50 protein-coding genes, 1 tRNA gene and 1 pseudogene (2 of these 52 only partly in view) are annotated in these 56,140 nt (G+C 63.1%); 23 read left to right on the forward strand and 29 right to left on the reverse strand.

Features of this window, described 5'->3' with window-relative positions; genetic code table 11:
* Positions 1 to 976: the 3' portion of a hypothetical protein gene (locus tag ACSQ84_RS26225; RefSeq protein ID WP_436214616.1), read on the forward strand. Its footprint begins 116 nt before the window's first position; the window shows 976 of its 1,092 coding nt (coding positions 117-1,092); its start codon lies off the left edge, out of view; it ends in the stop codon at positions 974 to 976.
* Positions 977 to 1,155: 179 nt separating this feature from the next.
* Here the strand turns inward: ACSQ84_RS26225 and ACSQ84_RS26230 are convergent, their stop codons facing one another.
* Positions 1,156 to 1,812, reverse strand: coding sequence for a tetratricopeptide repeat protein (locus ACSQ84_RS26230; RefSeq protein ID WP_436214617.1), 657 nt, complete (start codon positions 1,810 to 1,812; stop codon positions 1,156 to 1,158).
* A 157-nt stretch (positions 1,813 to 1,969) separates the two neighbouring features.
* A complete protein-coding gene (gene rpsU / locus ACSQ84_RS26235; protein WP_192736788.1) occupies positions 1,970 to 2,278 on the reverse strand; it encodes a 30S ribosomal protein S21 in 309 nt (102 codons plus the stop codon).
* Positions 2,279 to 2,541: 263 nt separating this feature from the next.
* On the opposite strand from rpsU, the gene aqpZ reads away from it, so the two are divergent.
* On the forward strand, positions 2,542 to 3,264 hold the full coding sequence (gene aqpZ / locus ACSQ84_RS26240) for an aquaporin Z (RefSeq protein ID WP_436214618.1): 723 nt from the start codon (positions 2,542 to 2,544) through the stop codon (positions 3,262 to 3,264).
* 59 nt (positions 3,265 to 3,323) lie between these two features.
* On the opposite strand, the gene ACSQ84_RS26245 is transcribed toward aqpZ, so the two are convergent.
* Together ACSQ84_RS26245 and purE are read right to left on the reverse strand one after the other, a co-directional pair.
* Complete coding sequence (locus ACSQ84_RS26245) at positions 3,324 to 4,424, reverse strand: 5-(carboxyamino)imidazole ribonucleotide synthase (RefSeq protein WP_436214619.1); 1,101 nt, start codon at positions 4,422 to 4,424, stop codon at positions 3,324 to 3,326.
* Positions 4,421 to 4,909 (reverse strand): 5-(carboxyamino)imidazole ribonucleotide mutase, encoded by a 489-nt coding sequence (gene purE, locus ACSQ84_RS26250; protein WP_436214620.1) that lies wholly within the window; start codon positions 4,907 to 4,909, stop codon positions 4,421 to 4,423. The genes ACSQ84_RS26245 and purE overlap by 4 nt, the downstream gene beginning before the upstream one ends.
* Positions 4,910 to 5,060: 151 nt before the next feature.
* Here purE and ACSQ84_RS26255 point away from each other — a divergent pair, with 151 nt between their 5' ends.
* Positions 5,061 to 5,747, forward strand: coding sequence for a GGDEF domain-containing protein (locus tag ACSQ84_RS26255; RefSeq protein ID WP_436214621.1), 687 nt, complete (start codon positions 5,061 to 5,063; stop codon positions 5,745 to 5,747).
* 16 nt (positions 5,748 to 5,763) lie between these two features.
* On the opposite strand, the gene ACSQ84_RS26260 is transcribed toward ACSQ84_RS26255, so the two are convergent.
* The 3 genes from ACSQ84_RS26260 to ACSQ84_RS26270 form a co-directional block, all read right to left on the reverse strand.
* Positions 5,764 to 6,015: a hypothetical protein gene (locus ACSQ84_RS26260; protein WP_436214622.1), complete on the reverse strand. Its 252-nt coding sequence runs from the start codon at positions 6,013 to 6,015 to the stop codon at positions 5,764 to 5,766.
* A gap of 23 nt (positions 6,016 to 6,038) precedes the next feature.
* Complete coding sequence (locus ACSQ84_RS26265) at positions 6,039 to 6,251, reverse strand: hypothetical protein (RefSeq protein WP_436214623.1); 213 nt, start codon at positions 6,249 to 6,251, stop codon at positions 6,039 to 6,041.
* Positions 6,252 to 6,589: 338 nt separating this feature from the next.
* The gene (locus ACSQ84_RS26270) at positions 6,590 to 6,796 is read right to left on the reverse strand and encodes a YdcH family protein (RefSeq protein ID WP_027538800.1); all 207 of its coding nucleotides are present in this window, start codon (positions 6,794 to 6,796) and stop codon (positions 6,590 to 6,592) included.
* 245 nt (positions 6,797 to 7,041) lie between these two features.
* On the opposite strand from ACSQ84_RS26270, the gene ACSQ84_RS26275 reads away from it, so the two are divergent.
* Positions 7,042 to 7,227: a YdcH family protein gene (locus tag ACSQ84_RS26275; protein WP_436214624.1), complete on the forward strand. Its 186-nt coding sequence runs from the start codon at positions 7,042 to 7,044 to the stop codon at positions 7,225 to 7,227.
* Positions 7,228 to 7,359: 132 nt separating this feature from the next.
* Here the strand turns inward: ACSQ84_RS26275 and ACSQ84_RS26280 are convergent, their stop codons facing one another.
* Positions 7,360 to 8,463, reverse strand: a complete 1,104-nt coding sequence (locus tag ACSQ84_RS26280; RefSeq protein WP_436214625.1) for an NAD(P)/FAD-dependent oxidoreductase — start codon at positions 8,461 to 8,463, stop codon at positions 7,360 to 7,362.
* Between the two features lie 256 nt (positions 8,464 to 8,719).
* Here ACSQ84_RS26280 and ACSQ84_RS26285 point away from each other — a divergent pair, with 256 nt between their 5' ends.
* From ACSQ84_RS26285 to ACSQ84_RS26295, 3 genes are read left to right on the forward strand one after another with little or no spacing between them, the layout of a single operon-like run.
* Complete coding sequence (locus tag ACSQ84_RS26285) at positions 8,720 to 11,422, forward strand: sensor domain-containing protein (protein WP_436214869.1); 2,703 nt, start codon at positions 8,720 to 8,722, stop codon at positions 11,420 to 11,422.
* A gap of 38 nt (positions 11,423 to 11,460) precedes the next feature.
* Positions 11,461 to 12,954 carry a glycerol-3-phosphate dehydrogenase gene (locus ACSQ84_RS26290; protein WP_436214626.1) on the forward strand — a complete coding sequence of 498 codons (1,494 nt, stop codon included), beginning with the start codon at positions 11,461 to 11,463 and terminating at the stop codon, positions 12,952 to 12,954.
* Positions 12,939 to 13,955: an adenylate/guanylate cyclase domain-containing protein gene (locus ACSQ84_RS26295; RefSeq protein ID WP_436214627.1), complete on the forward strand. Its 1,017-nt coding sequence runs from the start codon at positions 12,939 to 12,941 to the stop codon at positions 13,953 to 13,955. The genes ACSQ84_RS26290 and ACSQ84_RS26295 overlap by 16 nt, the downstream gene beginning before the upstream one ends.
* On the opposite strand, the gene ACSQ84_RS26300 is transcribed toward ACSQ84_RS26295, so the two are convergent.
* Positions 13,940 to 15,253, reverse strand: coding sequence for a tetratricopeptide repeat protein (locus tag ACSQ84_RS26300; RefSeq protein WP_436214628.1), 1,314 nt, complete (start codon positions 15,251 to 15,253; stop codon positions 13,940 to 13,942). The genes ACSQ84_RS26295 and ACSQ84_RS26300 overlap by 16 nt on opposite strands.
* Positions 15,254 to 15,400: 147 nt before the next feature.
* On the opposite strand from ACSQ84_RS26300, the gene ACSQ84_RS26305 reads away from it, so the two are divergent.
* Genes ACSQ84_RS26305 through ACSQ84_RS26315 form a run of 3 tightly spaced genes read left to right on the forward strand, consistent with a single transcriptional unit; the run spans position 15,401 to position 18,359 of the window.
* Complete coding sequence (locus tag ACSQ84_RS26305; protein ID WP_436214629.1) at positions 15,401 to 16,633, forward strand: ABC transporter ATP-binding protein; 1,233 nt, start codon at positions 15,401 to 15,403, stop codon at positions 16,631 to 16,633.
* Complete coding sequence (locus tag ACSQ84_RS26310) at positions 16,630 to 17,544, forward strand: ABC transporter permease (protein ID WP_436214630.1); 915 nt, start codon at positions 16,630 to 16,632, stop codon at positions 17,542 to 17,544. Before ACSQ84_RS26305 ends, ACSQ84_RS26310 begins: the two co-directional genes overlap by 4 nt.
* Positions 17,544 to 18,359: an ABC transporter permease gene (locus tag ACSQ84_RS26315; protein ID WP_436214631.1), complete on the forward strand. Its 816-nt coding sequence runs from the start codon at positions 17,544 to 17,546 to the stop codon at positions 18,357 to 18,359. Before ACSQ84_RS26310 ends, ACSQ84_RS26315 begins: the two co-directional genes overlap by 1 nt.
* Positions 18,360 to 18,475: 116 nt before the next feature.
* Here the strand turns inward: ACSQ84_RS26315 and ACSQ84_RS26320 are convergent, their stop codons facing one another.
* From ACSQ84_RS26320 to ACSQ84_RS26330, 3 genes are all read right to left on the reverse strand, one after another.
* Complete coding sequence (locus ACSQ84_RS26320) at positions 18,476 to 19,327, reverse strand: carbohydrate ABC transporter permease (protein ID WP_436214632.1); 852 nt, start codon at positions 19,325 to 19,327, stop codon at positions 18,476 to 18,478.
* Positions 19,324 to 20,196: a carbohydrate ABC transporter permease gene (locus ACSQ84_RS26325; RefSeq protein ID WP_436214633.1), complete on the reverse strand. Its 873-nt coding sequence runs from the start codon at positions 20,194 to 20,196 to the stop codon at positions 19,324 to 19,326. Before ACSQ84_RS26325 ends, ACSQ84_RS26320 begins: the two co-directional genes overlap by 4 nt.
* A gap of 193 nt (positions 20,197 to 20,389) precedes the next feature.
* Positions 20,390 to 21,775 carry an ABC transporter substrate-binding protein gene (locus ACSQ84_RS26330; RefSeq protein ID WP_436214634.1) on the reverse strand — a complete coding sequence of 462 codons (1,386 nt, stop codon included), beginning with the start codon at positions 21,773 to 21,775 and terminating at the stop codon, positions 20,390 to 20,392.
* A gap of 2,604 nt (positions 21,776 to 24,379) precedes the next feature.
* Between ACSQ84_RS26330 and ACSQ84_RS26335 the strand changes: the two are divergent.
* Together ACSQ84_RS26335 and ACSQ84_RS26340 are read left to right on the forward strand one after the other, a co-directional pair.
* Positions 24,380 to 25,218, forward strand: a pseudogene (locus ACSQ84_RS26335) (IS5 family transposase).
* A 244-nt stretch (positions 25,219 to 25,462) separates the two neighbouring features.
* Positions 25,463 to 26,026, forward strand: coding sequence for a hypothetical protein (locus ACSQ84_RS26340; protein WP_436214635.1), 564 nt, complete (start codon positions 25,463 to 25,465; stop codon positions 26,024 to 26,026).
* 923 nt (positions 26,027 to 26,949) lie between these two features.
* On the opposite strand, the gene ACSQ84_RS26345 is transcribed toward ACSQ84_RS26340, so the two are convergent.
* The gene (locus tag ACSQ84_RS26345; RefSeq protein WP_436214870.1) at positions 26,950 to 28,872 is read right to left on the reverse strand and encodes an AsmA family protein; all 1,923 of its coding nucleotides are present in this window, start codon (positions 28,870 to 28,872) and stop codon (positions 26,950 to 26,952) included.
* Positions 28,873 to 29,130: 258 nt separating this feature from the next.
* Here ACSQ84_RS26345 and ACSQ84_RS26350 point away from each other — a divergent pair, with 258 nt between their 5' ends.
* Entirely contained in the window at positions 29,131 to 29,838 is a 708-nt protein-coding gene (locus tag ACSQ84_RS26350) for a CoA transferase subunit A (RefSeq protein ID WP_436214636.1), read from the forward strand.
* A gap of 85 nt (positions 29,839 to 29,923) precedes the next feature.
* A complete protein-coding gene (locus tag ACSQ84_RS26355; RefSeq protein WP_436214637.1) occupies positions 29,924 to 30,574 on the forward strand; it encodes a 3-oxoacid CoA-transferase subunit B in 651 nt (216 codons plus the stop codon).
* 604 nt (positions 30,575 to 31,178) lie between these two features.
* Here the strand turns inward: ACSQ84_RS26355 and ACSQ84_RS26360 are convergent.
* The 3 genes from ACSQ84_RS26360 to ACSQ84_RS26370 all read right to left on the reverse strand — a co-directional run bounded on the left by ACSQ84_RS26360 (position 31,179) and on the right by ACSQ84_RS26370 (position 35,051).
* Entirely contained in the window at positions 31,179 to 31,970 is a 792-nt protein-coding gene (locus ACSQ84_RS26360) for a phytanoyl-CoA dioxygenase family protein (RefSeq protein ID WP_436214638.1), read from the reverse strand.
* A 204-nt stretch (positions 31,971 to 32,174) separates the two neighbouring features.
* Complete coding sequence (locus ACSQ84_RS26365; RefSeq protein ID WP_436214871.1) at positions 32,175 to 33,761, reverse strand: ABC transporter permease; 1,587 nt, start codon at positions 33,759 to 33,761, stop codon at positions 32,175 to 32,177.
* Between the two features lie 261 nt (positions 33,762 to 34,022).
* Positions 34,023 to 35,051, reverse strand: a complete 1,029-nt coding sequence (locus ACSQ84_RS26370; protein WP_436214639.1) for a Fe(3+) ABC transporter substrate-binding protein — start codon at positions 35,049 to 35,051, stop codon at positions 34,023 to 34,025.
* Positions 35,052 to 35,242: 191 nt separating this feature from the next.
* On the opposite strand from ACSQ84_RS26370, the gene ACSQ84_RS26375 reads away from it, so the two are divergent.
* Entirely contained in the window at positions 35,243 to 35,728 is a 486-nt protein-coding gene (locus ACSQ84_RS26375) for a Crp/Fnr family transcriptional regulator (RefSeq protein WP_436214640.1), read from the forward strand.
* Here ACSQ84_RS26375 and ACSQ84_RS26380 read toward each other — a convergent pair.
* Positions 35,667 to 36,494 (reverse strand): metallophosphoesterase family protein, encoded by an 828-nt coding sequence (locus ACSQ84_RS26380; RefSeq protein WP_436214872.1) that lies wholly within the window; start codon positions 36,492 to 36,494, stop codon positions 35,667 to 35,669. The genes ACSQ84_RS26375 and ACSQ84_RS26380 overlap by 62 nt on opposite strands.
* A 110-nt stretch (positions 36,495 to 36,604) precedes the next feature.
* Positions 36,605 to 37,558, reverse strand: a complete 954-nt coding sequence (locus ACSQ84_RS26385) for a threonine/serine dehydratase (protein ID WP_436214641.1) — start codon at positions 37,556 to 37,558, stop codon at positions 36,605 to 36,607.
* Between the two features lie 88 nt (positions 37,559 to 37,646).
* Here ACSQ84_RS26385 and ACSQ84_RS26390 point away from each other — a divergent pair, with 88 nt between their 5' ends.
* A complete protein-coding gene (locus ACSQ84_RS26390; RefSeq protein ID WP_436214642.1) occupies positions 37,647 to 37,964 on the forward strand; it encodes an ArsR/SmtB family transcription factor in 318 nt (105 codons plus the stop codon).
* A gap of 10 nt (positions 37,965 to 37,974) precedes the next feature.
* Here the strand turns inward: ACSQ84_RS26390 and ACSQ84_RS26395 are convergent, their stop codons facing one another.
* A complete protein-coding gene (locus ACSQ84_RS26395; protein WP_436214643.1) occupies positions 37,975 to 41,601 on the reverse strand; it encodes a PAS domain S-box protein in 3,627 nt (1,208 codons plus the stop codon).
* Between the two features lie 354 nt (positions 41,602 to 41,955).
* Between ACSQ84_RS26395 and ACSQ84_RS26400 the strand changes: the two genes are divergently transcribed.
* The 3 genes from ACSQ84_RS26400 (at position 41,956) to ACSQ84_RS26410 (ending at position 43,509) form a co-directional block, all read left to right on the forward strand.
* Positions 41,956 to 42,333, forward strand: coding sequence for a phasin family protein (locus ACSQ84_RS26400; protein ID WP_436214644.1), 378 nt, complete (start codon positions 41,956 to 41,958; stop codon positions 42,331 to 42,333).
* Between the two features lie 438 nt (positions 42,334 to 42,771).
* A complete protein-coding gene (locus tag ACSQ84_RS26405) occupies positions 42,772 to 43,206 on the forward strand; it encodes a phasin (protein WP_436214645.1) in 435 nt (144 codons plus the stop codon).
* Positions 43,207 to 43,431: 225 nt separating this feature from the next.
* Positions 43,432 to 43,509, forward strand: a tRNA-His gene (locus ACSQ84_RS26410).
* 48 nt (positions 43,510 to 43,557) lie between these two features.
* Here ACSQ84_RS26410 and ACSQ84_RS26415 read toward each other — a convergent pair.
* Positions 43,558 to 44,244 carry a hypothetical protein gene (locus ACSQ84_RS26415; RefSeq protein ID WP_436214646.1) on the reverse strand — a complete coding sequence of 229 codons (687 nt, stop codon included), beginning with the start codon at positions 44,242 to 44,244 and terminating at the stop codon, positions 43,558 to 43,560.
* A 302-nt stretch (positions 44,245 to 44,546) separates the two neighbouring features.
* Here ACSQ84_RS26415 and ACSQ84_RS26420 point away from each other — a divergent pair, with 302 nt between their 5' ends.
* The 3 genes from ACSQ84_RS26420 to ACSQ84_RS26430 all read left to right on the forward strand — a co-directional run bounded on the left by ACSQ84_RS26420 (position 44,547) and on the right by ACSQ84_RS26430 (position 46,198).
* Positions 44,547 to 44,918, forward strand: coding sequence for a hypothetical protein (locus ACSQ84_RS26420; RefSeq protein WP_436214647.1), 372 nt, complete (start codon positions 44,547 to 44,549; stop codon positions 44,916 to 44,918).
* 114 nt (positions 44,919 to 45,032) lie between these two features.
* The gene (locus ACSQ84_RS26425) at positions 45,033 to 45,326 is read left to right on the forward strand and encodes a hypothetical protein (protein ID WP_436214873.1); all 294 of its coding nucleotides are present in this window, start codon (positions 45,033 to 45,035) and stop codon (positions 45,324 to 45,326) included.
* 191 nt (positions 45,327 to 45,517) lie between these two features.
* Positions 45,518 to 46,198, forward strand: coding sequence for a ParA family protein (locus tag ACSQ84_RS26430; RefSeq protein ID WP_212442090.1), 681 nt, complete (start codon positions 45,518 to 45,520; stop codon positions 46,196 to 46,198).
* A 173-nt stretch (positions 46,199 to 46,371) separates the two neighbouring features.
* Here ACSQ84_RS26430 and ACSQ84_RS26435 read toward each other — a convergent pair whose 3' ends face one another.
* The 5 genes from ACSQ84_RS26435 to trxB form a co-directional block, all read right to left on the reverse strand.
* Positions 46,372 to 46,506, reverse strand: a complete 135-nt coding sequence (locus ACSQ84_RS26435) for a hypothetical protein (protein WP_436214648.1) — start codon at positions 46,504 to 46,506, stop codon at positions 46,372 to 46,374.
* Between the two features lie 131 nt (positions 46,507 to 46,637).
* Complete coding sequence (locus ACSQ84_RS26440) at positions 46,638 to 46,787, reverse strand: hypothetical protein (protein WP_436214649.1); 150 nt, start codon at positions 46,785 to 46,787, stop codon at positions 46,638 to 46,640.
* A 379-nt stretch (positions 46,788 to 47,166) separates the two neighbouring features.
* The gene (dapA, locus tag ACSQ84_RS26445; RefSeq protein ID WP_436214650.1) at positions 47,167 to 48,087 is read right to left on the reverse strand and encodes a 4-hydroxy-tetrahydrodipicolinate synthase; all 921 of its coding nucleotides are present in this window, start codon (positions 48,085 to 48,087) and stop codon (positions 47,167 to 47,169) included.
* A gap of 706 nt (positions 48,088 to 48,793) precedes the next feature.
* Positions 48,794 to 49,687, reverse strand: coding sequence for a LysR family transcriptional regulator (locus ACSQ84_RS26450; RefSeq protein ID WP_436214651.1), 894 nt, complete (start codon positions 49,685 to 49,687; stop codon positions 48,794 to 48,796).
* A gap of 32 nt (positions 49,688 to 49,719) precedes the next feature.
* Positions 49,720 to 50,685: a thioredoxin-disulfide reductase gene (trxB, locus tag ACSQ84_RS26455; RefSeq protein WP_436214652.1), complete on the reverse strand. Its 966-nt coding sequence runs from the start codon at positions 50,683 to 50,685 to the stop codon at positions 49,720 to 49,722.
* A 312-nt stretch (positions 50,686 to 50,997) separates the two neighbouring features.
* Here trxB and ACSQ84_RS26460 point away from each other — a divergent pair, with 312 nt between their 5' ends.
* Positions 50,998 to 51,477, forward strand: coding sequence for an Lrp/AsnC family transcriptional regulator (locus tag ACSQ84_RS26460; protein ID WP_436214653.1), 480 nt, complete (start codon positions 50,998 to 51,000; stop codon positions 51,475 to 51,477).
* 165 nt (positions 51,478 to 51,642) lie between these two features.
* Here the strand turns inward: ACSQ84_RS26460 and ACSQ84_RS26465 are convergent, their stop codons facing one another.
* The 4 genes from ACSQ84_RS26465 to carB all read right to left on the reverse strand — a co-directional run.
* Positions 51,643 to 52,068, reverse strand: a complete 426-nt coding sequence (locus tag ACSQ84_RS26465) for a DoxX family protein (protein ID WP_436214654.1) — start codon at positions 52,066 to 52,068, stop codon at positions 51,643 to 51,645.
* A 370-nt stretch (positions 52,069 to 52,438) separates the two neighbouring features.
* Positions 52,439 to 52,708 carry a hypothetical protein gene (locus ACSQ84_RS26470; RefSeq protein WP_436214655.1) on the reverse strand — a complete coding sequence of 90 codons (270 nt, stop codon included), beginning with the start codon at positions 52,706 to 52,708 and terminating at the stop codon, positions 52,439 to 52,441.
* 78 nt (positions 52,709 to 52,786) lie between these two features.
* Positions 52,787 to 53,263, reverse strand: a complete 477-nt coding sequence (greA, locus tag ACSQ84_RS26475; RefSeq protein ID WP_436214656.1) for a transcription elongation factor GreA — start codon at positions 53,261 to 53,263, stop codon at positions 52,787 to 52,789.
* Positions 53,264 to 53,481: 218 nt separating this feature from the next.
* A protein-coding gene (gene carB / locus ACSQ84_RS26480; RefSeq protein ID WP_436214657.1) for a carbamoyl-phosphate synthase large subunit crosses the window boundary here: on the reverse strand, positions 53,482 to 56,140 show its 3' portion. The gene runs 671 nt beyond the window's last position; only the last 2,659 of its 3,330 coding nucleotides appear in the window; the start codon falls outside the window, past its right edge; the stop codon is at positions 53,482 to 53,484.

A 56,140-nucleotide genomic window follows, 5' to 3' on the forward strand; every position in this document is an offset into this window, starting at 1 on the left:
TCCTGTCGCCGCCGCGGTATCGGCCGCCGACCCCAAAGCTGCAGCCAAGACTGCGGAAACCAAGGCCCCGGATACCAAGGCCCCGGATACCAAGACCCCCGAAGCCAAGACCCCCGAAGCCAAGGCTACCGAAGCCAAGGCAACGGAAACCAGGACTCCGGAAACCAAGACGGATTCCAGGACCACTGAATCCGGCAATCCGCCGGCGGCGGGCGTCAGGGCAAAGGGCATTTCCGAAAAAGCCATGCTTGAGAGGAACGCAGCCGAACGGCGGCCCGCGGTGGCCGAGAAGCCTGAAGCCAAAGCGGACGGCAAGGCCGATGTGAAGGCTGACGCGAAGCCCGCCGATGCGCCGGCCGAGACCGCGAGCGTTCCGGCCGAGCCGCGCCCCGCGCGCCCGGCGCCCCGTGAGAAGGTGAGGGTGGTGCTGCCGTCGCCAGTGCAGCCCGTGGCGCCCACCGCCGCGCCGTCAGCCGTGCCTGCTGCTGCGCCGCCGGTCGAAACTGCGTCCGTGCCCGATGACCGCCGCGACGCCAACGATCTTGCGCGCGCTGCGATCGAGCGTCTGCGGGTCAACAATGACGCTTCGCCGCGTGCACCGGAAGCGGTGCGTCCCTTCGAATCTCAGCGAGTCGAGACCCCACGTATCGAGACACCACGTATCGAGACACCACGTAACGAGATATCGCGGATCGCAACCGCGCCGGCGCTTCGCCCGCTGCCGCCGCCGATCACGGTCTCGACGCCGTCAGGAGGAGAGACCTCCGATCCGGCAAGGGATCAGGCAAGGCCGCCTTACGCGGCCAATGCGTCCGTCGATCCGCGCCGTCCGACGCCGCCGGCCGAGATTCCGGTCTCGCGCCCGCTCGATCTGCGGGCCGATGTGGCGGAGCCGTCAGTGCGCGAGCGGACCTCGGTGGCCGAAGACGTGCTGTCGGCGGCGAAGTCGGTGTTTCACGCCGTCGTGCCGAAGTAATCCATAGATCGAGTTTCCTCGCACCCCGGACGCAGGCACTTCTGCGACCGGGGCTCTTCTATCTTTGCATGGGGTTGTTTTCGAGATTTTTGCCTCCAGGGCCCCGTTTCGATCGAATCGGAGCGGGGCTCTAGATTTTTTTCCTTGACGCGAACCGGTATCCACTTCGCTGGAACCCACTACCCGCCGGTACGGGCGAGGCCGCTGCGCGCGGCGTCGTCCCTGGGACGGATCGCAATGGCGCGGCCATAGGATGCGGCGGCCTTGGCCTTGTCGCCGAGCCGTTCATAGGCCTGCCCGCGGGCTGACCACGCCGGTGCGCTGTTGGGGTCGGCCTGCACCGCCTCGTCGAGGTCGGCGGCCGCTTCCCTGGCCTTGTCGATTGCGAGGTAGCTCGTGGCACGGCCGAGCAACGGCTCGACCTTTTGCGGGGTCAGGCCGTTGGCGGCGGTGAAATCCTCGATCGCCTGCTGGTACTGTTTTTCGCCTTGGTAGATCAACCCGCGGCCGTAGAGCGCTTGCACGTTGTATGGATCGAGCGCGAGGGCGCGATCGAATTCCGCCAGCGCCTCTTCGTTCTTGCCGGATCTGGCGAGCGCCTGGCCGCGCGCGGCAGAGCCCTGCGAATCAGTGGAGTTGCGGGCGCTGACATTGTCGGCCGGTTTCTGCGCGACGGGTGGCGGTTTCTGGCTGTCCGCGCCCCACGACCCCAGATCGAACGAACAGCCGCCAAGCGGCGTCGCGAGCAGCGCGACAAGCGCGACCGAACGGCGCACGCTACGGAAGATCGAACAGGAGGCCGGAATGGCCCTATGGCGGAATGCGCGTGCGTCCATGGCGCATAGGTAGCCCGGCACGCCGCGAAATGCATCGGTCAAAATAGCCGCAACCGGCGGACCGAACCCTTCAGGCCCTCGGACCGACAAACAAAAAAGCCCAAAGAAAAAGCGCGAGCCGAGGCCCGCGCTTTCGAATCTGGATATGTTGGGTCGTTCAGCGCGGTCCGCGCGGACCAGCACCCGGGCCGCCACGACCGCCGCCGGGACCGCCACGGTCGCCACCAGGCCCAGCGCCGAACACCGGCTTCGGCTTCATCGGCAGCAGGCCTTCGCGCTGCAGCTTCTTGCGGGCCAGCTTGCGCGCGCGGCGCACAGCTTCGGCCTTTTCACGGGCCTTCTTCTCGGAGGGCTTTTCGTAATGGCCGCGGAGTTTCATCTCGCGGAAAATACCCTCGCGCTGCATCTTCTTCTTCAGCGCCTTGAGGGCTTGATCGACATTGTTATCGCGGACGAGAACCTGCACGCGGCATCCTCTTTCAATTGATCGGATAGGAATTCTGGTAAAGCGAAGAGCTGGCGAAAGGCCTGGCCCTTAACCTGAAGGCGGGCATTTACCAGACAAAACTCGGTATGTCCACCTGTGAAGCGAACCGTCGGGCCAAGTTAAGCCATGAAATGCGGCAAATCTGACGCTGTTCGGCCTCGATTTGGGAAGTTGTGTGCCCAGACCGAGGCTGTTCCCGGAGTTTTGAGCAACCCGGCAACAACAAACTGGGGAGATACCCTATGGATACGAAGAAATATGCCGCCGAGGCCATCGGCACGTTCTGGCTGACATTTGCGGGATGCGGGAGCGCCGTCATCGCCGCCGGCTTTCCGCAAGTGGGTATCGGGCTGGTCGGGGTGTCCTTTGCGTTCGGGCTGAGCGTCGTCACCATGGCCTATGCGATCGGCCATATCTCCGGCTGCCATCTCAATCCAGCCGTCACGGTGGGGCTTGCGGCCGGCGGGCGCTTTCCGGCCGGGCAGATCGCGCCTTACGTCATCGCGCAGGTGATCGGCGCCGTTGCGGCGGCGGCGCTGCTTTACGTGATCGCAAGCGGCGCTGCCGGTTTCGACGTCAGCAAGGGGTTTGCGTCGAATGGCTATGACGCGCATTCGCCCGGCAAGTACAGCCTCGTTGCCTGCTTCATCACCGAGGTGGTGATGACCATGATGTTCCTGTTCATCATCATGGGCGCGACGCATGGCAAGGCGCCGGCGGGTTTTGCACCGCTGGCGATCGGATTGGCGCTTGTCATGATCCACCTCGTCAGCATCCCCGTCACCAACACATCGGTCAATCCGGCGCGCAGCACCGGGCCTGCGCTGTTCGTTGGCGGCTGGGCGCTGGCGCAGCTTTGGCTGTTCTGGCTGGCGCCGCTGATCGGCGGTGTGCTGGGCGGGGTGATCTATCGCTGGCTCAGCGAGGAGCCGAGCGGTGTCGTCGAGGGCACCAGGCCTGCCTGACGCGAGCCTCCTGACAGTAAGCCTTCCTGACAGTAAGCCTGCGTGACGCAGGCTTGCTGTTATTTCTTGCGCGGCGACACTTCGGTGACGTGACCCATCTTGCGGCCCGGCTTCGGCGTGCCCTTGCCGTAAAGGTGCACGGTGGCACCGGGAACGGTCAGCCACTGCTCGTAGCCGAGGATGTCGTCGCCGATCAGGTTCGTCATGGTCACCTCGCCATGACGGACCGGTTTGCCGAGCGGCCAGCCGGCGATGGCACGGATGTGCTGTTCGAATTGCGAGATCGAGGCGCCGTCCAGCGTCCAATGTCCGGAATTATGCACCCGCGGCGCGATCTCGTTGACCAGCACTTTCGGGCCACCCTTTTCTTGCACCACGAACATTTCGACCGTGAGCACGCCGACATAGTTCAGCGCGGTTGCGATCTGCCCGGCGATGCCGCGCGCCTGCGCCGCCAGCGCATCCGATATTGCGGCCGGCGCGCGCGAGATTTTCAGGATGTGGTCGCGGTGCTCGTTTTCGGTGACGTCGAAACTCTCGACCTGGCCGTCGGCGGAGCGAGCGGCGATCACCGAGATCTCGCGCTCGAACGGAATGAAGGCCTCGAGAATCGCCGATTTGGTGCCGAGGTCTTCCCAGATCTGGGTGAAGTCGTCGCCGTCGCGGATGATCGCCTGGCCCTTGCCGTCATAGCCGAAGCGGCGGGTCTTGATCACGGCGGGCAGGCCGATCTTCGCAGCCGCCGCCCGCAGGGTCTCCACCGACGACACGTCGGCATAGTCGGCGGTGCCGATACCGAGGCGCTTGATGAAATCCTTTTCGACCAGCCGGTCCTGCGTGGTCTCCAGGATCTTCTGGGCCGGCAGCACAGGCCGGCGCGCCGCCAGCACCATGGCGGTGGCGGCCGGCACATTCTCGAATTCATAGGTGATGACGTTGACGTCGTTGGCAAACAGTTCGAGCGCCTCGACATCGGCATATTCCGCGCAGGTCGCGTTCAGTACCACGTCGAAGGCGGGCGAATCCGGATCCGGCGAAAACACCTGGCAGCGAAGGCCAAGGCGCGCCGCGGCCATCGCCAGCATCCGGCCCAACTGCCCGCCGCCGAGAATTCCGATGGTGTCGCCGGGCCTCAGCTTCACATTGTTGGAAGCCGTCACGCCAAGCCCTCCGGGCGCTCTTTGACCGCATCGGTCTGCTGCTGACGCCAGGTGGCCAGGCGCGTCGCCAGCGCCGGGTCGTTCAGCGCCAATACGCTGGCGGCGAGCAGGGCGGCGTTGATGGCGCCGGCCTTGCCGATCGCAAGTGTGCCGACGGGGACGCCGGCGGGCATCTGCACGATCGAATAGAGCGAATCGACGCCGGACAGCGCCTTGGAATCGATGGGTACCCCGAATACCGGGAGTTCGGTCAGCGCCGCCGCCATGCCCGGCAGATGCGCCGCACCCCCGGCGCCGGCGATGATAATCTTGAAGCCGGCCGCCTTGGCGCCCTTGGCGAAAGCAAACAGCCGGTCCGGGGTGCGATGGGCCGAGACGATGCGTTTTTCGCAGTCGACCCCGAGCGCCGCCAGCGTGTCGGCGGCGTGGCGCATGGTCTCCCAGTCCGACTGGCTTCCCATAATGATGGCGATCGGTGAGGTCATCTCGTCAATTCTATTCAGGAATCCAGAAACATAGGCCAATTATAGGGGCGGCCCGGGCGTCATCCAAGGCATGGCAAGGGATTACGAATGGACTATCCTGACTTGGTGAATCCGGGCAAGCCTTGATACGCACGCCTGCACAGGGAAGGCTATGAAGAAGAAAACCAGGACGGCGGCTGCGGGAACCGCAAAACGCCGTAAAACGACCCCGGCGGTGCGAAAAGCCGCGCCACGCGGGGTCCGTAAGTCCGAAAGCCGATCCCTGGCTGCAGCCAGCGACCCAAAAGCGACGATCCGCCGGCTCAAGACGCAATTGGCGCGGGCTTTGGCGAGGATAGAGGAGCTGCAGGCCTCGGCCGATACCGACTTCCTGCTGGATATTCCGAACCGGCGCGGTTTTGAGCGCGAACTGCACCGCGCGATCGCCTTCATCAAGCGTTACCACGCCAGCGGCGCTCTGATCGTGCTCGACGTCGATCGCCTGAAGCCGATCAACGACGCTTTTGGTCATGCCGCCGGCGACGAGGTGCTCAAGGCCATCGTGAAGACGCTGCTGGCCCATGTGCGCGCATCGGACGTGGTCGGCCGGCTCGGCGGCGACGAGTTCGCGCTGCTGTTGTGGAATCTCAGCGCGACCGATGCCAGGGCCAAGGCGGCATTGCTGGAGGAGGCGATCGATCGCCTCACCTTCGTGTTTCGTGGCCGCACCGTCACCGCGGGCGCCTCGGCGGGCGTCGCGATCCTCGGTCCACATGCGGAATTGGGCCGTGCCTTGGAAGAGGCCGACAGCGCGATGTACGTGCGCAAGGCGCAACGGCGGCATGAGGCGGACAGCTGAAGCACGGCAGTGACGATCAGAGCCCGCTCAGATCGTCCGGCACGTTGCCGAATTTCCGCAGCAATTGCGCGTCGCCGAATTCGCCCATCATGGGATCGCCGCTGCGGCTGAACGCGACGGCTCCGATGCTGCCGGGGGATCGCGACAGGATCTCGGCGCGGCGCAGCGCCGTGGTCGGACTCTGGCACTCCTCAGCGGCGCCGGCGACCGGCGAGCCGTCATCGTCCTGCAGGAATGGCAATGCAACGTAATAAGTGACATCGGCCATGGTGGTCGCTCCGGCTTCGCTGGTCAGGCAGCGGTACTGCTGCTGCGTAAGGGCTGGGTTGGCACGCAGCCGGCGGAGATCGCCGCCTGCAATTCCTCCAGCTCGGCTTCCAGATATTCGTTGGCCATGATCAGCGCCTTGATGGTCGAGCGCAGATTGCCGTCGCACATCGCGATCGCCTGATCGCAGGCTTGCTCGTAGCGGCTGTTGTCGGACAGGGACGGCGGTGCGGACATGGCGGGACTCCCCTTTGGCTGACGGCAGGAGTTTATGTTCCTCTTTTGTTCTTGAGGAGTCAAGCAAAGAGGGAGAGCGAAAATTGTTTTCCCCGCGCTAGCGGGCCAGGTGCCGGCGATACGCTCGAGACGCCGGAAGTCCATCGCAACCGGGCCTTGTGGATGTCGGGGAAAAGGACCGGCTGCGGGGCGGCGGTATTTAAGCCAAGCCTTCCGCTTCCGAAGAACGCGCGGTCGCGCTGGGCGGACCGATCGGCGGCAACCGGGTTTGAAGGCTGTTCATCGTGACGCGGCTTGTCCACCCGCGGCATCCGGTGCATCGCGGTCCGGCAGCACGATCAGGCAATAATATCAGGCGTGATCTGGTCTTCGATGAAGGCGATGCGGTCGCGCAGTTGCAGTTTGCGCTTCTTCAGCCGCTGCAGCCGCAGCAGATCCGGCGCCGGCGACTGATGCAGCGCGTCGATCGCTGCATCGAGATCGCGGTGCTCCTGCTGCAGCCGGGCAAGCTCGTTTTCGAGCTCGCGCTCATCTTCGTCGGTCATGGCGTACGCTAACTGCAAAAGCACGATGAGGTTGTAAACGGCTTGCGAGGCCGCCAGCGAAATATCGTCCCTGCGGGCCCGGTCCGCAAGCTGACCGGGTTCCATAGTCACGATTGGTTACAGATAAATCCGAAAATATGAGAGCCCCGATTCTGGATACCCATCGACAGATTCGGCGACTGGTGTACACTCCTTCGTCTTCGTCCAGATCGAATCTGAGGTTTCACCCACCGAGGAGATTTCGTATGGCTCTACAGGCGCATCTTGTTGAACTTGAACGTAAACACAAGATACTCGAAAACGAATTGCACGAAGCGCTCGTGCATCTTTCCACAGACGACCTGCAAATTGTCGAGTTGAAGCGCCGCAAGTTGATGGTCAAGGACGAGATCGAGCGGTTGAAGTATACCGCCGGCGAGACTGTCCACTAGGACTTCCCACAGCAGGCTTTCCAGCAGAGTAGGCTTTCCAGCAGAATAGCAAAACGCCAGTTCACCGCGGATGGGCACCGATGTGCTCACCCGCGTGGATGGCGTTGGCGCTGCTTGCTGACATTTTGCAGTTCACCGCTCTGCCAATCCGCCGACATGATCCGCGATCGCCAGCGACGACGTCAGTCCGGGCGACTCGATTCCGAACAGGTTGATCAGTCCAGAGACGCCGTGCTCGCGCGGTCCCTGGATCAGGAAATCCTGCGTGGCAACCGCAGGTGGCACGATCTTCGGCCGGATTCCGCTATAGCTTGGCATCAGCGCACCGTCCGGCAGCGTCGGCCAATAGCGCCGGATCGCGGGATAGAACCTGTCGGCGCGGGCTGGATCGACGGCGTAGTCGATGCTCTCGACCCATTCCACGTCCGGACCGAAGCGCGCCTGTCCGGCCATGTCGAGGGTCAGGTGCACGCCAAGCCCGCCGGGCTCCGGCACCGGATATATCAGCCGTGAAAACGGCGCCCGCGCGCTGCAACTGAAATAATTGCCCTTGGCCAGATAGGCTGGCGGGATCAACTCGATCGGCATGCCCTCGATGGCGCGCGCGACTGAAGGCGCGCCCAATCCCGCCGCATTGACCAACAGATTGCATTCCAATGTTATCGGCGTGTCGCCGCCCGCCTCGATTTCAATCCTGCCCGCGGTCGCCCTGGCGCGCAGCAGCGGCGTGTAAAACGCGTAGGCCGCGCCGGCCTCCTCGGCATCGCCGCGCAGCGCCAGCATGAAGGCGTGGCTGTCGATGATGCCGGTCGACGGCGAGAGCAGGGCCGCAGCGCAATTGAGCGCCGGCTCCAGCGCGCGCGCCGCTTCGCCGGTCAGAAGCTGCATGTCGTCGACGCCATTGGCTTCGGCGTGGGCGCGGATCGATTGCAGTTTCTCGGTCTCCGCAGGGGTCGTCGCGACGATCAGCTTGCCGCAATTTCGATGCGGGATGCCGTGGTCACGGCAGTATGCGTAGAGCGCCCGCTTGCCGCTGACGCACATCTGCGCCATCAGGCTGCCGGCGCGGTAGTAGATGCCGGCGTGGATCACTTCGCTGTTGCGCGAGGAGGTCACGGTGCCGATGCCCTCGGCCCCCTCCAGCACGATCACCTCGCGGCCCGACAGGGCCAGCCGCCGCGCGACCGCGAGCCCGATCACTCCCGCTCCGATGACGACGCAATCAACCTTGTCCATGTCCGCTTCAGGTCCGGGCGTTCGGCGCGAGGTCAGGCATGCCGCGCGCTCCATTCATTGTTCTTCCAGCCAGGCGGCGTGCGAACAACCCTTTGGATTGCTTCGACATACGCGTCTGGTCCGTTCTGTTAGTGAAGCATTAATCATGTCAGGGCAATTGCCGTAATTTGAGTCGCATTTTCCGGTTGCAAGGGTAGGCGTTTACCCGATCAAAACCCGTCAAGCCAGACACTCGCCTGGAAACCGCGGGTGAATGATGGCTGGCAAGAAGTGGCAGGCAGGCGGGGGGAATTCGATTCCGGCGCTGGCCTTCGTGTATCTGCTCGCCACCGCAGCATCTTGCGGATTGGCGTCGGCGGCGCCGTCCGCTTCCGGCGGCCTTGCGCCGTCGCGCTATGCCGGCGAACTCGACCCCAACACGATCTGGGAACTGCTGATCGGCGGCGTCGTGGCCTTATCCTTTCTGGCCGCGGCCGGGCTATGGGTGCTGTCGGCGCTGCGCCGGGTCAAGCGCTCGCAACTGCGGCGCAGTGCCTTCGTCAGTTCAGCCCTGAACAATCTCAGTCAGGGCGTGGTGATGACGGACACCCGTCAGCGCATCATCTTCTGCAACGACCGCTATCTCGAAATCTACGGCCTGGTCCGCTCGGATGTTCCCCGCAACATGACCGGGCCGGAACTGCTGGAGGAGCGTCGCAAGCGCGGCGCGCTGGATGTCAGCGTCGACGAATTCTATGCCCAGGCCGCCACCGCGGATGGCCTGATCACCGAACTGCCAAACGGCAAATCGGTTCTGGTCAAGTATTTCCGCTTGCCGAACGGCGGGTCGGTCGCGACCCATGAGGACTGCACCGCGCAGCGCAAACTCTCGCGCAAGCTGGCATCGACCACCCAGTTCCTGGAATCGGTGCTCGACAACGTTCCGGTCTGCGTCGCCGCCAAGAACATCGAGGACGGCCGTTATATTTTCGCCAACCGCGCGTTCGAGCGTTTCTCACGCTTCTCGCGTGACCATATCGTCGGCAAGCGCGCCGACGAGATCTTCCGTCCCGAAACCGCACGCAGCATCGACACGGCGGACCAGTCGGCGCTGCAGGCGCCGGAAGGTTATCACCGCAGCGAGTTCGAGGTCGAGCGCGGCAACGAGAAGCGCGTCCTTGCCTCCAACCGCGTGATCGCGCGAAACGAGAAGAACGAGCCGGAATTCCTGATCGCGCTGTTTGACGACGTCACCGACCGTCGCTCGTTGTCGCTTGAACTGGAGAGCACCAAGAAATTCCTCGAACTCGTGGTCGACAACATTCCGGTCTCGCTGATCGTCGAGCGCGTCTCGGACGGAAAATACCTGCTCGCCAACCGCAGCGCCGAAACCATCCTCAACCGCCGCCGCGAGGACGCCACCGGATTGACGGCTGCCGATATCTTCAACCCGCGCGAAGCCAAGCTGATCATCGCGCGCGACGAGGCGGCGATCAAGAAGCGTGGCCTTCTGACCGAGGAACATCCGATCTCCACCAAGGACGGCCTGCGGCTATTCCTGACCCGCCGGATGACGGTGCTCGATGAATCCGGTGAGCCGCAATATCTGATCAAGACCCATGAGGACGTCACCGATCGCCGCCAGACCGAGTCGCGGATGGCACACATGGCCTATCATGACGGCCTGACCGATCTGCCGAACCGCGCCGCCTTCCTGCAGGCGCTGACCCAGATGATCGAGGCCTGCGAGGGTACCGAAGAGGAATTCGCGGTCCTCTGCATCGATCTCGATGGCCTCAAAGAAGTGAACGACGTGTTCGGTCACGCGATGGGCGACAAGGTGCTGACCGAGGTCGCCCAGCGCCTGCAGGACTGCGCCCGCGGCGGCGTGGTGGCCCGGCTCGGCGGCGACGAATTCGGATTGATCATCGACGGCAAGCAGCCCTCCGCTGGCATCGCGCTGGCCGAGCAGGTCGTGACCGCGCTGGCGAAGGATTTCCAGATCGACGGCAAGTCGGTCCGGGCCGGCGCCACCACCGGGATCTCGGTATTTCCGCACAACGGCTCGGACGCGGCAGCCCTGCTCGCCAATTCCGGCGCGGCGCTGTTCCGGGCCAAGGCAAAATCGCGCGGCTCGATCAGCGTCTTCGAGCCCGAGATGGACCAGCAGATCCGCGATCGCCGCGTGCTGCACCAGGACCTCTCGGTCGCGATCAAGAACGGCGAATTGTCGCTGCACTACCAGCCGCAGGCCGCCTCGGGCCCGACGGTTGCCACCAGCGAGGTGATCGGGTTCGAGGCGCTGGCGCGCTGGATGCATCCGGTACGCGGCTTCGTGTCGCCGGGCGATTTCATTCCGCTGGCGGAAGAAAGCGGCCTGATCGTCGAGATGGGCGAATGGATCCTGCGCGAAGCTTGCCGTGAAGCGGCCTCCTGGCCGCTGCCGCTGCAGATCGCGGTCAATTTGTCGCCGGCGCAGTTCATGCACGGCGATGTGGTCAGTCTGGTGCATTCGATTCTGCTCGAAACCGGGCTGGCGCCGGACCGGCTCGAGCTCGAGATCACCGAGGGCGTGCTGATCGAGGACTTCGATCGCGGCCTGGCGCTGCTGCGGCGGCTCAAGGCGCTCGGCGTGCGCATCTCGATGGACGATTTCGGCAGCGGCTACTCCTCCCTGAGCTACCTGCAGGCTTTCCCGTTCGACAAGATCAAGATCGACCGCGCCTTCGTCATGCATCTCGGGCGCAATCCGCAATCGGCCGCCATCGTGCGCGCCGTCATCGACCTCGGCCACGGCCTCGAAATGTCGATCGTCGCCGAGGGCGTCGAGACCCAGGAACAACTCGGCTTCCTGTCGGAAGAGGGCTGCGACGCGGTGCAGGGCTATTTCATCGGCAAGCCCCTGCCGATCGGGCAATACGCCGCGCTGGTCGGCCGCAGCGTCATCAACGCTATCGAGTCCGCGCGCAAGACCGGGTAGGTGTAAGGCACTCCTCGGTTCTCGGCTGTAAGCGTTGCATGGCGGACTACGATCTGGCGATCATCGGCGGCGGGTTGAACGGCGTTGGCATCGCGCGCGATGCCGCCGGCCGCGGCCTGCGCGTGATTCTGCTGGAGCAGGGCGATCTCGGTGCCGGCGCCTCCTCGGCCTCGCCGCGGCTCGTTCATGGCGATCTGGCGGGGCTGGAGCGGCGTCGCTTCCTTCGCGTCCGTGCCGCCCTGGCCGAACGCGACATCTGGCTGCGGATCGCGCCGCATCTGGTGCGCCCGATGCGCTTTGCCATTCCGGCCCACGCCGACGAACGCCCGGCCTGGCAGCTGCGGACGTGGCTATTGCTGTATGACCGGCTGGCCTCGCGCACGCATCTGCCGGCCTCTGCCACCGTCGACGTCACCCACCATCCGGTCGGCGATCCGCTGAAGCGGCCGTTCGGAACCGCGTTCGAATATTCCGACTGCGTCGTCGACGATTCCCGCCTGGTGGTACTGACCGCCGTCGATGCCGCGGCGCGGGGGGCTGTGATCCGCACCGGTGCACGCTGCACCCGCGCCGAACGGGGCGAGACCTGGCGGCTGGTGACGATCGATCGCGGCCATCGTCAGGTCGTGACCGCGCGGGCGCTGGTCAACGCCACCGGGGCCTGGACAGCGAGCGTCGCCGAGACGGTGCTGCGCCAGCCGCCGCCCAAGCTTGGCACCGTTCAGATCAGCCAGATCGTGGTCCGCCGGCTGTTCGACACCGACAACGTCTATGTGTTCCAGAACCACGACCGCCGGCTGATTTTCGCCAGCCCCTATGAGCGCGATTTCACCCTGATCGGCACGGTTGGCCATCCCTTCAAGGGTGATCCCGCCATTGTCGCGATGGCGGCCAACGACGTGGCTTATCTTTGCGACGCCGCGAACCGGTATTTTCGCGAGCGGATCGAGGCGGTCGACGTGGTGAGGACGGTTTGCGGCGTCAACCTGGTGATGAACCCCGCGAACAACCGGGCAGCGTGGGATGGCGCGATGAGTTTCGACCACGGTCGCCGCAAGGCGCCGCTGATCACGATCTTCGGCGGCGATGTCACCACCTCGCGCCTGCGCGCCGAAAAGGCGGTCTCGAAGCTGACGCCGTTTTATCCGATGTCGCCGCGCTGGACCGCGAAGGCGCCGCTGCCCGGCGGCGATTTTCCCTGGAGCCGGTTCGAGAACGAGGTCGACGAGGCCCGCGCGCACTGGCGGTTTCTCAGCGAGGATCAGGCGCGGCGCCTGGTCGCCGCCTATGGGTTGAACGTCAAGGCGATCCTTGGCGAGGCCAGGGACCGCGGTGATCTCGGCCCGGCGTTTGGGCCTGAACTGACGGGCGCGGAAGTGCGCTATCTCATGAGCCACGAATGGGCGCGTTTCCCCGACGACATTTTGTGGCGGCGCTCGAAGCTTGGTTTGACCATGGAGCCCTCGGACCGCGAGGCGCTGGCGGCGTTCATGGCCGCGGCGACACCGGAGCTGACATGCGGCGCGCGATAAATCCAACGATCGTTCTGGCCGTGATCGGCTTCCTTTCCGGGCTCGGCTATCGCTTTTTGTTCGACCTTCCGATCGAATCCTCGGTGCCGAACTATCTCCGCAGCGGCCTTCACGCGATGGGCATCACGCTGGCCGGCTGGGGCGTTCATCGCTACTTCACGTCGCGCCGCAGTGCGTGGGTCTCCAGATGGCCGCTGTTGGCGGATCTGGCTTTGCGGTCCGCAACGATGGCGATTGCCGTGGCCGTAGCGATCCTGGCCTTGCAGGTCGTGCTTTACGGAGAGTGGATCGAGGCCCACTGGCTGATCAACGAATTTCCGTGGGTCGTAACGCTCAGTTTTTTCTCTTCGCTGTTGGTCGTGACGGTCTTCGAACTGACGCGGCTTGTCGGCAGCCGGGTGCTTTTCAACGTCGCCCTCGGGCGATATCGACACCCGGTACGTGAAGAACGCGTATTGATGTTCCTCGACCTCGCAGGTTCCACCTCGCTCGCCGAGGCGATGGGCGAGCTGCGCGTGCAGAGCCTTCTCACCCGCTTCTTCTTTGACATCGATGCCGCGATCGTCGCGCATGGCGGCGAGGTTCACGCCTATGTCGGCGACGAGGTCATCGTCACGTGGCGGCTCGACGAACGGTCGTCAGGCGCAAAATGCATCGATTGCTTTTTCGCGATCGAAGACACCGTTGCGGAGAAAGCGGATTCGTACCGGCAGGAATTTGGCATGGTGCCGGGCTTCCGCGCCAGTCTGCACGCCGGCCCGGTGGTGATCAGCGAATGCGGCAGTTCGCGGCGTCAATTGGCCTATTTCGGCGATACCGTGAACGTGACGGCGCGGCTGCAGGAATATTGCAAGGAGGCCGGCCGCAATCTGCTGGTCTCCGCCGATCTGCTCGGCCACATACGGCCCAATTCAGATATTCTCGTTGAACCGCTCGGCCATGCCCAATTGCGCGGCCGCGCCGCGGCGATCGAAGTGTTTGCCGTTCAGCGCCGCGCTTGAATCTCCCGCGACCAGGCCGCGTCACGCGCGGACGGCCTGCGTTCGAGCCGGCCGGAGATCAGCCCGGCGGCCCTTTCGCGGTATCCGCCGCGCAAATACGCCACGATCAGGGTGTCCTCCCACAATTCGCGCTGGGCGTGGCTGCCGCCGATCCGGACCAACTCGGTCATCGCGGGCTCGAGCAGGCGGATCGCGCCGTCATGATCGCCGTCGGCGAAGGCCCGCATGCCGCGGCAGAGGTCGATCGCCGCGCGGCCCGGCGCCAGTTTACCGTCGGCGGCGCGGGCTTCCAGCTGCGCCAAGCGCGCTTCCAATGCCTCGCCGCCGGTTGCCGCCGCTGATAGCGCGTGATGGACGTCGGCGAAATGTGCGCCGGCCTGGGGGAAATATTTTTCGCCATAGGCGGCGACGTCGCGCCAATGCGGCTCCAGACCATCCTTGCCCGCCAGCGACAACCGCCACAGCAGCGAAGCGCCATCGGTGAAGATATTCAGCGGCGGATAGGGGCGGTCGGCCGGCTTGATTTGCTGTTCGTAGATCGCAAGCGCGCCTTCGAGGTCGCCTTCGTCGAGCGCGGTCAGGGCGATGTGCCACCACAGATGCCCGTGCAGAAAGCTCTTGCGGTCGTGCGCGGGCAGCCATCCCCCGAGAAACCGGCGGCCCGCCGCCATGTCGCCCTGCTCGAACATCGCGTGCGACAGGCCGTGCGCGGCATTGGCGTTTTCAGCCCGCAATCCCATCGCGCGTTCGCTTAAAGCACGCCCGGTTGAGAGGTTGCCGGCTTCGGTGTGCGACCAGCCGAGATAGCTCAGGAACCACCAATCCTCGCCATAATGCTTGGCGGCGCGTTGGCATACCGCAAGTTTGGCGGCATCATGATCGGCGCGGCCTGAAAACGCGTAGAGGCCGAACGCGCCGAGCAGCATCGACAGCACCAGCGCATCGCGGGGGTATTGCTCAAGATGCGCTTCGGCGCCGCTGACGGCGACTTTCGGATTGCCCTCGATCACCGCGGCCATGACCTCGACGTGCTGGCGTTCGCGTGGGTCGGCGCCGGCGGCCAATTGCCGTGCATGTGCGGCCATCGCGCGCGCTTCGTTTGCCTGCATATCGAGCTGATGCAGGCGGGCACGCGCGATATGCGCCAGCGCGAAGTCACCATCCTCCTGGATCGCACGGTCGAAGGCGTCCTCGGCGCCGTGCCAGGCCGACAGCATGCAATCCATGCCGTCCCGGTAATGCGCCGCGGCCCGGTCTGAGGTTGTCGTCAGCGGCAGGTCATATCGGTCCCGGTTCATTTTCTTGTTCCATGGCGCGCGCGGTGAATGCCAAGCCTAGCAGAGACATGACCGCCGACAGCGATAATATTGTGGCTGTGCGCCGCGAAGCGGTTGAGCCGATGCCGATCCGCCGCTAGCGTGCGGCAGCGAGGGTTGGCAGGGGACATGAGCGAAGAATCGCCGGAAATGATGCCGAAAGCCGACGCGGCCGCGGAGCCTGCAACGCCGGAGCGGCCGCCACCGGAAGCGACCGCAGCGCCTGCAAGCCTCGCGCCGCAGCCCGAAGCGGTCGCCGACATGCCGTTGCTGCGCATCGACGGCGTCGGCAAGACGTTCGGTAATTTCCGCGCGGTGGACGGGCTGTCGCTGGATATCCGCGCCGGGGAGTTTTTTGCGCTGCTGGGTCCGAGCGGCTGCGGCAAGACCACGCTGCTGCGCATGCTCGCCGGATTCGAGACGCCGGACGAGGGTCGCATTCTGCTCGGCGGAAAGGACATCGCGCAGGTGCCGCCGCATCTGCGCCCGGTCAACATGATGTTCCAGAACTACGCGCTGTTTCCGCATCTGTCGGTGCTGGACAACATCGCGTTCGGCCTGAAGCGCGCCGGCATGGCGCGCGACAAGATTGCCAACCGCGTTGCCGAGATGGTTGCGCTGGTCAAGCTCAACGGCATGGAGAAGCGCAAGCCCGATCAGCTCTCCGGCGGCCAGAAGCAGCGCGTGGCGCTGGCGCGCTCGCTGGCGCGCCGCCCGCAGGTGCTGCTGCTCGACGAGCCGCTGGCTGCACTGGACAAGAAGCTGCGCGAGAGCACGCAGCTTGAACTGATGGACCTGCAGCGCCGGCTCGGCATGACCTTCATCATCGTCACCCACGACCAGGAAGAGGCGATGACGGTGGCCAACCGGATCGGCGTGATGGATGCCGGCCGGCTCGAGCAGGTGGCGAGCCCGCGCGATCTCTACGAGGCGCCGCGTTCGCGCTGGGTCGCCGAGTTCATCGGCGACGTCAATTTCTTCGACGGCGAGGTTGGCTGGCGCGAACATAACCGGCTGCTGGTCACGACCAAGGACGGTGTCACGCTTGCGGCCGCCGAGCCGCGGCAGCCGGTCACCAAGCCGGTGGTCAGCGTCGCGATCCGGCCCGAGAAGGTGAAACTGTCGCGCCGCGCGCCGGTGTCGGATGCCGCCAATACGCATGTGATCAACCGGCTGGAGGGCGTGGTCACCGATGTCAGCTATCTCGGCGGATTGACGGTCTACAAGGTCAAGCTCGACTCCGGCGCGGTGATACGCTCGTCGATGGCCAACACCGCGCGGCTCGACATGGACGCTTATCTTGCGGGCCAGCGTGTGGTGGCGTGGTTCACGCCTGACGACTGCATGGTGCTGGAACAATGAGCGCGCGCAGCATCTTTGCCCGCCCCGCGCGTTACGCTGCGATCGCCCCCTATCTGTGGATGGTGCTGTTCTTCCTGGTGCCATTCGGTTTTGTGCTCAAGATAAGCCTGTCGCAGACCGCGATCGCACAGCCGCCCTATGTGCCGCTTTTCGACTTCACCGAAGGCTGGGCTGCGATCAAGGCGGCGTTCGTGGCGCTGTCGCTGGATAATTTCAAGCTTTTGATTTCGGACAGTCTTTACATCTCCTCGTACTTGCGCAGCATTTTCGTCGCGGTGACCTCGACGGCGATCCTGCTGCTGATCGGCTACCCCATCGCCTACGGCATGGCGCGGCTGCCGCAGCGCTGGCAGGCCATCGCGATGATGCTGGTGATCGTTCCGTTCTGGACTTCGTTCCTGATCCGGATCTATGCCTGGATCAACATCCTGCAGCATGACGGGCTGCTCAATCAGGTGCTGCTGGTGCTGCATATCGTTGCGGCGCCGGTGGTGTGGCTGTCGACCGACAGCGCGATGTATATCGGCATCGTCTATTCCTACCTGCCGTTCATGATCCTGCCGCTTTACGCCACGCTCGCCAGGATGGATTTCTCGCTGATTGAGGCGGCGTCCGATCTCGGCGCCTCGCCGGGGCGCGCGTTCTGGCTGGTGACATTGCCACTGTCGCTGCCGGGCGTCGGCGCCGGCGCGCTGCTCTGCTTCATCCCGATCGTCGGCGAGTTCGTGATCCCGGATCTGTTGGCCGGCTCCGGTTCGATGATGATCGGACAGACGCTGTGGCTCGAATTCTTCACCAACAAGGACTGGCCGGTGGCATCCGCTGCGGCGGTTGCGCTGTTGTTGCTGCTGATACCGCCGCTATTGCTCTATGACCGGCTGCAGCGCCGCACGCTGCGCGGAGCCGGCTGATGGCGCACAAGGTGAACCGGATCTCGCGGTTCAACGTCACCGCGCTGGCGCTGGGGCTCGCGTTTCTGTATCTGCCGATCGTCATCCTCGTCATCTACTCGTTCAACGCGTCGCGGCTGGTGACGGTGTGGGGCGGCTGGTCGCTGCGCTGGTACACCGAGTTCTTCAACGACCGCGCCATGCTGGACGCGGCCTGGATGAGCCTGCGCGTCGCCGCCGTGTCGGCGACGGTGGCGACCTTGCTCGGCACGCTCGCGGCGGTTGGTCTAGCGCGCGGCGAACGCTTCAAGGGCCGCTCGCTGTTGTCAGGCATGCTCTATGCGCCGCTGGTGATGCCGGAAGTGATCTCCGGCCTGTCGCTGCTGCTGCTGTTCGTCGCGCTCAACGCCGAGCGCGGATTCTGGACCGTGACCATTGCGCATACCACGCTGACGATGTGCTTCGTCACCGTGGTGGTGCAGTCGCGGTTGGCCTCGCTCGACCGCAGCCTGGAAGAGGCCGCGATGGATCTCGGCTGCGATCCGGTGCGGGCGTTTCTTTCGGTAACGCTGCCGCTGATCGTCCCGGCGATTGTGGCCGGCTGGATGCTGGCATTCACGCTGTCGCTCGACGACGTCGTGATCGCGAGTTTTACGACCGGCCCGGGTTCGGCGACGCTGCCGATCCGAATCTATTCCGAAGTGCGGCTCGGGGTGAAGCCGCAGATCAATGCGATCTGCACCATGGTGATCGCGCTGATTGCGGTGGTGATCGTGCTGGCGTCGTTTGCCTCGAAGCTGTCAAGCGCGCGAGGCGAGACCGTCGCGCCGCTATGATACGTCATTCCGGGGCGATGCGAAGCATCGAACTACGATGTGCAATTGCACATCGGAGAATCTCGAGATTCCGGGTTCGCGTCTTCGACGAGCCCCGGAATGACGGTATATAATCCTCACGACTTCACCGCGCCCGCCGTCAGCCCACCCACCATGTACCGTTTGAACGCGTAGTAGATCGCGGCCGGCGGCAGCGCGTAGATGAAGCCGGTGGTCATCAGCAATTCCCAGGGCGAATCGTCGGCGGCGAGGAAGTTGCCGAGCGCCACCGGCAGGGTGATCTCGGTGTCCTTGGAGAGCAGCAGGAACGCGTAGAGATATTCGTTCCAGGCGAGCAGGATCGCGTAGGTGCCGATCGCCACCAGCGAGGGCATCATCAGCGGCAGGTAGACCAGCCGGAACAGCTGCGGGATGGTCGCCCCGTCCATGACCGCGGCCTCGTCGAGTTCGACCGGCAGCTTGTCGGAAGCCTGCTTCAGCACCCAGATCGCGTAGGGTGAGGCGATCGTCACCATCGCCAGAATCAGCGACCAGTGATTGTTGAGCAGGCCGTAATTGCCCATGGTGCGGTACATCGGCACGGCAAGGAACGCCGCCGGGATGAAGTAGGTGAACAGCGCGAAATTCATCACCCAGCGGCCGCCCGGTACCTTGAGCCGCGAGATCGCAAACGCCGCCGCGGTCGCGATCAGCAGCGTAAGCGCGCCGGCCGCGACCGCGATCACGATCGAATTCCAGAACTGGATCCAGAAATCGCGCAGGAAGTAATGCTCCTGCTGGAACACGATGCGGAAATTGTTCAGCGTCGGATGCGTCGGCCAGAGTTTTCCGGAGAACGCGTCCTCCTTCGGCGAAATCGCGAACAGGAACATGTGGTAGATCGGGATCATGGTCCACAGGAACACGGGAATCCCGATCAGCAGGAGGCGCGCTTCGACGCCGACTTCGCGCAGTGTTGGCAGCTTCATCGCGACAACCGTTTCATCATGAAATAGATCAGCGGCAGCACGAACGGCAGCGCGCAGACGATCGACGCCATCGCCAGGCTGAGCTGGTCGAGCCGCAGATAGCGAATTCCCAAGGTGGCCAGCACGTGGGTGAGATCGGCAGGTCCCCCGCCGGTCAACAGATACACGCTGTTGAAGTCGCCCAGCGTCCAGATCATCGAGAGCAGGGTGCAGGTCAGATACAGCGCCAGCATCGACGGCCAGGTGATGAAGCGGAATTTTTGCCACCAGCTCGCGCCGTCGACCTCGGCGGCCTCGTAGAGGTCGTGCGAGATCGCAAGCCGCCCGGTCATCAGGATCAGCGTCCAGAACGGCAGCGATTTCCAGATGTGCACGCCGATTGCCATCGCCAGCGCCACGGTCGGGTCATTGAGCCAGTTCGGGCCGTCCTCGCCGGTGAGCTTGAAGATCAGCGTGTTGACCACGCCCCATTCCGGATTGAACATGAAGCGCACCGAGAGAATGGTCGGAATCGACGGCACCGCCCAGGGCAGGATGAACAGCACCGACAGCCATTTGATCCACGGGCGCTGCTGCGCGAAGAAGCCGGACAGGAACAGCGCGATCATCATTTTGAGGTTGATGCCGACCAGGAGAAAGATCAGCGTATTGACCGCCGCGCGCGCGAAGATCGGATCGTGATACAGCGCGACATAGCTCGCCGGATGACGCGCCAGCCATAGCCCATAGCCGACCGGATAGACCACGAAGGCCAGGAACACGAGCGCATAGGGCGCCAGCAGCACGATGCCCCAGACCTGCGGGGTGGTCAGCCGGGCCGACAGCGGCGGGCCTGGTATCGCCTGATCGCCCGAGATCGTAATCGCCATTATTCTTGCTCTGGTATTCTTGCTCTAGTTTACATCGTCGTCCCTGCGAACGCAGGGACCCATAACCACAGGCTTTCGTGGTTGAACGAAGGCCGTCGACCAGCATCATCCAAAACGACCGCCGCGGCGTATGGGTCCCTGCGTTCGCAGGGACGACGGACATACTTCCGCGGCGGCCGCCATAGACTTCGTTCTAACCCGCGATTTGCTTGAGGCGGGCGATCAGTTCGTCGACCGCTTTGTCGACCGGAACCTTCTCGCTCACCACCCGGTTCATCGCCTTGGCCCAGACGTTCTCGTTGTTCAGGATCGTGAACTTCCAGTTCTTGGTGAAGTCGAACGGCGTGGTGCCGCCGGTGAACTGGGTGTAGACGGCTTTGCGATGCCGGTCAGCCTGCCAGAACGGGCTCTGCTGGCTTGCGGTCGTCACCGGGAACCAGCGGCCGAGTGCGCCTTCGATATAGGGTCGAAGGTTTTCCTCCTGCAGCAGGAACTTGATGAACTCCTTGCCCTCGGCCTTGTTCTTGGCGGAGGTGAACATGAGACCGGTCTTGACGTCGGAGCGGTACTTGATCGGCGTGCCGTCCGGCTTGTTGGGGAACGACGCCGTGATGATGGTCTCGTCGTAGTTCTTCTTGCCGAGCGCCCGCTGCTCCGGCGTCAGCGCCGGGTTGTTGGCGTCGTCGAGCCACTTTGCTGCGATCGAGATCGTGAAGTTGTGCGTCATCACGATGGTCTTGTTGTGGAACGCGACGTTGTTGTCCGGATCCTTCCAGGTGGTGGAGGAGGGCGGCGTGCAGCCCCTGGTGTAGGTGTCGGTATAATCCTTCATCGCCTTGATCAGGTTTTCGCGCACCTTGGGATCGTCGACCAGGAGCTTGCCGTCGTCGTCGACCAATTTGACGTTATGGGCGTCCATGAAGGTGTAGAACGACTGGAACGAGTCGGTCGATTCCACGCCCATCGGCTGACCGACCGCGTAGACGCGCTGACCGGTGGCCTTGCGAATTGCGGGCTGCACCTTGTCGCACCAGAACGACCAGTAATCTTCCCACTTCTTCGGAATGTCGGTCTGCTTGAAGCCGGCCTGCTCCAGCAGATCCTGCCAGATCTGGACGTGCATGCTCTGCTGTTTTAGCGGGAAGCCGTAATAGGCCTTTTTCTTGGCGACGTCGTTGTAGAGCAGCGCGGTCTCGAGCGTGTTGGGCGCGAACGCCGACTTCATCGGCGTCAGGACGTCGCCGAGGTCCTCGAGCTTGCCTTCAAAAGCCCATTTGCCCTGCGCCTGCACGTCATAGCTGTCGGAATAGGCGACATCCGGCACGGTGCCGGAATCCATCGCCGCGACCGTCTTCGGAATCATGTCCTGAATGGCGTATTGCGACAGTTCGACCTTGATGCCGGTCTTGGCCTCGAACTTCTTGATCGCCTCAAGCAGCGCGTCGTCCTCGGACTTGTAGAAGCCCTTGCCGAACCAGACGGTAATCGTTTTTTGCTGGGCCATCGCAGGTGCTGTGGCGTAAAACAGCCCGACAGCAGCGATCGCAAGCGATACTGCACCAATTCCCTTGAATCTCACATCGTTCTCCCTGTTATGCCGGCTTTTAACCGGTCGGATCCGTGATAGCGCAACCAAACGGCGCGATCTAGATGGCGCGTTGCAAACTTGTGTAGGGGTTGTTCCAGGCCAAGGCGTTCGTCCTGGCAAGGCAATCAGGCGTCAACGACATCGTTCCAGTCTTGTCGTCCCGGCCTGGGGCGCAATTGTGAAGGGGCGCTGCCTCCATCTTGATTGTGAGAGCGATTGGAGTTCCAGCCAAATCCAACTTCGGCATCGCCCGATATAACCTGTGCATCGGCGGCTATGGGATACCGGCTCGCATGCGCGATTGATGACCTTGGGCCGAGACGACACGGCTTCGCATTCTCGCGGCCTGATAAGCCCGAGCTTTGCCAGAAATTCCTTGCCCTCTCACGAAATAGAGGGCGCAGGGAAGACCGGGTGCGCGCTGCACCCGCGGTCTCGTGTGCGGTTTGCACAAAATAAAGTGCACACGAGCATACAGGGCAGCGGAGAGCATCCGGCCTTCCCTGCGCAATGGCTTTACGGCTTATAACGGGCTCTCCCCGGAGAACGGCTCTTTTGCCTCCGTTGCGCCCTGGAAGCTATTGCCTTCAGGTGCATTGACGCCAGCACCGCGACGTCAGGACCACACGTCTTTGCCGTACGCTTCGGCGCCTTTGGTCAAGGGCACCGTCACGTCCACCGCTACCCGTCCAACGTCCGTGACGACGGCCGACGCCCTTCTGAGTAGGACGGGATGGCCAAAGATATACCCCTGATTTTACTTTCTGTAAAAGCGAAATATTTTTTATTTCAGGGCTTGACACGATTTCCATAAATCCGAAGTGATTTGCCCGTCGGGTTACTTTGTCGCAGCTAAGTTACGAGATTGCGCTTGCGTGCGAGGCGACGCAGTTCTCAAGGCGTGGGCAGATTGCGGGTGAACCAAGCGATCGTCCGGCGTCTGCTGTCACCCTGGACTACGGATGCAATTCAGGCGTGGCGTGAGGTCCGAAAAGTGCCTTGCGGACATCAAGCTTCAAGCCGCCCTCGGCCTCGTGTGTCTTCGGCCGGGTGTCGGCTATGAGATGATCTCATGCCGGGCTGCTCGTTTCGCCTCCTTGGCAACGAATAATAACCCCCGCGTGCCGAAATTGCATAGGCATCCGGGGCGCGTGCGTCAGCTTTCCATAGAGTCGGTTCTTGGCCACCGCGAGTTCAGGCGGGCTGTCTGGTTGCACGAAGTCGTCGCCGTTTAGGTTGTCCATCAAGTCCAGGAGACCCCATGTCCGACGATGCGATGCGGTCCGTCGTCGAGCAGCCCTGCCGTGGCTCGCGATGTCGTTGGTGTTGGGCGCGGCGAGGAGTCCAGCAATGGGATCGCGGGACTCGGTCATCTACCTCGATCCGGGGCTGGTCACCAGGCAGATCGGGGGAAATCACTACCAGACTTCGCGGGGCTCGGCGGCGCTCTCTACGACATCTACCTCAACCTCGAACTGGCGGGCAGCCAAGACCTTTTTCGATCCGATGCCAACAGCGAACGCCTCGGCTTGACCATTCAGTCCGCAAATCCGCACCTTGGACATTGCCCCGTCGATGACCAAGACCGTGATCACCCGGGCCGCAATGGAAGGGCACGTACGCTTGGGCTGACCTGCGCGGCTGCCACAACGCGCAACTGAACTATAAAGGCAAGCGCCATTCGTGGTAGAGGCGGGGGTGGGTGCACGTTTGATCTCATGGCGTACGTCACGTCCTTGACGATGCAATGCAAGCCACACGCGCCGATAAGGTGGTCGAACCTCGCCAAGCGGATCGGGATGAAGTAACTCCGCTAAGGCCGAGCTGCGCAAGCGTTTAGACTTGCAACGCCGCCCAGGTCCACGAATATCGGACCATCACCATAAATACTCCGCTCGTTTATGGCCCACATCGGATGGATGCTGTCAGCTCCCTCATCCGGTCGCCTCACCAAAACCGAGCCCGGCATTCCGAGAACTGGTACCCCTCCCAGTAGCGCCAACCAAGACATTCGTTTGGAATACCCCACAAAAGTTCGTGGGTGCAGTGGCGTGCTGAGCAGCAGGACCCATCGCCGTAACATGGTCGGGTTGGCGGCGTATTCCTGCAAGTAAGCATGTTTTAAAAACGCCGGAAGAGGGACTGTTCAATTCGGCCGCACCTCTGCTGCAATCTTGAGAAGATCGGATGCCCTTAACCTCCTCGCGCCGCCGAAGTGGCCTGGAAGCTATTGCCTCCAGGTGCATTGACGCCAGCACCGCGACGTCGGGACCACTCGTCTTCGCCGTACGCTTTTGTCACGGTCGTCTCCGCGACTTCAGCGTCCACCGCAACCCGTCCAACGTCCGTGACGACGGCCGACGCCCTTCTGAGTAGGACGGGATGGCCAATATGTGTCACTGATTTGGCTTCTGCAAAAGCGAAATATTTTTTATTTTGGGGCTTGACACGATTTCCGCAAAGCCGAAGTGATTTGCCCGTCGGGTTGTTTTGTCGCGCGCGGATACCTCTCTTAGTGTCTGTCCGAAGAGTAGTTGAATCATATGAATCACCTGTGATTCAAGAGTAGTGGCCTGATTCGAGGAGGGGCCACCGATGTGGACGAGCAAGAACCGCGCCCGTTACGACCGCAGCAAGTTGCGATATCCGAGCGATCTGACCGACGAGGAATGGGGGCTGGTCGAACCGCTGATCCCGCCGGGCAAGACCGGCGGTGGTAAGCGGACGGTGATCATGCGGGAGGTGGTGAACGGCCTGATGTACATTCTCTCGACCGGCTGCCAGTGGCGCGCGATCCCGAAAGACCTGCCGCCGAGAAGCTCGGTCCACGGCTACTTCGATCTGTGGACCTATGACGGCACATTGGAGCGAATCCACCAGGCGCTTTATGAGCAGTGTCGCGAACGAGGGCAGCGGAAAGCCGATCCGACCGCCACCATCATCGACAGCCAGAGCGTAAAAAGCGCAGAAAAAGGGGGGCGTGCATTGATCCGCACGGGTACGATGCGGGCAAGAAGATCAAGGGCAAGAAGCGGCACATTCTTGTCGATACAGTAGGCCTGCTGCTCCACGCCGTCGTACATCCGGCCGACATCCAAGATCGCGATGGCGGTGCTCTCGTCATGACGACACTGTTCGAGATGTTTCCGTTTTTGAAGAAGCTGTTCGTCGATAGCGGATATAAAGGACCGAAATTTGCCAATGCGCTCGCGAAAGTTCGACCGCATATCGAGATCGAAATCGTCAAACGTTCCGATCAGGTCAGCAGCTTTGTGGTCTTGCCCAAACGCTGGATCGTCGAGCGCACCATTGCCTGGCTCAACCGCTGCCGCCGCCTGGCCAAGGATTGGGAGTGCCTCAACCGAAAGGCCTTGGCGTTCTTGCGTCTCGCCTCAATCCGCCTCATGCTCAGAAAACTCTGCAATCCGGCCTGAAGTGTCCGGACAGACTCTTAGGCGCTCTGCCATAGGGCGGGCGCTAAGGTGTTGACGCATCCGTACACGAGAATATCTTGATCTCGTAAAAGGATCATCATTGAATCGGCTCGTGTCAGGAAAAACCTGTCGGAGGCGCAATATGCAAGGACACCAGTTGTGCTTGTTCAGGCGCTCTTACCGAGTCGCGAGTTGGCATTCGCGCATCAACCGACGATCTTTGTGGGCCATTTTGTTTATTTTGATGACCCCCGTCTACTGCCTGGCCGGTGAAGGGAAACCAATCAGCATCACCGTGATGGCCGACCAGACGAAGACCAACGGAGAGCCTTGGGACGGCATTCCAGGCCTTGACGGGGGGCGCGATCCGAGGGCGATTCCCATCACCAACAAAAATGCGCCGGATCTGGCGGTCTGCGTCGTTCGTTTAGAAACGCCTCCGGAATGCAGCATGCGGTATGTGAACTTGAAGCAATATTCGCTTTGCCAGAACAGCTACGATTGCATTTTCAGGCGGGTGAGCATCCCCGATGGTCCTTTCGGGCTCATCATTCTGGATTTGGACTTACGGCGGCATGACCTGGTTGGTTTCGTTTTAATGACGGATGGGAAGGCTCTTACTCCTGACCAGCGAGCCGCTTTGGAAAGTGAGATTCGGAGAAGAGCCGACCAGTTGGCGCCCCCCTCTTTCCAAGAAGAGAAGCAACGCAGGTTGAGCGAGATGCTTGTAGTTCCGATGGACCGCTGCGCCGAAGCTAAGGGATGCAGGCTCGTCCAATCCGAAATCCGCGTGAACTCGGCCGAGTGATCCTTGCCGGGGCAGCTCCATCCTGTCGCCACGTCAAAGGCGTTGGGTGCTAGCTAGCTTGCGCCCGAACCAGGTGCCGGCGCGGGACTCAGCGGAGCGCCCCCTACCGAAAAGGGGCCGGCAGGCTTGGGAAGTGGAGGAAGAACTAAAGGGAGTACTGGCGGGAGTACTTTTCGCGACGCCTGGATGACCCGCGTGCGAGGATTTGGACGTGGGATGCTGGAAGTCGTCGGCGGTGGGATGCTGGAAGTCGTCAGCGGCGGCGCCTGATTCTGCAGGGAGCTCACCTGCGCCGTCAGCAGGGAGAGTTGACGGGTTATTCTTTTCAGATCCGTCTGTTGGGCTGCGGAGCCCTGCATCAGCGACATCAACACATCGGCGTGTTGCTCCTGCGACGTCTGAATATCCCGCAGTCCCGCCCTGACAACTGGATCCGGTACGAGGACTGGAGCCGGGTCAGGCGGAGGAGGCGGAGTAGGTGCAGCGACGAGATTGGTTTTTGGCGGGGAGAAGCGGCTGAAGTCCGGCAAGGACAACCGATCGACGCTCGGCAAAGAGAACTGATTGAAATCCGGCAGAGCGAAGCGACCGAAGCTCGGCAAGGAATTGGCGGTGGCGGCACCAAAGACCGCCAGCGCAGCCAAGGACACGGCTATCACCGGCCCCCGGTTTGAGGCCACCTGCGGTGCCGCCTCGGGCTGTTCGCCCCCTTGCGTTTCCCTGCCGGGTGCTTCCGTCACCTGCGTTCCCTACGTCTCAGCGGTGACAAACCAACAACGGCTCGCGCGCGCCCACCTGAATTCGGCTCAAATCATGGGCTCGTATGGTTAATGTTGGGTTATTCCAGCGACCAGCCGACCTCGGTGCCCGTCCGGGCCAGGCCGCAAGCGTTCATCGTGGACCGGCTTGTCGTCCTGCCATCGTCAGTTCGGTTTCGTGGCACCTTCGGCCGCCGCCGGTGCGCCGGGCCTTGGACCGCCGCCGGTAATCCGCTCGATCACCGAGCGCACGGCGTCGCGGGTCTTGCGATCCTTGACCGCATCCAGCAGCGGCGCTGCGCCCGGCGAGCGGCGGATCAGGCTTTCCGGATCGGGAAATACCAGCGGATCGTCCCACGCGCCCTGCACCACGAACGGCAGGTCGAAGCCGGGCGGGGCGTTCGGGGCCGAGGTCAGGCTGGCGACGCCCTTCAGATCGTATTCGCGCGCCGGCACCGAGGCGGTGCCGGTCAGCGTGATGCGCGTCGCCGCGCCCTCGACGCGGATGTCTTCGGCGGTCGCGATGCCATCGTTGAACTTCACCGCCACGTTGAGCGTGTCGAACGGCGTCGAGCCGTTGCGGAAATTGCCGCCGCCGGACAGCGGCCGGCGTTCCAGCCGCTTTAGCAGCTGCTCGACATTGAAGCCTGCGATCGCGCCGTCACGGCCGGTCAGCGTGGCGGTGCCGTCGAGCGAGGTGACGAGCCCGAACGGGCTGGAGCCCGAGGCGGTCAGCGAGACGTTGAGATTGCCGCGGCCGGTGAGCTTGTTGATGCCGAACAGTTCGGACGTGCAGGCGTGCAGGTCGACATCGGTGAACTGGAACTGGGCCTTGACGTCGGCGACCGCGTCCGAGCGCGCGACGCCGAACGTGCCCTTGGCGATGCCGCCATACATCTGCGCCTCGGCGACCGAGAGCGCGAGCGCGCCACCGCGCAGATTGGCGCCAAACGCCGTGCGGCCGAGCTTGGTCGAGCCGACCGTCACCCTGGCGGCCGACAGCCGCATGTCGAGATCGGTGGTCGACAACGAGTTCAGGTCGAACAACTGCCGATTCCAGTCGCGCGCGCCGCTTGCCAGCATGCGGAAGGTCGAGATGTAGGGCGTGAAATCGAGCGCGCCGGCGGCCAGCGTCGCCTGCAGCGTCTGCCGGCCGTTATTGGCAAAGGTCATCACGCCTTCGGCGACGTTGCCGTCGAGTTCGACGTTCACATTGGTCAGCGCAACGGAAGCGCCGACCACATTGGCGCGGGCCTTGAGCGCGAAGCGGCCGAAGCCGCCGCCGGGCGTCGACTGTCCCATCCAGCGCAGCGCGTTGCGCAAGGACGGGCTGTCGATCGTCACCGTGCCTTCCATCATCGTGCTGGTGCGGTTGGCGAGCGTGCCGTCGAACGCCAGTTTCAGCGGCGCGGAAACCAGCCGCGCCTTCAGGCCCGAGCGATCGCCCGACAACAGGGCGACGAAATCGCTGGCGCTGACCGAGCCGTCGACGCGTTCGCTGCGCCAGTCGAACTGCCCGGTGGCGGCGAACGAACGCGAGATCGACGGCCAGGCCAGCGACAGGTCGATATCGGTGAGCACCTCGGAGTGTTGGCTGGTCGGGTCTTCATAATTGAGCACGCCATCCTGGATCCGGATCTCCGAGAACGACACCTGATTCTCGGCGCCCGGCTTCATGGCGCGCGCGATGGTCTCGACGAACGGCGTCCAGTTGCTCTCGCCATGGCCGTCCCTGACGACACGGATATGCGGCCGCAGCATCATGACGTCGGCGATCTCGAACCGCCGCAGCAACAGCGGCAGCAAGCGCAAATTCGCCGTCAGCACGTCGACCTGCAGCGCGGGGTCGACGGTGCCGCCGCCCTTCAGCCTGACATTGTGAAACGAGACATAGCTGCCGGGAAATACCGAGACGTCGATCGCCCCCGAGACGACCAGGTCGAGCCCGGTGACGGCGCGAATCTGCGCCTCGACCGCCTGGCGCAAGGCGTCGCGGTTGAGGAACCAGGAGGTCCCGATCAGGCCGATCAAAGCCAGCCCGAGAAACGCCGCAACCGGCATTCCCAGGCGCTTCATCCCTTGGGCCATCGTCAATGACATATCCAGATCGGGTTGCGGTCGGAGGTCTGTGCTGAATGGGGCTGCGCGTTCGGTAAGCCCGTGCCAACCCACGCAACCTGAAGGGTTTTCTTGACGCTTTCAAGGCCGTCTTCAAGGCCATTCTGGCGCGGTGAACCGCGGCCGATGGTCCGGAAGCGCGCGCATTGACGCAGTGCGAAGATTTCGCCTAATAATCCCTAATAAGGCGGGCCGCCAGCCGTTTTCCTCCATCAGGTCAGATATCCCATGAACAAGGTTTACCCCGACGCCAAATCGGCACTCGATGGCGTTCTCAAGGACGGCATGATGATCATGTCGGGCGGTTTTGGTCTGTGCGGGATCGCCGAGACCCTGTCGGATGCGATTCGCGAATCCGGCGTCAAGAACCTCACCGTGATCTCCAACAATGCCGGCGTCGACGGCATCGGGCTGAGCCGGCTTCTGGAGACCCGGCAGATCAAGAAGATGATCTCGTCCTATGTCGGCGAGAACAAGCTGTTCGCCCAGCAATACCTCGCCGGCGAACTGGAACTCGAATTCAATCCGCAGGGCACGCTGGCCGAGCGCATCCGCGCCGGCGGCGCCGGTATTCCGGCCTTCTACACCAAGACCGGCGTCGGCACGCTGATCGCCGAGGGCAAGGAAGTGAAGGAGTTCGACGGCGAGAAATACATCATGGAGCGCGGCCTGTTCGCCGACCTCGCCATCGTCCACGCCTGGAAGGGCGATACCGCCGGGAACCTGGTCTATCGCAAGACCGCGCGCAATTTTAACCCGATGATGGCAACCGCTGCCAGGATCACCATCGCCGAGGTCGAGCACCTGGTGCCGGCCGGCGAGATCGACCCCGACCACATCCACACCCCCGGCATTTTCGTCAAGCGCATCGTCGAGGTCGGCACCGGCACGAAGCGGATCGAGTTCCGCAACACCCGTCCGCGCCCCGCCGCGTAAAAACTCAACAGTGCATGGTCCGGAAAACTGGATACCGGTTTTCTGACCAGATCATGCTCAAACAATTGACCAGTTGGAGAGCCCCATGGCCTGGACCCGTGAACAGATGGCCGCCCGTGCCGCCAAAGAGCTGCGCGACGGCTATTACGTCAATCTCGGCATCGGCATTCCGACGCTGGTCTCGAACTACATCCCCGAGGGCATCGACGTCAGCCTGCAGAGCGAGAATGGCATGCTCGGCATGGGCCCGTTCCCCTATGAGGACGAGGTGGACGCCGACCTGATCAACGCCGGCAAGCAGACCGTGAGCGAATTGCCGTCGACCAGCTATTTCTCCTCGGCCGATTCCTTCGGCATGGTGCGCGGCGGGCATATCGATCTGTCGATCCTCGGCGCGATGCAGGTGGCGCAGAACGGCGACCTCGCCAACTGGATGATCCCCGGCAAGATGGTCAAGGGCATGGGCGGTGCGATGGACCTCGTCGCCGGCGTCAAGCGCGTCGTCGTGGTGATGGAGCATTCGGCCAAGGACGGCCCGAAACTCCTCAAGAAGTGCAACCTGCCGCTGACCGGCGAGAAGGTCGTCGACATGGTGGTCACCGATCTGGCGGTGTTTACCATCGACAAGCACGGCAAGGACGGCATGGCGCTGATCGAACTCGCCGACGGCGTCACGCTCGACGAGGTCAAGTCCAAGACCGAAGCCGAATTCCGAGTCGCGCTGAAGAACGCGTGATGTGACGCGCGGTTTATCGTCGTCCCTGCGAACGCAGGGACCCATACGCGGCGGCCTTTCGTTGGAGCGCTGAAGGTAGCGACCTTCGTCAACAATAGACGACCGGGATTATGGGTCCCTGCGTTCGCAGGGACGACAATTACTATTGGTTTGGACGAGTTTTCGTAGGGTGGGCAAAGGCGCATCTGCGCCGTGCCCACCATCTTCATGTACGAACGTTGTTGGCAGGGTGGGCACGCTTCGCCTTGCCCCTACGCTCTCGACGAGGTCAAGTCCAAGACCGAAGCCGAATTCCGCGTCGCGCTGAAGAACGCCTGATGTGACACGCGGTTTATTGTCGTCCTGCGAACGCAGGGACCCATACGCCGCGGCCTGTCGTTGAAGCGCTGAAGGAAGAGACCTTCGTCAACAATAGACGACCGGGGTTATGGGTCCCTGCGTTCGCAGGGACGACGATAACTATTGGTTTGGACGAGCGCTCTTCGGGCGCGAAGCTTTCTCGACCTGCTTATCAAGCGTTCGGGGCAATTCTCGGCCTGACGAAAGCGTTTCGGTGGTCTTGTGGAGTACAAGGGACCGTTCGGCGGTCCCGGGTACTGTCTGACTATGGCGTTAGCCCACAAGCCTGACGGATCGCGACCTGAACCGGCGAGGGCGGCAACGCCGGATCAAACTCACCCCTCGGCAGCAGCGGTGGTTGTGCCATGAAGCGCGGCCGCTCACCCCGGTGAGGTTGCGCGGCATGAACGAGGAATGGATGGCACAGATAGACGGTGCCCGCCGCGCCCGTTGCGAGTTCGACCTCGCAATCTTCCGTGGAAGCATAACCATCGGCGGAGAGCTGCCTGAGCGTCGCTCCCGCCTCGCCATAAGGCAGCAACTGCCGTGCTATGGTGGCATGCGATCCTTTCCGTAGCCGGGTCGGCGCATCGTCGCGGCCAACATCGGAGAACAGGAAGAGCATCAGCAAGGCGCGGCCATGGCTCTTCACATTGACGCGCCACTCCATGAAGTCAGGCGTGTCGTCGCCGTAACTCACGTCCACGTGCCAGCCATCGTCACCAGGGGATTTTGGTGACGGAAAGCGGATCGGAAAGGTCCCGAGGCCTTTGGGAGCGAGCCAGCGGCGGTCCCCGACGAGTTGATCGTAGGCCTTGTGCAGCAGTGGCGTGTTGGCGGCTGCAATGAAGGGCGGCGAAGCCTTGGACGCCACCCGAACAACCGGTTGAATCCACTTTTCGGGCTGGTCTGGCGAAAGACCAATATCCGCCCACAGCTCGTCCCTGCACTGCTTTGCAAGGTCGGTGCTGAAGGCGTTTTCGATTTTGACAAAGCCGTCGGCGATGAAGTTCTCGACCTGATGAGAGGCCAAGCCGATGTACTCGGTTTTGGGCATACACATTCTCCGTTCGGCCGCCGTGTCAACGCAGCCGTTTTGATCTGATGGGGGCGCGGAAGCGCCGGGAGCGACTTGGATCGCTCAGATCAGGGGGAAGAATGTGGAGATGAACATCATGATGGGAACGTATACGGAGGCGGCGGACGGAATCAAGATACGCGAAGTCCGATCGCTGAGTTCCGAGAGAGCAGAGATTCGCGGTTACGCCGGTCCTGACGGCACGTCGGAAAACCGCGTCAGCCAGGCCACCGGGCCGATGCTGGCGGCGACGATCAGCAGTGCGGCGAGCGCACCGTCCTCGAAACTGCCGCGGCTGGCGAACTGGTAGATCGAGGTCGCCAGCGTATCGACGTTGAGCGGCCGCAGCAGCAGCGTCGCCGGCAATTCCTTCAGGCAGTCCACGAACACGATGATGACGGCGCCCAGCATCGCCGGCCGCAGCAGCGGCAGATGGATCAGCCGCATCGTCGTGGCGTGCCCTGCGCCGGCGGCGCGTGCGCTGTCGTCATAGTCGTGCGGGATCCGTTCGAACCCGGCCTTGATCAGCCCGGTCGGCACCGCGAGGAAGCGGATCACATAGGCGATCACGACCGCAGCACCCGAGCCGACCAGGATCAGTCCGGGCAATGAACGCCCGAACCATCCGGCCAGTGCGCTCAGTCCGTTGTCGATCGCGAGCACAGGCGTCAGCAGCCCAAGCGCCAGCACTAGTCCGGGCAGCGCGTAGCCGGTTTGCGCGATGTTCATCGCGACAAGCCGCAGGCGATCCGGGCGCCAGCGCCAGGCCAGGATGGTGGCAAAGCCGAGGGCGAGCGCGATCAGCGTCGCCAGCGTCGCGAACGCCACCGAATTGAAGGCATCGCGTCCCAAAGTCATGTCGAAATTGGCGAGGAGCCCGCGCTTGAAACTCTGCTGCAGCAGAAACAGCACCGGCACGATGAACCCGAGCAGCACCGGCGAGAGGCAGGCGGCAAACGCCCACCAGCCTCGGCTGCCATGCAACCGCGTGCGCGGTGTCAGCCGCGGGCTCTCGGCGGAAAACCCGGTTGCGACATTGCGGCGGCCATAGCGTTCGATCGCGATCAGGCCGGCCACGATCGCCAGCATGAAGCAGGACAATTGCGCCGCGCCGGCAAGGCTGCCGCGGTTGAGCCAGGTCGTGAACACCGACACGGTGAGGGTACGGACGCCGAGATATTCGCTGGCGCCGATGTCGTTCAGGGTTTCCAGCGATACCAGCGCGACGCCGACCGCCAGCGCCGGCCGCGCCATCGGCAGCGAGACGCGGAAGAATATCTGCAAGCGGCTGGCGCCGAGCGTTCGCGCGGCCTCGGCGAATTCGGCGCTCTGGAACTGAAACATCGTCCGTGCCGACAGATAGACGTAAGGGTAGAGCACGAGGCCGATGACGATGATCGCGCCCGGCATCGAACGCAGATTGGGCAGTGCCGCCACCGTGTCGCGCAGCGGAAACCAGATCGCCAGTGTGCGATGGACCAGTCCGAGCGGCTCGAACAGGTCGGCATAGACATAGGCGGCGATGTAGGTCGGGATCGCCAGCGGCAGCGGCATCAGCCACAGCAGCAGCGCGCGGCCGTGAAAATCATGCAGCGAGATCAGCCACGCGGTGCCGGCGCCGATCAAAAGCGCCAACGCGCCGACGCCGAACAGCAACAGCGCGGTGTCGAGCATCGCCCGCGGCAGCACATAGGCGATCAGGTCGCGCCACAGATCGGGCACCGGGTTCATCGCCAGCGCGATGACCGCGAGCACCGGCGCGGCGACCATGATCGCGGTCAAGACCGCGATCGCCGCCGAGATCCGTCGGGCGCGCGCGGAAGGGTTCACGTCGGCACACGCTGCTGGAATAGTCGCAGATGTGTCCGGTTGGGAAGGTGCGCTTCCTCCCCCCTTGCGGGGGAGGGCAGGGGAGAGGGGTAAGCCACACCCACCGCCGTTGCCGCCACCCCTCTCCCTAGCCCTCCCCCGCAAGGGGGGAGGGAACAGGGCGGAGCAAGTACGGGCAGCACGACATCAAACTTCAAAGCATCAATTATCAAAGCCGACCTTATCCACCAGCGTCGAAGCGGCCTTGCGGTTGGCGGCGACCTTGGCGATCGGCAGCGCATCGGCGTTGAGCTTGCCATAGCCCGCGATCGTCGGGTTGATGGCGACGCCGGCGCGCACCGGATATTCGTAGTTCTGGTCGGCATACATCTGCTGCGCCTTTTCACCGGCGAGCCACTCGATCAGCTTGATGCCGTTGGCCTTGTTCGGCGCGTGCTTGGCCAGCAGCACGCCGGACAGATTGACGTGGGTGCCGCCGCCCTGGAACGTCGGCAGGATCACCTTGGTGGCTTCGGCCCATGGCTTCTTGTCGGGATCGTTGTTCATCATCAGCGCCCAGTAATAGGTGTTGCCGATGCCGATGTCACACTTGCCGGCGGCGACGTCGCGCGCGGCCTCGCGATCGCCGCCTGACGGCTTCTGCGCCAGATTGGCTTTGACGCCGCGCAGCCATTCCTCGGCTTTGGTCTCGCCGTATTTGGCGGTGTAGGCCGCGAACAGGCCGTTGTTATAGATATGCTGGCCGGAGCGGATGCAGATCTTGCCCTTCCACTTGGGATCGGCGAGCTCTTCGTAGGTAATGGCGTCCTGCTTGACGCGATCCTTCGAGGCGTAGATCACGCGCGCACGCATCGAGATGCCGGCCCAGTGTCCGTCGGGATCGCGATATTGCGCCGGCACGATCTTGTCGACCGCCTCCGACTTGATCGGCTGGGTCACGCCGGCCTTCACGGCCTCGTCCATGCGGCCGATATCGACCGTCAGCAGCACGTCGGCCGGGCTGTTGGCGCCTTCGGCCTTCATGCGCTGCTCGAGCCCCGAACTCGCCGAGACGACGTTGACCTTGATGCCGGAGTCCTTGGTGAAGGCATCGAACAGCGGCTGGATCAGCTTGGTTTCGCGATAGGTGTAGACGTTGACTTCGCCGTTATCGGCGGTGGCCGTGGTGACGGCGGACGAGGCCAAACCAAGCAAGGCAGCGCTTGCGGCGAAGACGCGAAACTTCATCATGAGGACTGCTCCGGCGGGGATGGTGACGATGCCGGTTTCACTAGCGCAGTGGCTACCGCGCACGAAGCGCCGCGATGTCGCGCAGGCCGTCGTTTAGAGCGATTCCATATTGCAGCTTAGAAACATTCTAATATGTTTCTTCGACCTTGGCACACTCCGTGCCTAATCTTCCCCAAAGCGGAGGTGGCGGGATGCGCGAAATTCTCGAATATTGCATTGGCGGTCATCGCCGCGGCATCTCCGCCGGCACCGAGGTGCTCCACGAGGGCGGCCGCACCGGGCATCTGTACGTCCTGATCGAGGGACGACTCGATGTGGTCAAGGGCGACACCGTTGTGGCCACCATCACTGAACCCGGCGCGGTGCTCGGCGAAATGTCGGTGCTGCTCGACGCCCCGCACACCGCTACCGTGCGCGCGGCCCAGGATTCGGCGATTTACGAGATCGACGATGCCGCCTCGTTTCTGCGGCAGCAGCCGGCGGTGGCTCTGATCATCGCGCGGATGCTGGCGCAGCGGCTCAACGTTGCCACCACCTATCTCGCCGATCTCAAGCGGCAATATGGCGGCCACGGCAACCACCTGGCGATGGTCGGCGACATCCTGCAGAGCATGATCAACCTTCCGCCGACGCAGGTTTCGCCAGGCTCGGATCGGCAATCCGACCCAAGGATGTGAGCCAGTCCGGCGCGGTCCGGATCGTCGCCGCCGGCCGCTGCAGCGCCGCATTGAGGTCGATCGACTGGGCCTCGTCGCCAGCAAGCCAGAACGCTTTCGCGTCGTCGAAATCGAGCACGATGTAGGTGGGTGGACGGCCGTGCTGCAGACCGGTGTTGAATACCCAGGTATCGCCGAGCCGGTCGAACCATGAGCCATCGGGAATGAATGGCGACTGGTGCACATGGCCCGAGATCACCATCGAGGGCTGGTAGCGCGCGATCCACTGCACCAGTTCGACGTCGCCGAAGAAGCGCTTGCCGCCCCAACTGGTCGGCGAATTCGCCGGTGGCGCGTGATGCACCCAGATCCAGCGCTGCGGCCGCTTTGCTGAAGCCTCCTGCAACTGGGTTTCGAGGCGCTGCTTGACCAATGGTCCGTCCCACCACGGACAGACCGTAAAGAGCGTGTTGCCGATGGTCAGGCTGTCGCCGTCGCAGGCGATGCCGAGTTCGCGGGCCTCGCCGATCCAGCGCGAGAATTTTTCGCCCTCCGCGCTGCGTTCGTCGAGGTCATGATTGCCCGAGCAAAGAATCACGCGGGTGATGCCGGCCAGCAGCGACAGATATTTCTTCACGACGACGATCTGGGCGCGAAAATCGACGATCGAGCCGATGTCGAGCGCATCGCCGGCAAAGATCACCAGATCGAACTGCGGCGCGGCGCTCAGCAGCCAGTCGAACTGCGGCAATGAATAATGCAAGTCGGCGACAACGAGACAGCGCATCATCGGCCCATTCAAATCGCCCGAGAAAGAGGCGATCCGGGTCCGGATTGCATCCAGGCAGGCGCTTTCGAGCAAAAATTGTGCCGTGCCGATGCCCGCAGTCTGCCCGCTCAGCGCGTATCGAAGTTCACCGCGGCCGTGTTGCCGCCACTGAGCACGACGGCCACGCGCTCGCCGGCGGCGGGCTGGTAGGCGCCCGACAGGATCGCCGCGAAGGCGGCGGCGCCTCCCGGCTCCGCCACGATGCGCAAGGCGCGCCACAGCGTCTTCTGCGCCTCGGCGATCGCATCGTCGGTCACCAGCACGGTGTGCGGCGCATATTTCTGCGCGATCGGAAACACCCGCTCGCCGATGCGCTTGGGGGCCAGCGAATCCGCCGCCAGACCGCCGGCCTCCGCATCGACCGGATGTCCGGCCTCCAGCGCCCTGGTCAGCGTGGGCGCCGCAAACGGCTCGACGCCGATCACCCTGATGCGGCCGGCGTACCAGGCGGCGACGCCTGCGACCAGTCCGCCGCCGCCGACGGCAACGAGCACGGTGTCGATATCGGGCGCCTGTTCGTCGAGTTCGAGGCCGACCGTGCCCTGGCCCAGGATGGTTTCGTCCTGATCGAATGCCGGGACACGCAGGGCGCCGGTTTGCAGCGCCCATGCTTCGCTGGCGGCCAGTGCATCCGCATAGCGCTCGCCCTCGACCGTGAGGTCGGCGCCGTATTCGCGGATGCGCGCGATCTTGGTTGGGGAGGATATGCTGGGGACAAATATCTTGGCCGGCTTTCCCAGCCGCATCGCGGCATAGGCGACCGCCGCGCCGTGGTTGCCGCCCGATGCCGCGACGATGCCGGCCTCGGGGATCGCGCGCGTCAACAGGTTGGTGAAGGCGCCGCGGGCCTTGAACGAACCCGAGTGCTGCAGCAGTTCGAGCTTGAGGCAGATCGCGCCCGCCGACAGCCCGAACTCGCCGCCATCGGTGTCGATGACCGGCGTGCGCCTGATATAGGGCCGGATGATCCGCTCGCATTGCGCGATGGCTTGTGACGTTACGGCTTCACCAGGTCCATTCATGGCAGTCTTCTCATGGCAGTCTCCGCGGCCGGCAGTCGTCAATCGGATCGCCAATTGACAGCAATTAGCTATTTAGCTAATTAGCAATATGGCTTCTTTTGACGATGACGTCGAGTCCGCTTTTCGTGCGCTGGCGAGCGACCGGCGGCTTTTGATCCTGGAATGGCTGAAGCGCCCCAAGGCGCATTTCCGCGCCCAGGTCGACGGCGACCTCGTCAGGGACGGGGTCTGCGGCGCGCTGATCGCCGAGAAGCTCGGCGTCAGCCAGCCGACGGTGAGCGAGCATCTCAAAGTGTTGTCGCAAGCCGGATTGGTCAGCGCCAAACGCGTCAAGCAGTGGACCTTCTACAAGCGCGACGAAGCCCGGATCGCGAAACTGAAGACCGCGATCCTCGCCAGGATCTGAAGGTCGCCGGTCAGGCCTGCGTCACCGCGTGCGAAAACACCACCTCGATCAGCGTGCCCGAACGCGCGCCGGTCTTGATCTGGAATCGGGCGCGGTTGGCCTCGACCAGCGCTTTGGTCAGCGACAGGCTGACGCCGGCGCCGTCGGAGGCCTGATCGGACGGTGCCGGGGTGCGGAACGGCTCGAGGGCCGCGGCGACTTCATTGTCGTTGAGGCCGTGCCCGGTATCGCGGACCCGCAGCATCACTTCGCCGAAATCGGATAACGCCGTGGAGACGATGACCTGGCCGCCGGCATTGGCGAGATGAATCGAATTGCCGATCAGGTTCAGCGTGATCTGGCGCAGCGCGCGCGCGTCGGCGACAACCGGCGGCAGCGTGTGCGCCAGCGAGGTGCGGATGATGATGCGTTCGCGGTTGGCCTGCGGCTGCATCACAGCGACGCAACTTTCGACCAGTTCGTTGAGGTTCTGGTTGGTGAAGGACAGATCGAGCTTGCCGGTCTCGATGCGCGACAAATCGAGCAGGTCGTTGACGATCGAGATCACCCGTTCGCCGGAAGCGCGGATGTCCTTCATGTATTCGACATAGCGTTCATTGCCGAGCGCGCCGAAACGTTCCCCGATCATCACTTCGGCAAAGCCGATGATGGCGTTGAGCGGCGTGCGCACCTCGTGGCTGATGCGGGCCAGCACGTCGGCCTTGGCGTTGGCGGCGCGATCGGCCAGCCGGCGGGCTTCGCGCAGTTCGTTCTCGCTCTGCTTGGCCTGCGACAGGTCGCGGAACACCGCAAAGAAATTCGGACCGCCGGCCCGCGTCCGCCCCATGGTCATCGACAGCGGAATGAGGCCGCCCTTGCTCTCGCGCCCCAGCGTCTCGCGGCCATGGTCGAGCAGGCTGGCGACGCCCTCGGATTTGATGCTGGCGAGATAGTCGAACACCTGGTGCTGGCTTTCCGGCGCGAACAGGTCCGCCAGATTGCGCCGCGCCAGGTCTTCGCCGTCATAGCCGAACAGCGCTTCGGCGCTGCGATTGACCGAGCTGATATTGCCCTCGGCATCGAACATCACGATGCCTTCGGCCGTGGTGTCGAGGATGGCGCCGAGTTCTTCGGCATCGGCGTGGCCCGCCGGCAATGGTTCGGGCACCTCAGGCTCGGCAGCCGGCGGTTCGGCAACCGGCACAGCTTCCGAGATCGCAGCGGCCACGGCAGCCGCTTGGTGGCGCACGCCCGAGAAGATCAGGGCGAGGGCGGAATCGCCGTCCCATGAAATCGTGTAGAGGCGCGCGTCGGTCGCCGCCGGTGGCGTCGATGCCGGCCCTTCGGAGCCATGTTCCAAATCCTGTTCCGCATGGTGCGGCTGGCTCGCGGAGATCATCACCGGCGTGCCGGTGTCGGACGTCGAGGGCGCGCTGGAGACGCCGGGTTCGACATAGAGCGCATCGAGGCCGCCGGCATCCTCCAACGCATGCAGGCTCGGATAGCCGATCTGCGTGAGGAAGGCGGGATTGGCGTAGAGCAGCCGGTCGAGCCGGTAGATCAGAACGCCGATCGGCAGCAGGTCGAGCAGCGCCTTGTCGCGCCTGCTTTCGCCGCGCGCCGGCGGCTCGGAGGGTGCCAGCCATTCCGGCTGCACCGGGGCATCGCTCGCGGCTTCGCTCAGGGTTTCCTGGGAATCCGATGCGGTGTTCTCGGCCACGGTTTCATCGAGGCCGGTCACGGCTTGGGTCGTCTCGGGCCCCATCTCGGTCTCGAGCCGTGCCGACAACTGCCGCGCCAGTTCGTTGAATGCGCTGTTTTCGACCGGCGTCAGCGATGGCGGCTTGGTGTCGCCAGGGGGACGGAACGGCAAGACGTTCATCGGCGTTTCCGCCTGCACTTCTGCCAGAGTATCCTTTGGGGTATCCACTGCGGCATCCAGATCGGTTGGGTGTGAAGTCTCGGAAACCATCGGTTCGGGCAATTCCGTAAACGGCGGCGACGCGACACTGGTCTCGATGACAAATTCCGCGGGCGGGTCTTCTGCCGCGGTCGGCTCCGCGGTCAAGTTCTCGCTCAAGTTCCCGCGCAAATCTTCCTGTAAATTTTCCTGCGGCAACGCCTGCTGAGGCGCGCCCCCAGCGGTCGGGTCCTGCGCGGGCAGCTCCGCCCCGACCGAATCCGACGCAGGACCTGCCTGAACGATATCAGCCGAGCGCGGTTCCGGCGCCGCCGGTGCCGGTGCTCCACCGAAGAATTCGTAGCGGCGCAAGGCGGCCAGCCGCGCCAGGCCGCCGAGATCGCGGCAAACACCGAAGCCGCGATAGCCGGCAAAGTTCCTTTGCTGATCGAAGATCGGCAGGCCCGACAATTCGACCGGCAGCCGCGCGCCGCCATCGACCGGCCAGTTTAGCGTAACGCCGCTCCAGGTCTGACGCGTGGCAAACGCTTTCATCACGCGGCCTTCGGGATCGAGCCCGAAGGCGTCCGCGATCTCGCTCCATAACCGGCCGAAGCGTGCGGTGGTGTGCGGGCCGATCAGCCGGGTGAATTCATCGGCGCCGAGCGTGAAGCGGCCTTCCGGGTCCATCTGCCACATGAAGCGCAACGGAAGCCGCCGCGCATGTGGCGACGGCTCGTCGAACCAGGACGGCGCCTTGAGGGAGTCGGCGGCGATCGGCGCCGGCTGACTTTCGGCGGGCGGGGGCGCAATTTCGTCGGCGGCCGCTTCAACGCCAAGCAAAGGTTCGTCCTGCAATGCGGCGGGTGATTTGCAGTTGGACGGCCCGGCCGCGGCGACCGGCCCGGCTTCGGGCGCTATCGGCGGCTCTTCCAACGCATCGAACAGCGCCAATCCGGCGAGCGCTTCGCCCGTCGGCGTCGGTTGCGGCTGTCGGTGTTCGGGCAGAAGTTCTGCCGCGACTGCCGCGGCGGGGGGCTCGACCGGCTCGGGCGATTTTTCTTTCGGCGGCACCGGTGCGATGGGCTCCGCGGCTGCGGCCTGCGCGGCATCCGGCACGATCAGCGCGACGAGGCTGATGTCGGCGCCGGTGCCAACGCGTTGCAGTACGATGCGCGCGTTGTCGATCGCGGTTGTGACGGCGCCCTGTTTCAGTGCGTCCTGACGCGCATCGTCGAGACCGGCCTCGACCAGATGATGAAAGCCGGGCAGACCACGCGCCGCGTCGCTGGCGCCGATCAGCATGCCGTCGCGGGTAAACGACGCGACCGGCATCGCGAGGTCTTCGACCAGGCGCTGCAGCCGTTCGAGCAGCGGCATGGGGCGGCCTGAGATATTGCCGGCGGCAACCAAAATGCCATGGCTGCCATCGGGCAGATCGAGCCGCGAACAGCCGCAGGTCGCGAGCATGCCGGGTGCAGCGCCAAAACCTTGCAGCCGCTCCAGGCGGACCGCGCCGTTCGCGAGCAGGCGGCCTGCGAGCCGCGCGATCTGCCGCCGATGCGGATCGGCCGGCCCGAACATCCTTTTCGCCAGCGCGGTGCTGCTGGCCGTGCCGAACATGCGCGCGCCGACCGGATTGGCCCACAGAATCCGCGTGCCGTCGCTCGACCACAGCCACGCGGCCAGGGCGCTCGTCGCGTGCACCGCCAGCCGCGGATCGCCGAGCGCCTGCATCTGGAATTCCGCATTATTCATCAGCGCGACATGACCGTGGATGTGGGCCCTTTGTTCGAGGTTGATGTTCCGAATCGATCGTCAAACGCCGACGGCCCCGTGTGGACCGCCAGTATCGCAAGCGAGCGGCGGCAGGTCCACGGCCCGGCGCTGCGGGCGGTATCCTAAGCCGCGATAACCTTAATCCGGCTGAACCGAACCGGGCTCTGCGGCGTTGAGCCGGTTGCAAAAGACCGCCAGAGGTTCACGATGTGAACCGGTGGGGCCACGGGCCCAAGGTCCACGATCCGGAACCGGCGGACGCGTCATACCGGTGAGGTCTTTTAGCGATATCTGGACGCGTGCCAAGAACCCAGCCAGCACAGGAGTGCGACCATGAGCGAAGATGGCCGTTTCGAGATTCCAAAGGAAATGCGATCGATGGCGGAGGCGAGCTTCGAACAGGCCCGCCAGACCTTCGAGAAATTCCTCTCCTCCGCGCACGAGGCCGCGGGCTCGATCGAGGAGCGCGGCGCTGCCGCGCGCACCAACGCCAAGGAAATCGGCAGCAAGGCGGTCGCGTTTGCTGAAAAGAACGTGCAGACCTCGCTCGATTACGCGCAATCGCTGCTGAAGGCCAAGGATCTGACCGAGGTGATGCGGCTGCACAGCGAGTATGTGCAGGGCCAGATGCGTGCGCTGGCGGAGCAGGCCAGTGAGATGGGCCAGATCGTCAGCCGCGCCGCGATGGATGCGGCGAAGCCCAAGACCTGAAGCCCAAGACCTGAAGCCCAAGACCTGAAGCCCAAGACCTGAAGCCCAAGACCTGAAGCCCAAGACCTGAAGGACGCTGAAAGGCACATGCTTCGAAGGCCGCCGCCTCGCTCTACCCTGAGGCCTTCGAACTCATAAAATACAGCCAATGCGGGAAATGAAAAATTCAGCCAATGCGGGTAATGTATGTCGCAGTGCACATAGGATTGCTTTGCGTTGCACAAATTTGACATGATATGGGTGTTTATTGGGCATGCCCATCGACGGGCATTCCCCAATACCGGAGCCTGATCAATCCGGAATATGTACCGGTTATCCGAAAAGATGGGGCTCACACAAGCAGAGGCCGCGTGATCCAGTACGGCGCTACCGGCGTTTTCGCCGTTGGCGTTCGCAAGGGATCACCATCATTCATCCCGTTGCGAAGGAACCATGCGAATGACCAGTTCGACCGATCCGTTCTCCGCCTCCATCATTCCGTTCGAAGTCCCCGAGCAGGTGCGTGCGTTCGCCGAAAAGGGCGTTTCGCAGGCGCGCGACAACTACGCCAAGTTCAAGGATGTGGCCGAGACCCATAATGGCACCATGGAAGCCGTGTTCACCACGGCCAGCAAGGGTGCCAGCGCCTATTCGGCCAAGATGCTCGAGTTCTTCAAGGCCAACACCACTTCCTCACTCGACTTCGCGCAGGAACTGCTCAGCGTGAAGACGCCGTCAGCGGCCATGGAGTTGTGGACCACACACGCCCGCAAGCAATTCGAGACGTTGTCGGCCCAAGCCAAGGAACTCGCCGAACTCAGCCAGAAGGTTGCGACCGAAACCGTCGAGCCGATCAAGGCTTCGGCTGCAAAGTACCATCAGCCGGCCGCCTGAGCGCGCATTGACGATCAAAAAAGCCCGGGCGGGTCAGCCCGGGCTTTTTTATGTCCCGGGCCGGTCTTTCGCTGGGGTGGGCCCATTATGCCCCGAAGCACATGAACTTTGTCCGCCCCCGAAACGACTGATAATCGGGTGGCTGGTGGCCTTGCCAAAGCGGGGCGTTGCACCTAGTTTCCCGCCCATTCGCGCCCCCCTTTTTTCAGGGGGCTCGTACAGGATGCAGTTGTAGCTCAGTCTGGTTAGAGCGCCTGTCTGTGGAACAGGAGGTCGGTGGTTCGAGCCCACCCAACTGTACCAACCCTCTCGCTGGATATTTCCAGAGACGATCGGGCTGGTTTCGCCGGGTCAGACCGGCACACCCTTCACCTGATGGCCGATCCAGTTGAACAGCCGCGATGCGGTCACGGCAGCCAACACCGTCGCCAGGAACTCGAGCGGGCTGTCGAATGCAATTCTGACTGCGCTCCACCAGGCGGGCAGATCCTCGAAATCGCTGATCAAGCCGACCGTCAGAAGACCAGCCAATGCCGGCAGCAGCGCAATCAAAAAGCTTTTCACGATCAACCAGCTTCGGCCCTTGGTATCCGCCCAAGCATTGCGCAGCGAGGCGCCGGACGCATCGACCGCGATCGCCGGAAAAAGAATGACCATCCGCACCAGGAGGACGATGACGACCACCGCGGCTGCGATGGTCGCGATTGCATCGGCGTCCTCGAACGGCGTGATCAGGCCCGCCAGGTAAGGCGGCAGGGTGATGAGCGCCCACAGGACAACGGTCCATCCGAGCAATCGCTGAAAGCGCGGGGCGAATATCGCAAAATCGTAGCCGGAAGTGGCTTCGCCCAGGATCAGCAGGCGATAGATTGCGATCTCAAGCGGCAGAAGCAGGATGGTCTTGATCGCATCGAGCCCTTCCCGGAGCACCGGGTTGTCAGCTATCGCCGGCGCAACAAACCCCAAAATCCCCACGACGAGATAGATCAAGAGGCCGACCAGGGAGAGGAATCGCAGCCGAACAAACACATCGGCCACGCCATTCCGCATTGAACGGAAAATGGCCCGGGAGGATAGGTCAGGTTGGGTCGCCAACGGTTTATCCTTCGCTACTGGTCGCGGCAGGTTATGGGGCTAGCCGGCCTTTCGGAAAAGGCCGTTCCGTTGCCGCGGTCGCCAATTGCGCAGGTCCACCGACAATTCGCTGCCTGCATCACCCATCAAGGCGGTGAAATCAGCTGTCGTCGCGGCACTTGCGCTGTGGTGTGTTGTCGACCCCTGCTTGCCAATCCCGGGCGGTTCACCCACAATTCGCGGAATCATTTGCCCTCGGGGGATTCATGGCGATTTTTCGGATCAGCAATTTCGGGTTTGGTTTGATGTTGGCGACGGCGCTTGCGTTTTCACTGCCGGCTTCGGGGCAGGGTTACACCCCAGAACAGGAACAGGCCTGCACCGGCGACGCTTTCCGGCTTTGCAGTTCCGAAATCCCCAATGTCGAGCGCGTCACCGCCTGCATGGTGGCCAGGAAGTCTCAGCTTTCGCCGCCCTGCCGCGCGCATTTCAGGTCAGGCCCCGAACCGAGCCAGGCCAGTTCAGCGCCGGCCGGCAAGCCAGTGGCGCTCAGGCCGGCGACCCCGCGCAAATCCGCAGCCAAGGCGCGCAAGCCCGCGGCCAAGCCCAAGAAGCCGGCAAAACCGGCCTCAACCTGAGCTTCGCGTGCCATTTCAAGCCCCCTTCGCGCGACAGACTGACGCCTTGTGGCGCGCAGCCGGCATCAACATCTCCCCGGCAAGAGGAGAGATCAATTGAGCAAAGAATCCCAGATGGAGCTCGACCGGCATTTTGCCTGGTTCGAGGGCAAGCTGCCGGCTGGCCCGGCGAGATTCGTCGGTTGGCTGCGCAAGCCGTCGTCGCGTTTCGTCAGGATTCCGATGGCCATCCTGCTGATCCTCGGCGGCATTTTCAGCATCTTGCCGGTGCTTGGACTCTGGATGCTGCCGCTCGGACTCCTTTTGTTCGCGCAGGATGTCCCGTTTCTGCAGACGCCGATGGCGCGGATGCTCGGATGGATCGAGCGCAAGTGGATCGAACGACAGCGCACAAAAAGCATGCGCTGAATCGATCAAGCCACTCTGACGATTCTATTTTTTCGATTCCATCATGGGTTGCGCTGCCGCACGCAGTGTGACTCAAAAAGCAACCTTGTTGGCCAATCCGTGGCTTCTTGACGATTGCCAGCAAATTTATCTTTCACGAATCAGCGCGCTGATTCATTTTCGGCTTCTGGGGTCAATCTGGAGGCCAAGGTATGAACGTCATAGTTTTTGCTTCGCGTAAGGGGGGCTCGGGAAAAAGTACCCTGGCTGCTCACATTGCTGCGCATGTCCACAAGTCGACCAAGCCCTGTTTGATGGTTGATGCCGATCCGCAGGGATCGCTTACTCTCTGGCACAAGTTGCGTGGAACGAACGAGCCGCCGATCAAGGCTGCGGTGAATTCCGTCAGCGGAATTATCGCCGCCGCCAAGCGCGACGGTATCGAATGGGTATTCATCGACACGCCGCCGAATCTTTCGGCTGTCGTCGACGACGCCATCAAGAACGCCACGATGGTGATCATTCCGGCGCGGCCCGGCGTGTTCGACGTCAATGCCGTGCAGGAAACCATTCAGACCTGCCGTGCGGCGCGCAAGCCCTACGCGGTCGTCATCAACGGCGCCCCCGCGAGCCGGGACGGCGTCGAAAGCCGCATCGTCACCATCGCGCGTGAGGCATTGGTCAAGTTCCGCGCGCCGGTGTGGAGCGGTCAGATCACCAACCGTGCCGATCTGTTGCTGGCGCTCGGTAACGGCGAGGGCGCCCGCGAATATTATGCGGAAGGCCGCGCTGCCGCGGAGATCAGCCGGCTGTGGGCGGCGATCGAGCGTTCGATCAAGGCCATCCGCGGCAATGCGTCGGCTTCCGGCGCCATGCACAAGCAAGCGGCGTAACAACGCCGCTCACGAACTTACAAAGACGCGCGGGACTCCGCGCGTTTTTCTTTTTTGTATGTCGTCATTCCGGGGCGATGCGCAGCATCGAACCCGGAATCTCGAGATTCCCCGATGCGCAATTGCGCATCTGAGGTCTGGTGCTGCGCACCATCCCGGAATGACGAAAGAAGTTACGCCACCATCAGCATATAGAATACGACGACCGGCGACATGGTCAGGATCACCGACCAGATGCCGACCGCCCAAAGAACGTCCTCGGTCGTAAAGCCCTGCTGATCAGGGTGAGTATTGCCTTCGATTTCCACGACGCGCCCCGCGTTTTTTCCGTTGCGACGAGCTTGATACGTGACCGCTTTTAAAATCCCGGTCGCAATTTCGCTCGCATTTGACCGCAGGTGCTACCGCCGATTAACCACGGCTGCCGCTGCGTTTTCCATCAAGCCGTCAGCAGGCGCCATGTCATGACCGGCGCAAAGCCGATCAGCGCCGCCCACAAAGCGAACGACGAGATCAGCAAAACGTCCTGCATTCTCTGGACCCGTTCGCAGATCGGATATTTCCTGTCGTGCATGGTGTGGCCGGTCATTGCAGTCCCCCCGTTTTTCTCAATGAGGACATCAATACGCCCTTGATTTTAAAGTTGCGGGCGGGGCTTTACGCGATTTTGAAGCGCCGCCGTCACCAACCGTTAACCAGCGCTTCGGAAGATGACGTTCAGGCGGGGAACATGCGGCGGTCGGCCAGCGCGGCCGCGGCCGGGCGCGGTTAACATCGCGCCAATACGGTCATGCAATTTCACCCGCGGGCGTCCACGTCATTGGAAGATATTCCGGTCACTATATGCGCCTCCGCATCCGAGCCGGTGTGGAGCGACAGAAAAGCCGTCGCCGCGGTCTCACGCGTGCGGCGGCTTTTTTGTGCGCAATGATGCTCACAGAGGCGATGGATCCGGCTGCGGCGCTTCGCTACGCCCGCCGCAACACCGGTGGCGCGCGCCGCGCGCGCTCGGCCTCCAGCCGCGCCGCGAGCTCGGTGCTGACTTCCACCATCGGCAGCCGGACCTCGGCGCTGTCGATTAGCCCGCTCTGCGCCAGCCAGTATTTGGCCGGCGCCGGACTCGGCTCGGCGAACAACAGCCGCGTCAGTTCGGAAACATTGTCCCAGCAGGCCTGCGCGCCGTCGCGGTCGCCCTGCTGCATCAGCGTCCGGACGGAGGCGAAGGCTTCGGTCTCCAGATGCGCCGACAACAGGATGGCGCCGTCGGCGCCGTCGACCAGCGCCTCGTGATAATGCGCATCCTCGCCGGTCAACACGCGAAAGCCTTTCGGCCGCCGCGCCAGGAAGTCGATCGACTGGGCGCGGTCGGCAGAGCAATCCTTGATGCCGACGATGTTTGGATGGCCGGCGAGCTGCAGCAGGGTCTCGTTGGTGAGATTGACCGCGGTGCGGTACGGGATGTTGTAGAGCACGATCGGCCACGAGGCGTGATCGGCGAGCGTCGTGAAGTGCGCCAGCAGGCCGCGCTGCGACGGCCGCGTGTAATAGGGGCTTGCGATCAGATAGCCGTCGATCGGCCAGGCGGCGGTCTCGTCCAGCGCATCCAGCATCTTGCCTGTGCTGGCGCCGGAGAGGCCGAGGCAGATCGGAATATAGCGCCCGCTGTCCGGGATCTCGGCCCGGGTCGCCGACACCAGGCGCTCAAGCTCGTCGAGGCCGAGCGTCATGCCCTCGCCCGAGGTGGCGGCGAGGATCAATCCGTCGACCGGGCTATTGGCATAATGCCTGACCATGCGGCGCAGCGAAGGCTCGTCGAGTTCGCCGTTGCGAAACGGCGTGACGAGCGGCAGCCACAGGCCCTGTAATCGGTGTTGCAGATCGGTAGGCATGGTTCCATCTCCTCGGAGGCTTTTGCCGGAGACGGGACACATAAAAAAACCCCGTCCAGACGGCGGGGTTTCGGGATCGGCTTGGCGGTTGATCTATCGCGCGCGTCGATCTCGGGTCCCCGGAAGGGGACCTTTTTTCGACGACAGAGCTGCGCACGAATTCGTGATCATGTGTCGATGATGATGGGACCGCCGTGCATTGTCAATCCGCGCACGGTTGATGACGGGTTTGTTGAGGATGAAAAATCTGAGGCCGGCGAATCTAAAGCTGAAATCACCTGCAGCTGAAATCACCTGGAGCTGAAATCATCTGCAAATCAAAGGATTTGGAGAAGAAAAAAAGCCGGGCCCAAGAAGAGCCCGGCTTAAGGTATTGGCCACGTGAGGCCGACACAATCACCTTCCAAGAGGGATTACTGAGCGCCCGCGCCACTGGAGGAGGGGGACATATGCGCGACACGATCGCTCAGCGTGTATGCACTATGATCCTCATCGGCGGCTTGCGTAAAGCGTTCAAGCCGCATGTCTGACATGCGGAGACCGGGGGCTTTATAAGGGCGACTAATTCGCAGAGCAGGATGAGGAAACGTCACCGCGCCCAGAGCGCTTGCGAGCGGAGCGAAGCGGCTACCGGTTCGCGTCAAGAACACGCGTCAAAACAAGAATCTAGAGCATCGGTTTTGATTCAATCAGAACCGATCATGTTCTAGGACGGCCAGCGTTGCGCCTTGCTCACCACGAAATCGCGGAACACCTGCACCCGCGCCACCGTCTTCAACTCTTCGGGATAAACAAAATAGGTGTCGATCTGGATCGAGTCGGTCTCGCCGAACAGCTGCACCAGACGGTTGTTCTCCTCGACCAGATAGTCGGGCAGGGCGGCGATGCCGAGCCCCTGCTGACAGGCCCTGACAAGACCCAGGATGTTGTTGACCTTGAAATAGGCCTCGCGCGGACCCGAGCCGTTGCGGCCGGCGTCGATCAGCCAGCTGCGGTTCTGCAGATGCGGCGGCACCTGCGCATCGCCGAGCATGATGATGCGATGCGAGTCGAGGTCGTCGAGCGTGCGCGGCGTGCCGAAGCGCTTGATGTATTCCGGCGAGCAATAGGCATGGAAGCCGATCGAGAACAGCTTGCGCTGGATCAGATCCGGCTGGGTCGGCTTGCGGGTCCGGATCGCGACATCGGCCTCGCGCATCGACAGATCGAGATCCTCGTCGGTGACGATCAGCGAGATGCGGATGTCCGGATAGAGGCCGGTGAACTCGTCGAGCCGCGGGATCAGCCAGTTGATGCCGAGCGCCGGCGGCGTGGTGATCTTGAGATCGCCTGACGGCCGCTCGCGGCTGTCGGTGAGCTTGGCGCGCGCGGCCTGCAACTGCATGAACACGTCATGCGCGGTGCGGAACAACAGGTCGCCCTGTTCGGTGAGGATCAGCCCGCGCGCATGGCGATGGAACAGCGACACCGCAAGCTCCTGCTCCAGCGCCGAGACTTGCCGCGATACCGCCGATTGCGAAAGCCCGAGTTGCTCGCCGGCATGGGTGAAGCTGCCCGCTTCAGCCGCCGCGTGAAACACCTTCAGCTTGTCCCAATCCATGTCCGTAAATCCGTCCCGTGTTCGACGCGTTCTCATTCTGCGGCCGCGCGATCACTCGCTCGCAGAGCGAGAAAACGTTCGGCCTCGAGGGCCGCCATACAGCCAAGGCCGGCGGCCGTCACCGCCTGCCGCCAGGTTTCGTCGGCGACGTCGCCGGCGGCAAACAGGCCGGGAATCGAAGTCGCGGTCGAGTTCGGCGCCACTTCGACATAGCCGGAGGGTTTGAGCTTGACCTGGCCGGCGACGAGTTCGGTTGCGGGCGCATGGCCGATGGCGATGAAGACGCCGTCCGCGGGCACCTCCTTCAGCGCACCGGTCTTGACGTTTTTCAGGCGCACGTGGGTGACCTTGCCCGGATTTTCGGTGCCGCAGATTTCGTCGAGCGCGCTGTCCCAGATCACCTTGATCTTCGGGTTCTTGAACAGGCGGTCCTGCAGGATGCGCTCGGCGCGGAAATGATTGCGGCGATGCACGATTGTGACTTGCGAGGCGAAGTTGGTGAGGAACAGCGCTTCCTCGACCGCGGTGTTGCCGCCGCCGACCACCATGACTTCCTTGCCGCGATAGAAGAAGCCGTCGCAAGTCGCGCAGGCCGAGACGCCAAAGCCCTTGAACTTCTCTTCCGACGGCAGGCCGAGCCAGCGCGCCTGCGCGCCGGTGGCAAGGACCACGGTTTCGGCGAGATAGACCTCGCCGCTGTCGCAGGTCAGGCGGAACGGCCGCTGCGTGGTGTCGAGCTTGGTGACGAGATCGGTGACGAGCTTGGTGCCGACATGGGCGGCTTGCTTTTCCATCTGCTCCATCAGCCACGGACCCTGGATCACATCGGCAAAGCCTGGATAGTTTTCCACGTCGGTGGTGATGGTGAGCTGGCCGCCGGGCTGGATGCCCTGGATCAGCACCGGTTCAAGCATCGCCCGCGCTGCGTAGATCGCTGCGGTGTACCCGGCAGGGCCGGAACCGATAATGACGACCTTGGCATGGATAGGCGCAGGCATCGGCAGATCCCTCTCTTTGGAGGATTTTGATGAGGACGTGTGCAAGGAAGCGCCGGGAAAAGCGTCGCGCGGCGCTAAAAGTGTCAAATCCGAGTTTATGATATCTGGGTAGCTATGCAAGAATTGCAATTCAAATAAGCGAATTTTCCCCGCAAGTGAGGCATTTTTCACGGAAACCGCACAAATGGCGCAGTGCACGCGCAATAAAATTGCGCAAGCGCTGGCAGCTGCGCTAAGAGTGTTACCGATAATACCCTCCAAACCAGCCCGTCCCCAGACAACCTCAGGGAACCCCAAAAGGAACCGGACCGCGTGTCGAAGAATCTCGACGAAATCGACCTTAGAATTCTTTCCGAAATCCAGGCCGATGGCCGAATCACCAACGTCGAACTGGCCAAACGGGTTGGCATTTCGCCGCCGCCCTGCCTGCGCCGGGTGCGGACGCTGGAGGAAGAAGGCTACATCCAGGGCTACCGCGGACTATTGGATCCGCGCCGGCTCGGCTTCGACGTCACCGTGTTCGCCTCCGTGCACCTGTCGAGCCAGGCCGAAGCCGACCTGCGCGCGTTCGAGGAATTTGTCCGCGCCGAGCCGCTGGTGCGCGAGTGCTGGATGCTGTCGGGGGAAGTGGATTTCATCCTGAAATGCGTGGCGCCCGACATGGCGACGTTCCAGGATTTCGTCACCCACCTGACGTCGGCGCCCCATGTGCGCAATGTCAGGACGTCGCTGGTGCTGCACAATTCGAAATACGAGGCGGCGGTGCCGCTGGACGTCAAGGTGGCGGGATAAGCGGGCTTATCGCCCCCCGCCATTGCGAGCCACCGGGTCGCGCGAACGCGACCCCGACAGGCGAAGCAATCCATCGATCCGGAGAAAGAATGGGTTGCTTCGTCGCAATCGCACCCGGCGCAAACGCTTTGCGTTTGTCGCAGGCAATGACGAATGAAAGAGACGTTACGTCTTCTTCCGCATCATGGCGTCGAGGCTGATCGGTCCACCGCCAGAGGTCGACAGATAAAGGCAGGCGAAACAGAACAGGATCGCGAGCGTGCCGCCGTTGATCAGCGGATAAAAGCCCCTCGGCGCATGACCGATGAAATAAGCAAAGGCCATCTCGCCGGCAAGAATGAAGGCGACGGGCCGCGTGAACAGTCCGAGCAGCAAAAGAGCTCCCAGAATCAATTCAAGCGCACCGGCGGCTCCGGGTAGCGACATCAATTCCACCTTGTTGAGAAAGGCGGAAGCATTGCCTTGCGGAATTTGCGGAAACTTCAGAATCTTCGCGACGCCGAATTGAAACAGCAGCAAGCCGGTGATGAAGCGAAACAGGCTCAGTGCCGTCGGCTGAAATTTCGCAAGCATTCTGTCGAACTGGTCCATCGTATATCCCCCAAAATTAAGACGCGCTAATTGGTAACGTGTCGCGGGCTTCTAGAAAAGCGCGCGGCTTCCCGAATCCGATGACGTTTTGGCGAGCGGCAAGGGAATAATACGGGCCGCTGAGTATTTGCTGCGTTGCGTGCATGGTTACTTCAAGGTGACCTCGCGCCGCGGCACTGGAGCGCAGCTCACTTGGTCCCAGATCAATGTACCCCGATCGGGTGGCCTCATGGTTCGAGACGCGCGGCGTTGCCGCGCGCCTCACCATGAGGATTTTGGACCTCCCGCGTGACGTGAGCTCATCGCTGAATGAGCGCGTCTTCGCCGCGTCTCGAAGGATGAAGCACCGAACCGGGAAAGCCTGCACTGCCTACTGCGCGCCGACGCAGCGGACGGCTTTGGGCTGACAGGCAAAGCCGATGTTGGAGCACACCGCCGGTTCATCCCTGGCGCCGCGCGTGCAGTTGACGCAGTCGTCGGTCCAGCGGCTGCAATTCGGTGGACCGGTCTGGATCGAGACGTCCTTGGGGGCGATGCGCGGCGGCACCGGAATCTCGGCCGCAGTGGCGGCGTGACAACCGCCAATGAGAAGCATCAGTGTGAGAGCTAGCTGCGCAACGACAATATGATTTCGTTGCATGCCGTCTTCCTCAAGGCGATGAACCCACCTCCGGTCCGGACCGGCGGGCAAACGCCCGCCGAGCCAATCCAGCTCAGTCTACCGAAATTCGACCTTGGTGATCTCGTAGGCCTTGGCGCCGCCGGGAGCCACGACCTCGACGGTCGTGCCCTTCTTCTTGCCGATCAGCGCGCGGGCCAGCGGCGAGGTGATGGAGATGCGGCCCTTCTTGGCATCGGCTTCCGGCTCGCCGACGATTTGCCACACCGCCTTCTTCTCGGTGTCCTCGTCGACCAGCGTCACCGTCGCACCGAACATGATGGTGTCGCCGGAGAGCTTCGAGATGTCGATGATGTCGGCGCGCGCGAGCTTGTCTTCGATCTCGGCGATGCGGCCTTCATTATGCGACTGCTCTTCCTTGGCGGCGTGATATTCCGCGTTCTCCGAAAGGTCGCCATGCGAGCGCGCCTCGGCGATATGCTCGATGATCCGCGGACGATCCACCGACTGGCGCTGCTTCAACTCGACTTCGAGGGCGGCATAGCCGCCAGCGGTCATGGGAACCTTTTCCATCATCTCTTCCGTCCTTCGCTCGTGCGGGCCGCTCAAGAGGTTGCGCGCACGAAGCACTCTTTTCGATTTCGATTCGGGGCTTTGCGAGCCCGAAAGCGGGCTCGTCGGCCTATTAATTTCGGCCCCGTCAGGGGCCGATACAAACATCCGACGAGCGGTGGGTTCCAGCCATACTGGCTTTGTTGCCAATCGTTTAGCGGGCAATTCGGCCCGGCGAACGATCAGTTTTCGGAAAAGTAACTCTGCAGCGTGCGGACCTCAAGGTCTCCGCCCAGATAGGCGCGAATGCCCTGTGCGGCCGCCACGGCACCCGAAAGAGTGGTGTAATATGGCACTTTATGCAAGAGGGCAGCCCGACGCAACGAACGGCTGTCGGCCAGCGCCTGCGGCCCTTCGGTGGTGTTGAAGACGAGCTGGATGTCGCCATTGGTGATGGCGTCGACGATATGCGGCCGGCCCTCCAGCACCTTGTTCACTTTTTCGGTCGGGACGCCAGAATCGGTGAGGAAGCGCTGGGTGCCCGATGTGGCCATCACCTTGAAGCCGAGCGAGTGCAGCAGCCGCACGGCGTCCGCGATGCGGGTCTTGTCGCTCTCGCGCACCGAGACGAACACCGTGCCCTTGCGCGGCACGCGGGTGCCGCCGCCGAGCTGGCTCTTGGCGAAGGCGACTTCGAATGAGCTGTCGATGCCCATCACCTCGCCGGTCGATCGCATCTCCGGACCGAGCACCGTATCGACGCCGGGAAAACGCGCGAACGGGAATACCGATTCCTTGACGCCGACATGGCCGAGCTTGCGCTTCTTCAGGTTGAAGTCCGCGAGCTTCTCGCCGGCCATGATTCTTGCGGCGATCTTCGCCACCGGCGTGCCGACCACCTTGGCGACAAACGGCACGGTGCGCGACGCCCGCGGGTTGACCTCGAGCACATAGATGTCGCCATCCTTGATGGCGTATTGCACGTTCATCAGGCCGACCACATCGAGGCCGAGCGCGAGTTCGCGGGTCTGCCGTTCGAGTTCGCCGATCATCGCGGCATCCAGCGAATGCGGCGGCAGCGAACAGGCGGAATCGCCGGAGTGAATGCCGGCCTCCTCGATATGCTCCATGATGCCGACGACGAAGGTGTCCTTGCCATCGCACAGGCAGTCGACGTCGATCTCGGTGGCGTCGGAAAGATAGCGGTCGAACAACAGCGGGTTGGTGCCCAGCACCGTATTGATCTGGCCGGTCTTGTCGTTGGGATAGCGCGCCTTGACGTCACCCGGCACCAACTCGGGCAGCGTGCCGAGCAGATAGTCGTTGAGTTGATTCTCCTCGCGGATGATCTGCATCGCGCGGCCGCCCAGCACATAGGACGGACGCACCACCAGCGGCAGGCCGAGATCGGCCGCCACCAGCCGCGCCTGCTCGACCGAATAGGCGATGCCATTCTTGGGCTGCTTCAGCCGCAGCTTGTCGAGCACGCGCTTGAAGCGATCGCGGTCTTCGGCCAGATCGATGGCGTCGGGCGAGGTGCCGAGGATCGGCACATCGGCAGCTTCCAGCGCGCGCGCCAGTTTGAGCGGGGTCTGGCCGCCGAACTGCACGATCACGCCGTGGAGCGTGCCGTTGCTGCGTTCGGTGGCAATGATTTCCAGCACGTCTTCGGCGGTGAGCGGCTCGAAGTACAGTCTATCCGCGGTGTCGTAGTCGGTCGACACGGTTTCCGGATTGCAGTTGATCATGATGGTCTCGTAGCCGGCGTCATGCAGCGCAAAGCAGGCGTGGCAGCAGCAATAGTCGAACTCGATGCCCTGGCCGATGCGGTTCGGTCCGCCGCCGAGGATGATGACCTTCTTCTTGTCGGACGGCGCGCTCTCATCGGCCAAATTACCGGCAAACGGCGATTCATAGGTCGAATACATGTAGGCGGTGGGCGAGGCGAACTCCGCGGCGCAGGTGTCGATGCGCTTGAACACCGGACGCACGCCGAGCGCGTGGCGCTTCGCGGTCACATTGGCCTCGGTGGCTTCTGCAAGCACGGCGAGCCGTGCGTCGGAAAAGCCCATCGCTTTCAAGGTCCGCATGCCGAATGCGTTGCCGGGCAGGCCGTTGGCCTTGATCTTGGCTTCCATCTCGACGATGCCGCGCATCTCGGCGAGGAACCAGGGATCGATCTTGCAGGAATTGAAGATCTCTTCGTTGGACCAGCCGAGCCGCATCGCCTGGGCTACCTGCAGGATGCGATTCGGCGTCGGCGTGCCCAGGGCGGCGCGGACCGCGTTCTTGTCGTCGCCGCGGCCGAGGTCCTCGATTTCGATTTCGTCGAGGCCGGTCAGGCCGGTCTCGAGCCCGCGCAGCGCCTTTTGCAGGCTCTCCTGGAAGGTGCGGCCGATCGCCATCACTTCGCCGACCGACTTCATCGACGTCGTCAAGGTGTGGGAGGCGCCGGGAAACTTCTCGAACGCAAAACGGGGGATCTTGGTGACGACGTAGTCGATGGTAGGCTCGAACGAGGCCGGCGTCGCGCCGCCGGTGATGTCGTTGCCGATTTCATCCAGCGTATAGCCGACCGCGAGCTTGGCGGCGACTTTTGCGATCGGAAAGCCGGTGGCCTTCGAAGCCAGTGCCGACGAGCGCGACACGCGCGGATTCATCTCGATCACGACCATGCGGCCGTCGGCCGGATTGACGCCGAACTGGACGTTGGAGCCGCCGGTCTCGACCCCGATCTCGCGCAGCACCGCCAGCGAGGCGTCGCGCATGATCTGGTATTCCTTGTCGGTCAGCGTCAGCGCAGGGGCCACGGTGATGGAATCGCCGGTATGCACGCCCATCGGATCGAGGTTCTCGATCGAGCAGATGATGATGCAGTTATCCTTCTTGTCGCGCACCACC

It is taken from the genome of Bradyrhizobium sp. LjRoot220, from assembly GCF_964252915.1.
GTDB lineage: Bacteria > Pseudomonadota > Alphaproteobacteria > Rhizobiales > Xanthobacteraceae > Bradyrhizobium.

Excerpts from the sequence above, each read along its gene's own strand:
- ACSQ84_RS26345 (WP_436214870.1), bottom strand. The coding sequence starts at position 28,872 with ATGGCCCAAGGGATGAAGCGCCTGGGAATGCCGGTTGCGGCGTTTCTC.
- ACSQ84_RS26280 (WP_436214625.1), bottom strand. The coding sequence starts at position 8,463 with ATGGACAAGGTTGATTGCGTCGTCATCGGAGCGGGAGTGATCGGGCTC.
- ACSQ84_RS26400 (WP_436214644.1), top strand. The coding sequence starts at position 41,956 with ATGAGCGAAGATGGCCGTTTCGAGATTCCAAAGGAAATGCGATCGATG.
- purE (WP_436214620.1), bottom strand. The coding sequence starts at position 4,909 with ATGACCTCACCGATCGCCATCATTATGGGAAGCCAGTCGGACTGGGAG.
- ACSQ84_RS26350 (WP_436214636.1), top strand. The coding sequence starts at position 29,131 with ATGAACAAGGTTTACCCCGACGCCAAATCGGCACTCGATGGCGTTCTC.
- ACSQ84_RS26390 (WP_436214642.1), top strand. The coding sequence starts at position 37,647 with ATGGCTTCTTTTGACGATGACGTCGAGTCCGCTTTTCGTGCGCTGGCG.
- ACSQ84_RS26395 (WP_436214643.1), bottom strand. The coding sequence starts at position 41,601 with ATGAATAATGCGGAATTCCAGATGCAGGCGCTCGGCGATCCGCGGCTG.
- ACSQ84_RS26405 (WP_436214645.1), top strand. The coding sequence starts at position 42,772 with ATGACCAGTTCGACCGATCCGTTCTCCGCCTCCATCATTCCGTTCGAA.
- trxB (WP_436214652.1), bottom strand. The coding sequence starts at position 50,685 with ATGCCTGCGCCTATCCATGCCAAGGTCGTCATTATCGGTTCCGGCCCT.
- ACSQ84_RS26360 (WP_436214638.1), bottom strand. The coding sequence starts at position 31,970 with ATGCCCAAAACCGAGTACATCGGCTTGGCCTCTCATCAGGTCGAGAAC.
- ACSQ84_RS26450 (WP_436214651.1), bottom strand. The coding sequence starts at position 49,687 with ATGGATTGGGACAAGCTGAAGGTGTTTCACGCGGCGGCTGAAGCGGGC.
- ACSQ84_RS26310 (WP_436214630.1), top strand. The coding sequence starts at position 16,630 with ATGAGCGCGCGCAGCATCTTTGCCCGCCCCGCGCGTTACGCTGCGATC.
- ACSQ84_RS26425 (WP_436214873.1), top strand. The coding sequence starts at position 45,033 with ATGGAGCTCGACCGGCATTTTGCCTGGTTCGAGGGCAAGCTGCCGGCT.
- ACSQ84_RS26290 (WP_436214626.1), top strand. The coding sequence starts at position 11,461 with ATGGCGGACTACGATCTGGCGATCATCGGCGGCGGGTTGAACGGCGTT.
- ACSQ84_RS26300 (WP_436214628.1), bottom strand. The coding sequence starts at position 15,253 with ATGAACCGGGACCGATATGACCTGCCGCTGACGACAACCTCAGACCGG.
- ACSQ84_RS26420 (WP_436214647.1), top strand. The coding sequence starts at position 44,547 with ATGGCGATTTTTCGGATCAGCAATTTCGGGTTTGGTTTGATGTTGGCG.
- ACSQ84_RS26470 (WP_436214655.1), bottom strand. The coding sequence starts at position 52,708 with ATGCAACGAAATCATATTGTCGTTGCGCAGCTAGCTCTCACACTGATG.
- aqpZ (WP_436214618.1), top strand. The coding sequence starts at position 2,542 with ATGGATACGAAGAAATATGCCGCCGAGGCCATCGGCACGTTCTGGCTG.
- dapA (WP_436214650.1), bottom strand. The coding sequence starts at position 48,087 with ATGCCTACCGATCTGCAACACCGATTACAGGGCCTGTGGCTGCCGCTC.
- ACSQ84_RS26365 (WP_436214871.1), bottom strand. The coding sequence starts at position 33,761 with ATGGTCGCCGCGCCGGTGCTCGCGGTCATCGCGCTGGCGATGAACCCG.
- ACSQ84_RS26265 (WP_436214623.1), bottom strand. The coding sequence starts at position 6,251 with ATGTCCGCACCGCCGTCCCTGTCCGACAACAGCCGCTACGAGCAAGCC.
- ACSQ84_RS26295 (WP_436214627.1), top strand. The coding sequence starts at position 12,939 with ATGCGGCGCGCGATAAATCCAACGATCGTTCTGGCCGTGATCGGCTTC.
- ACSQ84_RS26305 (WP_436214629.1), top strand. The coding sequence starts at position 15,401 with ATGAGCGAAGAATCGCCGGAAATGATGCCGAAAGCCGACGCGGCCGCG.
- ACSQ84_RS26270 (WP_027538800.1), bottom strand. The coding sequence starts at position 6,796 with ATGACCGACGAAGATGAGCGCGAGCTCGAAAACGAGCTTGCCCGGCTG.
- ACSQ84_RS26255 (WP_436214621.1), top strand. The coding sequence starts at position 5,061 with ATGAAGAAGAAAACCAGGACGGCGGCTGCGGGAACCGCAAAACGCCGT.
- ACSQ84_RS26340 (WP_436214635.1), top strand. The coding sequence starts at position 25,463 with ATGACCCCCGTCTACTGCCTGGCCGGTGAAGGGAAACCAATCAGCATC.
- ACSQ84_RS26260 (WP_436214622.1), bottom strand. The coding sequence starts at position 6,015 with ATGGCCGATGTCACTTATTACGTTGCATTGCCATTCCTGCAGGACGAT.
- ACSQ84_RS26315 (WP_436214631.1), top strand. The coding sequence starts at position 17,544 with ATGGCGCACAAGGTGAACCGGATCTCGCGGTTCAACGTCACCGCGCTG.
- ACSQ84_RS26230 (WP_436214617.1), bottom strand. The coding sequence starts at position 1,812 with ATGGACGCACGCGCATTCCGCCATAGGGCCATTCCGGCCTCCTGTTCG.
- ACSQ84_RS26325 (WP_436214633.1), bottom strand. The coding sequence starts at position 20,196 with ATGGCGATTACGATCTCGGGCGATCAGGCGATACCAGGCCCGCCGCTG.
- ACSQ84_RS26370 (WP_436214639.1), bottom strand. The coding sequence starts at position 35,051 with ATGATGAAGTTTCGCGTCTTCGCCGCAAGCGCTGCCTTGCTTGGTTTG.
- ACSQ84_RS26355 (WP_436214637.1), top strand. The coding sequence starts at position 29,924 with ATGGCCTGGACCCGTGAACAGATGGCCGCCCGTGCCGCCAAAGAGCTG.
- ACSQ84_RS26440 (WP_436214649.1), bottom strand. The coding sequence starts at position 46,787 with ATGACCGGCCACACCATGCACGACAGGAAATATCCGATCTGCGAACGG.
- greA (WP_436214656.1), bottom strand. The coding sequence starts at position 53,263 with ATGATGGAAAAGGTTCCCATGACCGCTGGCGGCTATGCCGCCCTCGAA.
- ACSQ84_RS26375 (WP_436214640.1), top strand. The coding sequence starts at position 35,243 with ATGCGCGAAATTCTCGAATATTGCATTGGCGGTCATCGCCGCGGCATC.
- ACSQ84_RS26385 (WP_436214641.1), bottom strand. The coding sequence starts at position 37,558 with ATGAATGGACCTGGTGAAGCCGTAACGTCACAAGCCATCGCGCAATGC.
- ACSQ84_RS26465 (WP_436214654.1), bottom strand. The coding sequence starts at position 52,068 with ATGGACCAGTTCGACAGAATGCTTGCGAAATTTCAGCCGACGGCACTG.
- ACSQ84_RS26275 (WP_436214624.1), top strand. The coding sequence starts at position 7,042 with ATGGCTCTACAGGCGCATCTTGTTGAACTTGAACGTAAACACAAGATA.
- ACSQ84_RS26430 (WP_212442090.1), top strand. The coding sequence starts at position 45,518 with ATGAACGTCATAGTTTTTGCTTCGCGTAAGGGGGGCTCGGGAAAAAGT.
- ACSQ84_RS26320 (WP_436214632.1), bottom strand. The coding sequence starts at position 19,327 with ATGAAGCTGCCAACACTGCGCGAAGTCGGCGTCGAAGCGCGCCTCCTG.
- ACSQ84_RS26285 (WP_436214869.1), top strand. The coding sequence starts at position 8,720 with ATGGCTGGCAAGAAGTGGCAGGCAGGCGGGGGGAATTCGATTCCGGCG.
- ACSQ84_RS26380 (WP_436214872.1), bottom strand. The coding sequence starts at position 36,494 with ATGCGCTGTCTCGTTGTCGCCGACTTGCATTATTCATTGCCGCAGTTC.